This is a genomic window from Hydrogenophaga sp. (genome assembly GCF_030373225.1).
GTDB lineage: Bacteria > Pseudomonadota > Gammaproteobacteria > Burkholderiales > Burkholderiaceae_C > Hydrogenophaga.
The window spans coordinates 1-55656 of sequence record NZ_JAUCZG010000005.1; the positions used below are offsets into that span (position 1 = coordinate 1).

Genomic DNA, 55656 nt, shown 5'->3' on the forward strand with positions numbered 1-55656 from the left:
GATACCGCACTGGCATGCAAGACTAATGCCAGTTATTTACGGGACAGGACACTAGGCCCAGGGTTCGATGTGGGCGCGGCGCAGGTCGTCCTGCAGGGCGGCGGCCTGGGTCACGGGGGTGGTTTCGGGCAGGGTCACGATGACCACGCGGGTGAGGCTGGCGTCCTGCAGGCGCATGAGCGGTGTGACGATGTGCAGGCCGCTGGCTGCGCTGCCGTCGGCCCTGGTTTCGTATTGCTGCGTCATCTGGCGGTGGTAGGCGCCGGTGGCGTCCATCAGCAGCAGGCTGTGGCCGGTGGGTGCGGTGTCGAGCACCACAAAGGCGCTGCGCGCGGTGTTGACCACGCGGCTGAAGGCGTGGAACACGGCCACTTCTTCGGTGCAGGGGGACTGCAGGTCTTCCAGCAGCAGGGCGCGGCCTTGTTCGTCGAGGTCACGGCCTTTGCTGGCCATGATCTTGGCGATGTAGGCCTCGGTCTCGGCCTTGGGGTCGATGCGCCCGACCTTCAGGCCTTCCAGGCTGCCGTTCAGGGTGTCGGCCACGTGCGCGGCCGGGTCGGTGGTGGTGAGGTGCACGCTGTGCCCGCGCTGCACCAGCCCCACGGCCAGCGCAGCAGCGATGGTGGTCTTGCCGACGCCGCCCTTGCCCATGACCATGATCAGGCCGTGGCCCACGGCGGCGAGTTCGTCGGCCATGCGGCTCAGGGGTTCGGCGGGCAATGCGGAAGTCCGTTCGGGTTGAGCTTGTCGAAACCTTGCCGGCCCTTCGACAGGCTCAGGGTGAACGGGGTGGGTGGGCCCTTCGACAGGCTCAGGGCGAACGGGGTGGGGCTCGGGGCGAACGGGGCCACCCAGCAGCGCGCGCAGCGCCGGCAGGCCGACGGTGTCGAAGGCGCGCAGCGGCACCTCGTCGCGCGGCAGCTGTGCCAGCGCGGCGGGCATGGTGGCCATGGCGTCCATGCCCATGGCCTCGATGGCGTGGGCAATCGGGTCGCCCGGGTCGGTGGCGTGGAACACCCCGTTGATGGCCAGGCGCTGGTTGGCCAGGCCCAGGCTGCGCAGCTCGTCGGCGGTGCGCGCGGCTTCCTGCATGGGGCGCGGGTCGGGCCGTGTGACCAGCACCACGGTGGTCAGGGCCGGGTCGCTCAGGGCTTTCAGCGCGGCGTTGAAGCGCGCTTCCTGCATCTTCAGGCCGGAGTGCGGGCCCAGGCACGAGGCACCGCGGTCGTTGTCGGCCAGGAAGCCGCTCCAGGCCTTGGGCAGGCTGAGCAGGCGCAGGGTGTGGCCGGTGGGCGCGGTGTCGAACACCACATGGTCGTACCGCTGCCCGGTATCGGCATGGGCATCGCCTTCGTTCGCCAGCAGCGCGGCGAACTCGTCGAAGGCCGCGATCTCGGTGGTGCAGGCACCCGAGAGCTGTTCGCGCACCGTGTGGCGTTCTGCCTGCGAGGCATTGGCACCGAGCTGCGCCAGCACCCGCAGGCGGTAGGCCTCGGCAGCGGCGTCGGGGTCGATGTTGATCACCGACAGGCCGGGCACGCCGGGCACATCCACCGGCTGGTTCGACAGGGTGATGCCCAGCATGTCATCGAGGTTGGACGCGGCGTCGGTGCTGACCAGCAGCACGCGCTGGCCCGCGTCGGCCAGGGCGATGGCGGTGGCGGTGGACAGTGAGGTCTTGCCCACCCCGCCCTTGCCGGTGAAGAACAGGAATCGGGTGGGTGCGGTGGTGAAGCCTGGTGGCTTGTGCGTGTTCATGTACCCAGCATGTCACCAAACCACCCGGCGCGCCCTGATGCGCATCAAGTCGGGGCCTGCCAGCGCGGCCCTCACCCGGGCGGCAGCGTCACCGTCACCGCCAGCCCCGGCTTGGCATTGCGCACCGCAAACGTGCCGCCGTGGGCCTGCGCCACCAGCCGGCAGAGGTAGAGGCCCAGACCGACGCCGCCGGCGTTGCGGGTGCGGGCGGTATCGGGGCGGAAGAAGGCCTGTGCCAGGTGGGGCAGCTGGTCCTCGGGCACGCCGGGGCCGTGGTCGCGCACTTCCAGTTCGATGCCCTGCCCGGCTTCGCCATGGCGGCGGATGTGCAGTTCCACCGGCAACGGCGCCTCGGCGCTGTGGCGCAGGGCGTTGCCCAGCAGGTTGCGCAGCAGCAGCTTCACGCGGATGCGGTCCAGCGGCGGCAGCGGCAGGTGGGGTGCGGCGTGCAGGCGGATCTGCTGTGCCGACGGCTGGGAGGTGGCGAGTTCGTCGATGACTTCTTGCGCCAGCGCGCCCGCGTCGGTGGGTTCGCGGTGCAGCGCGGCGTGTCGGCCCGCCAGGCGTTCGCTCTCCAGCAGGTCGCTGATGAGCCGGGCCATCTCGGCCAGGTCGCGCAGCAGGGCTTCGCGCTGCGGCGCAAGCTCAGCGCTGTCGGGCAGCAGCTCGGTGTTGAGCCGCGCGCGGGTGAGCGGGCTGCGCAGTTCATGGCTGATGGCCAGCAGCAGCGCGCGCTGGGCTTCGAGCATCTGGTGGATGTCGTGGCCCATGGTGTTGATGGTGGTGGCCAGCTCGCCGAGCTCGTCGTGGCGGCGCGACGCAGGCAAGGTGATGGGCTGACCGAATTCGCCCGCACCGAAGCGCATGGCGCCCGCGCGGATGTCGTCGAGCGGGCGCAGCAGCCGGTGCACATACCAACCGGCCAGTCCCGTCATGAGCAGCAGGGCGGCCAGGGCCAGCCCCAGGAAGCGGGGACGGCGCTCGAAGGCGGTGTCGTTCAGGCCGAAGCCGATGGTGTGGCCGTCGGCACTGGTTCGTTGCAGCAGTGGGTCCCAGTCCCGGTCGTCGCCCCAGTCGTGGCGGTTGTCGTCGCGCTGGCGCTGGCGCGGTCCGCGCGGGCCATCGGCTTCTGCGTGCGAACGCCAGTTCACCCGGGGGCCGCTGATGTCGATGGTGATCACCGGCAGGCGCGCCACGATGGCCTGCGCGCGCGCCACCTCGGGCGTGCCGGTCGGGGCCACATCGTCGGCCAGCCGGCTCACGTAGTCCATGAGCAGCGGGCGCGCGGCATCGCGCCAGCCCAGCGAGAACGCCTTTTGTGCGCCGCCGATGAAGATGAAGGCGACCGACAGGGCCAGCAGCAGGAACACCGCCAGCAGGCGCAGCTTGATGGAGTGGCGCAGGCGGCGCAGCCAGCTCATGGCGTGGTCGGTCCGAGGCGGCGCAGCGCGAGCGAATAGCCGGCGTTGCGCAGCGTCTTGATGCAGTCCAGCGGCTCGAGCTTCTTGCGCAGGCGGCTCACCACGATGTCCACCGCGCGGGTGTAGAGCTCGGCTTCGTGGCCGCGCAGCTGGTTCAGGATGTCGTCGCGGCTGAACACGCGTCCGCTGTCGCGGGCCAGCAGGTGCAGCAGGTCGAACTCGGTGCCGGTGAGCTCCACCACCTCACCCTGGCGCAGCACGCTGCGCCGCGCAGGGTCGATCGTGAGACCTTCGAAGGCCAGCACGTCGGGTGCCGGTGCACCGTTGACCGGGCCGTTGTGGCCATGGCGACGGCGCAGCAGGGTCTGGATGTGGGCCACGAGTTCGCGCGGCTCGAAAGGTTTGGGCAAATAGGCGTCGGCGCCCAGCTCCAGGCCCACCACACGGTCCATCACGTCGCCACGAGCGGTGAGCATGACGATGGGGATGTCGCTTTCCTTGCGGATGGTGCGGCAGAGTTCGAAGCCGTCCATCTCGGGCAGCATCACGTCGAGGATGGCGGCCTCGAACACGCCGCTGCGCAGGCGCGCAAGCCCTTCGCTGGGCTTGAGCGCCTGGGTGAGTTCGAGTTCGAACCGTTGAAAGTAGGTTTTCAGCGGTGGCCCGAGCTGTTCGTCGTCGTCAATCAGCAATACACGGTGCATGCGGCATTCTCACACTGAGGTGGCCGCAGGCCCATCGCGCAAGGCTCTGTGACGCAGGATCAGCTGGCGCAGCCGCTGCTGGGCCCGGGCGTCCAGACCGTCGAAGCGGTCAGCCACCGACAGGATGGCCGGCAGCGTGAGCAGTGCCTCCTGGGGTTGTCGGCGCGACAGGCTGGCCCACAGGCCAAGCGCGTGTTCGCGGTCGAAGCGCGGCCCCCACACCAGGGCCAGCAGTTCGTCGTGCGGGTCGTCCACACCGGCCAGCAGCGCGGGACCATGGTCCCGCAGCCGCCGGGCGATGGGCAACAGTTGTGGCGACATGCCGCTCAAGCGGTTCAGCCGCGCGAGAACCAGCCCTTGCGCTTCTGCATCATCTCGCGCACCTCGGCCTGCTGGGTCGGGTTGAGGCTGTCGTAGAAATCGGCCAGCGCATTGATCACCTCGGGGCTGCTCACCTGCACCACGCGGGTTTTTTCGTCGAGCAGGCTCAGGGCACGGGCGCGGTCGAACTTTTCACCCGCCACCAGCTGCCGGACCTCGGCGCGCGGGTCGGTGGTCTGGCCCATGAAGGCGGTGCGCTGGGCCTGCAGCTTGTCGGCCAGCACGCCGAGTTTCTGTTGCTGCTCGGCGGTGAGGTCGAGCTTCTTCGTCACGCGCTCCATGAGCTTGCCGCGCATCTCGGTCATGCGCTCGGCGCTCATGGGGCCGTGCTCGTGCTGGCCGCGCGTGCCGCAGGCGGTGAGGCCACCCACGGCGATGGTGATGCCGGTCAGGGCGATGAGGGTGCGTTTGATCCAGGGCTTCATGACGGTTTCCTTGTTGAGGAGGGGTTGAACATGACCGTGATGGTGCCCGCCCCCCCTCAATCCGTCGTCTCGCCGCGGTTTCGTTTTGTTTCGCTTTTTTTCAAGCCCCTCAGGGTCGAATCAAGGTCCACGCGTACGCCAGGATCCAGGCGAAATACAGCGACAGCGACACACAAACCACAAAGCCCAGGAACTGGAGCCAGCTGGGTACGCCGGGCGTTTTCCAAAGCAATACCGCCGCCAGATGCAGGAGCAGCAATTCCTTCCACATGTCACCACCTCAAAACGTCAGAGGCGGGGATGCTGACCCGAAACACAGACGAAAGAATCCACTTGCCGCTCAAAGGCGCTCGGTATCGACCTCCCGGTTCGCCTGTTCGTTGTACCGGTCGCCTCGCACCGTGCCGGTGTTGATCAGGGCATCCAGGCGCGCGAGCACATCGGCGCCGAGCGCGACCGCATCGGCCCCGTTGTTCTCGCGCAGGTGAGCCAGGTTGGCCGTGCCGGGGATGGGCAGGATGTCCGGCCCCTGGTGCAGCAGCCAGGCGATGGCCAGCTGCGCCGGTGTGCAAGCCACCTCGCGTGCGATGGCCTGGTAGGGCGCGAGCAGCTTGAGGTTGGCAGCGTAATTGTCGGGCGCAAAGCGCGGCATGGTGCGGCGGATGTCCTTGGCGTCCATCGCGCCCACATCGATCTCGCCACAAAGGAATCCGCGCGCCACCGGGCTGAAGGCAACCAAGGCCACGCCGAGCTCGCGGCAGGCCTTCAGCACCGCGATCTCGGGGTTGCGCGTCCACAGCGAGTACTCGGTCTGCAGCGCGGTGATGGGGTGCACCGCGTGTGCGCGGCGCAGGGTGGTGGCCGACACCTCGCTCAAGCCGATCGTTTGAATCTTGCCGGCGCGCACCAGATCGCTCAAGGCGCCAACGCTGTCCTCGATCGGCACCTGCTTGTCCCAGCGGTGCAGGTAATAGAGATCGATCACATCGGTCTTCAGGCGCTTGAGCGCGGCTTCGCAGGTGGCGCGCAGCGTCCGGGGCCGGCCGTCGATCACGCGCACCAACTTGCCGTCACCGGCCAGGTCCACGCCCTGCATGCCGCACTTGCTGGCCAGCGTGAACTCGCTGCGGCGCTTCGACAAGGCCTTGCCGATCAGCGTCTCGCTCTCGCCGAAGCCGTAGAGCGCTGCGGTGTCGAAATGCGTGACGCCCTGGTCCAGGGCACTCTGCAGCAAACGCTCGGCGTCGTCGGGCGTAACAGGCGCGCCATAGGCGTGGCAGATGTTCATGCAGCCCAGGCCAAGGGCCGAGACTTTGAAGGGCCCGAGTTGACGTTGTTGCATGGGGTTCAGCCGTTCGCGTTCAGCTGCTGTTCCAGCTGGTGCAACACCTCGTAGCAGGCGAACACCCTCGCCACACTCGAATTGGGCTCACGGCCCTCCTTGATCGCCGCGAAGAATTCGCGGTCCTGAAGTTCAATGCCGTTCATGCTCACCGCCACCTTGGAGACGTCGATCTTTTCTTCCTTGCCGGTGAAAAGGTCGTCGTAACGCGCGAGGTAGGTCGCGGTGTCGCCGATGTAGCGGAAGTAGGTGCCCAGCGGGCCGTCGTTGTTGAAGCTCAGGCTGAGCGTGCAGATGGCGCCGTTGGCGGCCTTGAGCTGGATGCTCATGTCCATGGCGATGCCCAGCGCGGGGTGGATCGGGCCCTGGATGGCGTTGGCCTGCACGATCGGGCTGCCGCACTGGTAGGCAAACAGGTCCACCGTGTGCGCGGCGTGGTGCCACAGCAGGTGGTCGGTCCAGCTGCGCGCCTGGCCCAGTGCGTTGGTGTTGGTGCGGCGGAAAAAGTAGGTCTGCACATCCATCTGCTGGATGTTGAACCGCCCGGCCGAGATCTCGTTGTGCACGTACTGGTGGCTGGGGTTGAAGCGGCGGGTGTGACCGCACATGGCCACCAGCCCGGTCTGCTTCTGCATCGCCACCACGGCCTGCGCGCCCGCCAGGCTGTCGGCCAGCGGAATCTCCACCTGCACGTGTTTGCCGGCCTGCAGGCAGGCCAGGGTCTGGTCGGCGTGCATCTGCGTGGGCGTGCACAGGATGACGGCGTCGAGCTCCTTGAGCGCCAGGCTCTCGGCCAGGTCGGTGGTGACGTGGGCGATGCCGTACTTCGTGGCCACTTCCTTCGTCTTCTCCAGATCGCGGCTGATCAGCGAGACCACTTCGACACCGTCGATGTTCCGGATGCCGTCGAGGTGCTTGATGCCGAAGGCACCAGCGCCGGCGAGGGCGACTTTGATGGTTTTTGTCATGGGGTTTCTCCTGTCAATGCTGTTCGGGCCGAGCCTGCTGAAATCCTCTCGACCCGATGGTACGAGGGCTTCGACAGGCTCAGCCCGAACGGGGTGGTTGGCTCGGCCCGAACGGGGGTTCAGGTGTTTTCGAGGATCAGGTGCCCCACGGCCGTGTTGCTCGCGGGCACATGGTAGAAGCGGCGCACCGCCCTGGGCTTCGGGCCACCGGCTGCGTCACTCATGGCGCCGCGCGCGATCAGCCACATCACGAGTTCGATGCCTTCGCTGCCGGCTTCACGCACATAGTGAATGTGCGGAATGCTGGCCGCGGCTTCGGGATCGTTGATCAGCTTGTCGAGGAAGTCGTTGTCGAAGTCCTTGTTGATCAGGCCGGCGCGCGGACCCTGCAGCTGGTGGCTCATGCCACCCGTGCCCCAGATCTGCACCTTGAGGTCCTGGTCGAAACTGGCCACCGCCTTCGCAATCGCCTTGCCGAGGTTGAAACAACGCTGCCCGCTGGGCACCGGGTACTGCACCACGTTGACCGCGAACGGAATCACCGGGCAGGGCCAGGCCTGGGGCTGGCCGCACATCAAGGACAGCGGCACGGTCAGGCCGTGGTCCACGTCCATCTTGTTGACGATGGTGAGGTCGAAGTCCTGCTGGATCACCGACTGCGCGATGTGCGCCGAGAGCTCCGGGTGGCCGATGACCTTGGGCACCGGGCGCGGGCCCCAGCCTTCGTCGGCGGGCTGGTACTCGGCGGCGGTGCCGATGGCAAAGGTCGGGATCATGTCCAGGCTGAAGGCCGTGGCGTGGTCGTTGTAGACCAGAAAGATCACGTCGGGCGTGTTGTCCTTCAGCCATTGTTTTCCGAATTCGTAGCCCTGGAACACCGGCTGCCAGTACGGCTCGTGGGTCTTGCCGAGGTCGATGGCCGCGCCGATGGCGGGCACGTGAGAGGTGTAGACCGATGCGGTGATGCGTGCCATGTCAGTTCACTTTCCGGTTGGCCGAGCCTTGTGGCTGGCGGTGCGCCTGTGCCGTGCCGTCTTCGCCGACCACACGGTTGCCTTCCACCGAACGGCCGCCGCCGATCATCATGTCGCGGTACTCCGCCTCGGTCATGCCGGTCATCGAGCCGGCCATCTGCTGGAAGCTCTTGCCGTCGGTGGCGCCGATCTTGGCCAGGAAGTAGATGTTGCCGCCCAGGCGGATGCACCAGTTGAGGTCGCGCGCGAGCACCGCCTCTTTCTGCTCTTGCGTCATGGCCCATTCGTCGAGGTAGGCGCGCTCGTCCTTCTTGAACCGTTCGCGGTTGTCGGCCTTCATCAGGCTCATGCAGAACTGGTTGAGCCAGTAGCCCTTGCGGCTCTGTTCGGCGTCGAAGATGGTCGTGCCGGGCACGTCCAGGTAGGGTTTTTCCAAAGCCATCGGGTTCTCCTGATATCCGTTCGGAAGTGGCATTCCCGTTCGCCCTGAGCCTGTCGACGGGCTCACCCAGGTGCAGGTGAGGGCTTCGACAAGCTCAGCCCGAACGGGCGTGTTGGTTCACGTCATGCCGCGGGGTTTGTTTCCTCGGGCCAATACAGGCGCATGGGGTTGTCCACAAGCAGCTTCTTCTGCGCCTGTGCCGCGGGCGCGATCTGTGCAATGAAATCGACCAGCAGGCCATCGTCGGGCATGTGGTCCTTCAGGTTGGGGTGCGGCCAGTCGGTGCCCCACAGCACACGGTCGGGGAATTCTTCGATCACCTTGCGCGCGAACGGCACCACGTCCTGGTAGGCCGACTGCTCGCCGTTCAAGGCCCTGGGGCCGGTGAGGCTCAAGCGCTCGGGACAGCTCACCTTGCTCCACACATTGGGGTGCTGGCGCATGAATTTGAGGAAGAGTTCGAACTCGGGGCCATCCACCGGCTTGCCCACATCGGGGCGGCCCATGTGGTCCACGACCACGGTGGTGGGCAGGGCCGTGAAGAAGTCCCACAACTCGGGCAGGTCGATCGCCTCGAAGTAGATCACCACGTGCCAGCCCAGCCGCTGGATGCGCGCGGCGATCTCCATCAGCTCGTCCTTGGGCGTGAAGTCGACCAGGCGCTTGACGAAATTGAAGCGCACCCCGCGCACGCCCGCAGCGTGCAGGGCCTGCAACTCGTCGTCGGTGACGCTGCGCCTGACCGTGGCCACGCCGCGCGCCCTGCCCTCGCTGTGCACCAGCGCATCGACCAGCGCGCGGTTGTCGGCACCGTGGCAGGTGGCCTGCACCACCACGTTGCGCGCAAAGCCGAGGTGGTCACGCAGCGCGAACAACTGCGCCTTGCCGGCGTCGCACGGGGTGTACTTGCGCTCGGGTGCATAGGGGAATTGCGCACCCGGGCCGAACACGTGGCAGTGCGCATCCACCGCGCCGGCGGGCAGCTGCAGGCGCGGTTTGGAAGGACCCTCGAACCAGTCCAGCCATCCCACGGTCTTGGTGAAGTCACCGGTTGTCGCTTTGGTCATCTGCAAATTCCTTGGCATGAAGTGAGCCCGTCCAGAACACCGCGGAACCGGCTTTGCCGGGCCGCAGGTGTTGCCCCCTCGAGGGGGTCGCGCGCAGCGCGGCGGGGGTGTTCCGATTTCAATCGATATAGCGCAAACCCGCCTTCTCCAGCGGCTCGCGCATCTTGTACATGTCCAGCCCGAGCACGCCACTGGCCAGCTTCGCCCGCTTCTCACCCTCGAAACTCTCCCGGTGCTGCGCCGCCTCCAGCGTGGTCACCGCACGCGCCGCAGGCACACACACCACACCGTCGTCGTCGGCCACGATCACATCACCCGGCGTCACCAGCATGCCGGCACACACGATCGGAATGTTCACCGAGCCCAGCGTGGCCTTGATCGTGCCCTTGCTGCTGATGGCCTTGCTCCACACCGGAAAACCCATGCGCTGCAGTTCCTTCACGTCGCGCACGCCGCCGTCGATCACCAGCGCACGCGCACCACGCGCCTGGAAAGAGGTGGCCAGCAGATCGCCGAAGAATCCGTCGGTGCACTCGGCGGTGACGGTGGCCACCACGATGTCGCCCGGCTGTATCTGCTCGGCCGCCACATGCATCATCCAGTTGTCACCGGGCTGCAGCAGCACGGTGACCGCCGTGCCACTGACCTGGCAGCCCGGGTAGATGGGCCGCATGTACGGCTTGAGCAGTCCCACGCGGCCCATGGCCTCGTGCACCGTGGCCGAGCCGAGCGCGGCCAGGCCGTCGGCGGCCGCTCGGTCGGCGCGCTGGATGTTGCGGTAAACGACGCCCAGTTCGTACATGTCAGATCCCCTTCGCCTTCAGGCGCGCATCAAGCCGTGAAAACACCCGCCGCACATTGCCCTCGTAGATCTGGTGCTTGTCCTGGGCGCTCAGGATCGTCGACGCTTCGATGTAGCGCCGGGTGTCGTCGTAGTAATGGCCCGTGGTCGGGTCGATGCCGCGCACCGCGCCGATCATCTCGCTGGCGAACAGCACGTTCTTCACCGGGATCACGGTGTTGAGCAGGTCGATGCCGGGCTGGTGGTACACGCAGGTGTCGAAGAAGATGTTGTTCATCACGTGCTCGTCGAGCAGCGGCTTTTTCATCTCCTGCGCCAGGCCCCGGAAGCGGCCCCAGTGGTAGGGCACCGCGCCGCCGCCGTGCGGAATCAGGAACTTCAGGGTCGGGAAATCCTTGAACAGGTCGCCCTGCACGCACTGCATGAACGCGGTGGTGTCGGCGTTGAGGTAGTGCGCGCCGGTGGTGTGGAAGCAGGCGTTGCAGCTGGTGCTCACATGGATCATGGCCGGCAGGTCGTGCTCGACCATCTTCTCGTAGATCGGGTACCAGTGGCGGTCGGTCAGCGGCGGGCTGGTCCAGTGCCCGCCGGACGGGTCGGGGTTGAGGTTGATGCCGACCGCGCCGTATTCATTGACGCACTTCTCCAGCTCGGCAATGCAGGTCTTCGGGTCCACACCGGGGCTCTGGGGGAGCATGGCCACCGGCACGAAATGGTCGGGGAACAGCTCGCTCACGCGAAAGCACAGCTCGTTGCAGATCGCAGCCCAGGTGCTCGACACCTTGAAATCGCCGATGTGGTGCGCCATGAAGCTGGCGCGCGGGCTGAACAGCGTGATGTCGCTGCCGCGCTCCTTCATCAGTCTGAGCTGGTTGGTCTGGATCGACTCGCGCAACTCGTCGTCGCCGATCTTCAGGTCGGCCGCCGCGGGCATGAGCGCCGGGTCCTGGATGCCGGCGATCTGCGCGTTGCGCCAGGTCTCCAGCGCCTTGGGCGCGGTGGTGTAGTGACCGTGGCAATCGATGACGAGGCTCATGGTGTGGTGTGGCTTTCTGTTGGTGGGTTGAAGGGGCTCACGCAGGCTCCATGCCTTGCCGGCGCTTGGCCGCATCGGCCGCGGGCGCCTTCAGGTGGGCCAGCAGCGCCTGCACCGCATCCGGGCAGCGGGTGTGCGCGGGCACACCGGCCGAGAACGTGGTGACGATCTGGATCGCCGGTGGCAGGGGCCCGGCGATGGTGATGCCGGCCACGCCCAGCAGTTCGCTCGCCTGCTGAAAGCCCAGCTCGACCTCGCCGCGCGCCACCAGCGAAGCCACCGGCACGCCAGGCGGTGCCTGCACCGTGCGACCCTGGATCTCCTGCGCCACGCCCCAGCGCTCGAACAGCCGTCCCAGCGCCACGCCGCTGGGCCCGGTGGAGCAACTCAGGCTGCGCGCAGCCAGCACCGCGCGGCGCACCGCGTCTTCGGTGGACAGGTCGGGCACCGGCGCACCTTCGCGCACCGCCACCGCCACGCCCGAGCGCATCAGGTCGACCCGGCTGCCGGGCCGCAGGTGGCCACTGGCGATCAGCTTGTCGATGGCATCCGAGGCCAGGATCACCAGGTCGAAGGCTTCACCGGCCTGCACGCGTTTCGCAGCGTCCACGCCGCCCACCGATTCGATCGACACCGGCGCGCCGCCGGCCGCCTCGAAGCTGGCCACCAGCTCGGCCAGCACCTGGCGCGTGGCCATCGAGGAAACACCCTTGAGGCGGGCAGTGACAGGGCGGGTGGCGGCGGAATCAAGCATGGGCTGTGAGGAGTGAGGCTGGATTGTGGACCGCGCATCCCCGGCAGCAAAGTCACATGACCGGCTAGCAGCTAGAACGAAACCACATATCTATGATCGGGTCCTGTGTCACCCTTTTGCCCGCCAGGCCGCTCCATGGATCTCAAGCAACTCGAATACTTCGTGCGCGTGGCCGAACTCGGCAGCTTCACCCGCGCCTCGATGGCGCTCGGCGTGGCCCAGCCCGCCTTGTCGCGTCAGGTGCGCCTGCTCGAAGTGGAGCTGCGCCAGACCCTGCTGATCCGCAACGGCCGCGGGGCCACGCCCACCGAAGCCGGACGCCTGCTGCTGGCGCACGGCCGCGGCATCCTGCACCAGGTCGAGCGCGCGCGTGAGGAGCTCGGACGGGTGCGGGGTGCGCTCGCCGGGCGCGTGGCCATCGGCCTGCCGCCCAGCCTGGCCCGGGTGCTCACCGTGCCGCTGACCCGCGCGTTCCGCCAGCAGTTGCCCGAAGCCAGCCTGTCGATCAGCGAGGGCCTCTCGGTCACCATGCAGGAGTGGCTGACCACCGGGCGGCTGGACATCGCCGTGCTCTACAACGCGCAGACCGCCGCCGAGATCGAGATCCACCCGCTGCGCGACGAAGAGCTGCTGCTGGTGGAGCCTAGCCCGCAAGGCCTGGGTGAGGAACCAAAGGGTGCCATCGGCCTGCGCGAGGTCGCCACCATGCCGCTGGTGATTCCGAGCCGGCCGAACGCGATCCGCATGCAGGTCGAGACCGAAATGGCCAACATCGGCTGCCGGCCCACGGTGGCACTCGAGATCGACGGTGTCTCGGCCATCCTGGATCTGGTGGCCGATGGCGCGGGCGCCGCCCTGCTCTCGCGCAACGCCGTGGCCAGCTCGGTCCGGCCGTCGGCCTACCGCATGCGCCCGGTCACGCCCGCGCTGAAAACACGGCTGTGCCTGGCAACCAGCTCGCAGCGACCAGCCACCCTCACGCAACAGACGACGCTGGCACTGATCCGCCAGACGCTGGACGCGCTCGACGCGCGCTGAAGCCTCAGGTCCGTGGTGGGCCAGGCGTGCGCAGCCGGTCGGCGAAGGCCTGCCAGTCGGCCGGCTCGGGCAGTTCTGCGAACACACCGGCGCGGGCCTTCGCGGCCATCCAGCCGTGCTTCCCGGCAATGGCACTGGCCATGACCGGCTCGAAGCCGGCCTCGCGCACCGTCTGGGCAGCCTCCTGCATTTCCTCGGCGCGGCGCTGTCCGTGCTGCGCGACCCGGCTGAAAAAGTAGCTGCCCTGCTGCTGCCAGTCGATGCCGGGAAAGGTTTCCTGCAGCGTGGCGATCATGGCGTCCTCGACGCCGTAATGCCGGGCCGTGGCGTAGCTCTCCAGCACCAGCGCCTCCAGCCCCTTGATCATCACGCTGCGGCACATCTTGGTGGCCGAGGCCACGCCGATCTGCTCGCTGACCACCCGCACGTCCATGCCCCAGGCCCGCAGCTGCCCGGCCAGTTCGCCGGCATGCGCGCCGCCGAGCAGCATGGGAACGTGCAGGCCGTGGGGCGGTACCGAGGTCATCACGCCCGCCTCCACATACCGCCCTCCCGCCGTGTCGACCAGCGAGGCGGCGTCCTGCTTGGTGCCGGGCGAGGCGGAATTGAGGTCGAGGAAAAAGGCGCCGGGCTGAAGGTCGGCCGTGGCCTCGAAGGCCACCGCCAGCGTGTTCGACGCGGTGACCGCGGAGATCACCAGGGTGGCCTGTGCGCACAGGTCCGCGGCGCTGGTGCAGGCCTGCACGCCCTGTGCGCTGGCCAGGGCCCGCAGCTCGCCGCGCCGGGCCGGCTCGTCGAACTTCAGGTCCCACACACCCACCCACTCCACCCCGGCCTGCTTCAGGCCCGCCGCGAAGATGCGGCCCACCTCGCCATAACCCACGATGCCGACGCGCTGAATGTTCATGCTCCTGACTCCTCAGGTGTTTTGCCGCTGGCAGCCCGACCCGGCTGGTCAGAGCCGCAACACGAAGAGCGTGATGCCCGGGAACGCCACCAGGATGGCGGTGCGGATCAGGTCGCTGGCCACAAAGGGCATGACCGCACGGTAGGTCTGGGTGATGGGCGTGTCCCTGGCCATCGAATTGATGACAAACAGGTTCATGCCCACCGGAGGCGTGATCAGTCCGACCTCCACCACGATCAGCACCAGGATGCCGAACCAGATGGCGAACTCCTCGGGTGTGAGGCCGAAGTCGAGCACGGTGACGATGGGGAAGAACACCGGGATGGTGAGCAGGATCATGGACAACGAGTCCATGAAGCAACCCAGGATCACATACAGCACCAGGATCGCCACCAGCACCAGCCAGGGGTTGAAGCCCGACGCCGCCACCAGCTGCGCGGTTTCCTGCGGCAGCTGCGACAGCGCCAGGAAGGTGTTGTAGACGCCGGCCCCGAGCACGATCATGAAGATCATGCCGGTGGCCACCGCGGTGCCCAGGATCGCGCCCAGCAGCGTGCGGCGGTTCAGCCCACCGCCCATCCAGGCCGCCAGGCCGGTGCCGAAGGCGCCGATGGCCGCGCCTTCGGTGGGCGTGAACAGGCCGCTGTAGATGCCGCCGACCACCGCCACGAAGATCAGCATCACCGGCCACACCTTGGCGGTGGCGGCCCAGCGCTCCTTCATCGGCATGGGCGGCATGGAGCCCACGTCCTGCGGCTTCACGCGGGCGTAGATCGCGATCACGGTCATGTAGCCCAGCGCAGCCAGGATGCCCGGCACGAACGCCGCGAGGAACAGCTTGGCGATGTTCTGCTCGGTCAGGATGGCGTAGATCACCAGCACCACCGACGGCGGAATCAGGATGCCCAGCGTGCCACCGGCGGCCAGCGTGGCGGTGGAGATGCCGCCGGCATAACCCGCCCGCTTGAGCTCGGGCAGGGCCACCTGGCCCATGGTGGCGGCGGTGGCCAGCGACGAGCCGCAGATGGCGCCGAAGCCGGCACACGCGCCGACCGCGGCCATGGCCACACCGCCCTTGCGGTGGCCGATCCAGGCCTCGGCCGCCTTGAACAGCGCCTGCGACAGGCCCCCCAGCGCGGCGAACTGGCCCATGAGCAAAAACAGCGGAATGACGGACAGCGAATAGTTCGAGAAGGTGCTGTACGTCACCTGCTTGAGCTGGTTGAAGATCGGCACCGAGCTGCCGTAGATGACCCAGGCGCCGCCCAGGCCGCAGAGCAGCATGGACAGGCCGATGGGCACGCGGATGAAGATCAGCAGCAGCAGAACCGGGAACGACCAGGCCGCGAGTTCGATACCGGTCATGCGGGGCTCCCGGTCAGCAGGGGGGACATGGGGTGGGTCATGGGCAGGTTCATCTCAATGGCCGGCATTGGCGTCGACCGTCCGGCCGGCCGGCTCTTTGGCCAGGCCGAGCTGGGTGAGCGTCTTGGCGGCGTAACACAGGCAGCCGATGACGGCACCCACCAGGCAGACCGCGTAGGCCCACCACATCGGCATCGCCAGGATGAAGGTGGTCTCCATGTATTCGCGTTTCTCCAGCATGCCTTCCCAGAGTTTCCAGGTCAGCACCAGCCACACGGCGAGCATGAGCACATCGCTGATCGCCACCACGGCGCGCTGCGCCCAGGCCGGCATGTGCATGTAGAGCAGGTCGACCGTGGCGTGACCGCCCTTGAGGTAACACCAGGGAAGGAAAAAGAACACGGCGATGCCGGTGCCGATCTCCACCAGCTCGAAGTCTCCCGGCACAGGTCCCAGGCCGACGTCGATCAGCGCCCGGCCCGACACGCTCAGGACGATCATGAGCGTGAGCGCCGTGAGCACCAGCCCTCCGGCGATGGCCAGCCAGTTGGCCAGCCGGTAGATGAAACCAATCATGCGGTGCACTTTCAGGAACGGAAGGGAGAAACCAAGCCGGCATTGTCCGCCAACATCCACGGCCCCCGAGGGGCCTCGTGCAGCAAAAAGGCCGTCCCCGGATGAGGACGGCCTGTTGCGCGGTCCGCTTTACTTCGAGTGTTTCGCGATCAGCGCGCGGGCCTCGGCCGCCAGTTTGGCGCCATCGATGTTCTTGCCCTTCATCTCGTTGATCCAGTCGGTCTCGACCGTTGCTGCCGTGCGCCTCCAGCGCTGCGTCTCGGCCAGGTCGAGGGCGACGATGTTGTTGCCCGCCTTCTCCGCGATCGCGCGCCCGGCCTTGTCGCCATCGTCCATGGCGCGGCCGAACATCGCCGCCGTCTCGATGCCGGCATTCTTGTCGATCACCGCCTTGAGGTCGGCCGGCAGCTTCTCGTAGGCGGCCTTGTTCATCGAGAACGCGAAGGTCTGCGTGTACAGGCCTTCCTTGCCGGCAAAGGTGGTGTGGTTCTTCACCAGTTCGCTCACCTTCAGCGCGGGCGTCACTTCCCACGGGATGGTGGTGCCGTCGATCACACCTTTGGACAAGGCTTCCGTGACGGCCGGCACCGGCATGCCCACCGGGGTGGCGCCGAGCTTGGTCAACATGTTGTTGATCACGCGCGAGCCGCCCCGCACCTTCATGCCGCGCAGGCTCTCCAGCCCGGTCACCGGCGTTTTGGTGTGAAACAGGCCGGGTCCGTGGGTGTGCACGGCGATCAGCTTCACGTCCTTGAATTCATCGGCCGCGTATTTCTCGACGTACTCCTGGATCGCGCGGGAGGACTGCTCGGCCGAGCCGCTCATGAACGGCAGTTCGAACACCTCGGTCTTGCTGAAGCGGCCCGGGGTGTAACCCAGCACCGTCCAGGTCAGGTCGACGATGCCGTCCCGGGCCTGGTCGAACAGCTGCGGTGGCGCGCCGCCGAGCTGCATGGCGTGAAACAGCTGCACCTTGATGCGGCCGCCCGAGTCGGCTTCGACCTTCTGGGCCCAGGGAACCAGGGCCTTGGCGGGAATGGTGGCCTGTGGCGGCAGCATCTGGTGCAGCCGCAAGGTGACGGTCTGGGCCAGGGCCGAGCCGGCCATGGTGGCAGCGGCAATCGCTCCCAGGGCCAGCAGCGTGGTGCGGCGTTTCAGCAAGGTCATGGTTTGTCTCCGGTTTTGAGGATGGTTGAGCCCGGGTGACGGGAAAAGTGCCTGCCCCGGATCGCCTTTGCATTCGAACACCCGCACTGTGCATGGGCCACGGTGTTAACGCCAGTGTGGGAAGAGACTTTCAGTTATGCCGTTATTTTATGAAACGACCTCGTCCCGCCAGGCCGTGTCGAGCGTGATGCGACCCACCACACGCGACACACAGGCGCAGATGCGCCGGTTCTCCCGCTTCTCCTGCGCGCTCAGGAACACATCACGGTGGTCGATCTCGCCGTCGAGCGCCAGCACGTCCAGCGCGCACAGGCCACATTCGCCCCGGCGGCAGTCGTTCATCACCTCGATGCCGGCGGCCTCCAGCACCTCGATCAGCGCCTGATCGGGCGCCACATGCAGTTGCGCGTGATGGCGCGGCACGGCCACGTCAAAACCGGCCGGCGGCAACTGGCCACCGCTGCCGAAGGTCTCGAAACGTAGGCCGGGCTCAGGCCGGCCGGCTTCCAGCCAGCGCTGGCGCACGGCATCGAGCAGCCCCGCCGGGCCACACACGTACAGTTGGGCGCAGGCCGGCAAAGCGTCGATCGCGCGACCCAGGTCGAGCGCTTCACCCTCGTCGGAGGCGCAGGTGACCAGACCATCGCCCAGGCACTCGCGCAGCAGGTCGGCATACGCCAGCTCGGCGCGCGAACGTGCCGAATACAGCAGCTTCACCGGCAAGCCCCGTTTGACCAGTGCCTGCGCCATCGACACCATGGGCGTGATGCCGATGCCCCCCGCCACCAGCAGCGTGGCCGGCGCCAGCCAGGCCAGTGGAAAGTGGTTTTGCGGCGCGTTGACCTCGATGCTGTCGCCCACCGCGAGTTGCCACATGGCGCGTGAACCGCCGTGCCCGTCGGGCAGATGCTTCACGGCGATGCGGTAGCCCGCTGCGTCCTCGGGCAGGCCGACCAGCGAGTACGAACGGATCTGCAAGCGCCCGGCAACGCCGACCTGCACCTGCAGGTGGGCACCCGGCGCCCAGCGCTCGGCGCAGCCATGGGCCGGGGTGATGATGAATTCGCGCACCGTGGGGGTGACGTCGCGCAGGGCCGCAATGCGAGCGCTCTGCCAGTTCAGATGACTTTTCATGATTGACCAACCGTGGTGGGATGTATTGCTTCGGATCAGGCGAGGATCCCCAGCCCAGAGGTGCCGCGGAACCGGCTCTGCCGGGCCGCAGGCGCCGCCCCCTTGAGGGGGTCGCGCAAAGCGCGGCGGGGGTGCATCACTTTCAGCGTCGACGGATGAGTTTGAGGGCGGGCATGGAGGCCGGTGTGCGCCCCAGCGCGTGCCCGGCCAGCACCTCGCGCAGGTTGCGCTGCGCCAGCCGCGAGTGCTCGCGCATGATGGCTTCGGCCCGTGCGCCCTCGCGGCGCTCGATGGCGTCGAGCACCTGGCGATGCTGGTCTTGTGCCACCACGAGCATGTCGCGCGCCTGCGGCGAATGGGCCTGCATCACCACAAAGCCCGAGGGCGAGGCAAACGGCAAACTGGCCACGCGCTCGAGCTGACGCGCAATGGTCGGGCTGTCGGCCAGTTCATGCACGAGGGTGTGGAACTGGCTGTTGAGCGCCACATAGGCGGCAAAGCCTTCTTCGTTCAGCGCAGACGCGGCGAGCACGGCGTCGATGCGGTCGAGGCACTGTTTGGCCTCGGCCAGCACCACACCGGGTGCGCCACGCTCGGCGGCCAGCCTGGCCAGCAAGCCTTCCAGGGTGCCGCGCAGTTCGATGGCGTCGGCAATGTCGCGCTCGGAGAACGTCTGCACCACATAGCCGCCGTTGGGCAGCGCCTGCAGCAGACCTTCCTGTTCCAGCCGCATCAAGGCGGCGCGAATCGGCGTGCGGGACACCCCGAGGCGCTCCACGATGGCGAGCTCGGCAATGCGCGAGCCACCCGGCAGTTCGCCGGAGAGGATGAGTTCACGCATTTGAAGCAGTGCGCGGACCTGGGCGCTTTCGAGAGGGGCTTCGGTGGTCATGGAAGCGCCCATCAACCCACCCGGCGCGGATGCAGGGTGACCACCGAATCGCCCCCCGGGGCGGGTCGCGCGGCGCGCGGCGGGGGAGCTTCCTTCTCCACCATGCGATCGATCAGGCGGCGCGCCCACATGGCGCCGGCATCGATGTTGAGGTTGTAGAACTTGTGGTCGGGGTGCTCGTCGATGGCCTTCTGCTGGGCTTCGAGCACCTGTTCGTCTTCACGGAAGATGGTGGCAACACCCTCGCGCAGCTGGTGGGTGAGTCGCTGTTCGCCCAGCGAGTAGTTGCGCGCAAAGGCCCAGAAATACAGGCAGGTGCCATCGGTCTCGGGGGTGATGGTGTTGAGCACATAACCGTTGACGCCCTGGCTGCGGTCGCCGCCGTCCTGCGGCAGGGCACCGCTGCCGGCGGGCGCCACGCCCACGTCGATGGCCACGGTGCACGGCGCCTCGAAGCGCACGATCTGCCAGCGGTCCACCGGGCCCCGGTAGCCGCGCGCGTCCTGGATCTGGCCGGCCCAGAAGGGTGGCGCCTCGATGTTGTCCATCCAGCGCGTGACGGTGGCAAAACGCTCGCCGTGCGTGGCCACGAACGGCGCCTCGGCCACCGCGCGGTTGCCGATGCTGCTGCCGTGCACGAAGGTCTCGTGGGTCAGGTCCATCAGGTTGTCCACCACCAGGCGGTAGTCGCACTGCACGCGGATCATCTTGCCGTCGCCGGTCCAGTCGGGGTCGTCGTTCCAGTGCAGGTCGGGCACCAGCGCCGGGTCGGCCAGCGCCGGGTCGCCGGGCCAGACCCAGACAAAACGGTGCTTCTCCACCACCGGGTACGAACGCACACAGGCCGAGGGATTGAGCGTTTCCTGGCTCGGCATGTGGGTGCAGCGGCCTTCCGCGTTGTAGACCAGGCCGTGGTAGCCGCACACCACCTCGTCGCCCTCGATGCGACCCATGGACAAGGGCAGCAGCCGGTGCCAGCAGGCGTCCTCCAGCGCGGCGGCCACGCCGGTGGTCTGGCGGTAGAGCACCAGTTTCTGCTGGCAGATGGTGCGCGCGAGCAGGCTGCGCCCGACCTCGACGTCGTAGGCGGCGGCGTACCAGGCGTTCAGCGGAAAGGCGGCTTTGTCGTTTTTCATGGATACGCAATGTATACAGAAGTAGGAAAAATGCCAAGACTTTTTCAGTTTTTTGAGGGTTTTTGTCGATTCATGTATTCAATCAGGTCGGCCTCAATGGCGGTAAAGTCGCTCACACCACCCACAACAACGAGGACGACCCATGACAGCACGCAGCCACCCGCCCTTTCGCGCCGACCACGTCGGCAGCTTTCTGCGCCCGGGCTATCTGCTTGAAGCGCGTGACCAGTTCTTCAACCAGAAAAGCATCAGTGCCGAACAGCTGCGTCTGGTGGAGGACCGCGCCATCACCGAGATCGTGAAGTTCCAGGCCGACGTGGGCCTGCAGTCGATCACCGACGGCGAATTCCGCCGCACCTATTTCCACATCGACTTTCTCGAGCAGCTCGGCGGCGTGAAGACCGACATACCGGTCACCATCGTCAAGCCCGACGGCACCGAAGAACTGGCCCCGCCGGTGATCCGGGTGATCGACAAGGTGCGCCACACGAAAAACATCCAGCTGGCCGACTTCCAGTACCTCAAGGCGCAGGTCGAAGCGCTGGGCCGCCCCGGCCTCACGCCGAAGGTGACCATTCCCTCGCCGACCATGCTGCACTTTCGCGGCGGACGCGCCGGCATCAGCAAGACCGCCTACCCCGAGCTCGACCCGGTCTTCTACGACGACGTGGCCAAGGCCTACGGCGAAGAGCTGCAAAGCCTGGCCGATGCCGGCTGCACCTATGTGCAGATGGACGACACCAACATGGCCTACCTGTGCGACGAGCGCATGCGCGAAGCCGCCCGCAGCCGCGGCGACGACCCGAACGAACTGCCGCACCGCTACGCACAGTTCATCAACAAGGTGGTGGACCACAAACCGGCCGGCATGACGCTGGCCATGCACCTGTGCCGCGGCAATTTCAAGAGCACGCACGCCGCGGCCGGCAACTACGAGCCGGTGGCCGAAGCCCTGCTGTCCGAGATGAAGCTCGACGCCTTCTTCCTCGAATACGACGACGAGCGCTCGGGCGACTTCCGTCCGTTGCGCTTCCTCTCCAAGGACAAGATCGTGGTGCTGGGCCTGGTGACCACCAAGTTCGGCCAGCTGGAGACCAAGGACGCTCTCAAGCGCCGCATCGAAGAGGCGGCGAAGTACGCCCCGCTCGACCAGATGTGCCTTTCGCCGCAGTGCGGCTTCTCCAGCACCGTGCACGGCAACAACATCGCGATGGAAGACCAGCGCAGGAAACTGGCGCTGGTGGTGGAAACCGCGAACGAGGTCTGGGGTTCTGCTTGAAGGCCGCGCTGAAGTTCCACTTCGACTTCATCTCGCCCTTCGGCTACTTCGCCTCGCTGCGCATCGAAGACCTCGCGGCACGGCACGGGCGCACGGTGGAATGGCACCCCATGCTGCTGGGCGTGTCGGTGCTGAAGGTGATGGGTCTCAAGCCCTTGCTGGAGACACCGCTCAAGGGCCCGTACACCGAGCGCGATGTGTTGCGCTACGCGCGCGAGCACGGCGTGCCCATGCAACGCCACCCCGCCGACCCGGTGATGAACCCGCTGGCCTGCGCGCGCGCCATGGCCTGGGTGAACCGGCACCAGCCGCAGCGCGCGGCCGACGTGGCGCACGCCATCTACCGCGCTCACTGGGGAGAAGGTCTCGACCTGTCCACGCCCGGGTCGCTCGCTGCCGTGCTGGGCGATGACATCGCCCGGGCCGCTGCCGGCGAAGAAGCCGCGGCCCTGCTGCGCGCCGAGGTGGACACCGCGCTGGCGGCCGGCGTGTTCGGCTCGCCCACCGTGCTGGTCGACGGCGAGCCTTTCTGGGGCATCGACAAGTTCGAACAGATGGACCGCTGGCTCACACAAGGCGGTTGGTGAGCCGCCGCGCCGCATCCTCAGTGAAAGCGGATGTCGACCGGCACCGCGATTGCCGCCAGTGCAAGCCCCAGCTGTTCAGCCAGTGCCGCGTCGGGCGCGCCTGACAGGCTGATCAGCGCGCGCTGGCGGCCGCCCTCGTCGCTGGCCTGCACCTGCACCGCGCGCTGCGGCGCCAGCGCCTGCGCGATCTCGCCCAGCCGGATCTCGATCGCACGCAGGCGCAGCGTGGGCTTGAACACCTTGCCGATGGCGGTCAGCGGCAAGGCATTCACCAGCACCACGCGTTTGGGGCAAGCCGGCCGCTCGTACACCTGCGGCGCCACCTCGCGCAGCAGCGTCTCGCTGTCCATCTCTGCGCCGGCGCGCAGCACCACAAAAGCCACCGGAACCTCACCCGCGTAGGCGTCGGGCTCGGCCACCACCGCGCACTGCAGCACGGCGGGATGCGCCATGAAGGCGTCTTCCACCAGGCCGGGGTCGATGTTGTGCGAGCCGCGGATGATCACGTCCTTGGCGCGGCCGGTGATGTGGATGCGCCCGGCCTCGTCCAGATGCCCGAGGTCTCCGCTGACGATCCAGCCCTGCTCGAACAGGCCGGCGTTGCGTGTCGCATCCAGGTAGCCCGGGCTCATGTGCGGACCGCGCAGCACCAGCACGCCGGTCTCACCCGCGGCGCAGCGCTCATCGAGCCTGGCCTCGCCATCGCGCCAGGGCACCGCACGCACCTCGGTGAACGGCAGGCGCAGGCCGGCCGAACCGGGCGTGCGCGGACCCCGCAAGGGCTCGATGCTCACCAGCCCGGCGCACTCGGTCATGCCCAGGATGTTGCGCACGGGGATGCCGGTGGCGGCCTCGAAGCGCTGCGCCAGCTCGGCCGGCAGCGGCGAGCCGCCGGTGAAGGCGGCGCGCACCGTTGCGATGTTCGCGTTCAGCGGCACAGCCAGCAGGCTCGCCAGCACCGTGGGCACGCAGGCCAGGTGCGTCACGTGCTCGCGCTCGCAGAACTGCCAGTAGCTTTGCACGAAGCCGGTGTTGCGCATGCCGACGAGGGTGGGCAAGACCTGGCGCGCACCGATGGCCAGCAGCGCCAGCCCGTAGACAAAGGCACCCGCCACGTGGAACAGCGGGAAGCCGTTGACCTCCACCGCCTGCTCGTCCATGTCGTAGAAAGCATGCGCGAACCACGATGTGTGGGCCTCGTTGCGTGCGGTGTGTTGCGCCAGTTTGGGCGCGCCGGTGGTGCCCCCGGTGTGGAACAAGGCCACCACCCGCTCGGGGTCCAGGTCGGGCTCGAAGGTGAGCGTGTCGGGCTGATCGGCCATCAGGTCTTGCAGCGACGGCGTGCCGGGCACCGCCTCGCTGACCGCGATGGGCACCAGCGTGGTGGCGTGCAGTGCCTGCACCGCCAGCGCCGTCGACCACACCGCCAGTTCGGGGCTCGGCCCGAGGGCCACCAGAACCTTGGCACCCGAGGCCTGCAGCAGCGCGGCGATGTGCCCGGGCTGCAGCAGGAAATTGATCGGACACACGCGGCCCGCCAGCTGCGCACCCCAGAGCACGGCATGGGCCTCGGGCGTGTTGGGCGCGAGCATGGCCACGGTATCGGCCTCATGCACACCCAGTGCGCGGAACGCATTGGCCGCGCGGTGGATATGGGCCAGCAGTTCGCGGTAGCTCACACGCTGTGGCGGTGTCGCCAGGCCGGCGTCGGGCAGAAAGGTGAGGGCCTCGCGATCGGGGAAACGCGCGGCGGTGGCGCGGATGAGTTCGTACGGCGTGCGGTGCGGTGCCGTCGTTGCCAGCGGCGCGCGCTCCAGCACTTCAATGTCCGCGAGCGTCGCAAAGGCTTTCATGCCAGCGCCGCCCGGCCGCCCGAAGGCGCTGGCGCTCCCCCTCGGGGGGCAGCGATACGTGAAACGATGAGCGTGGGGGCTGCTCTCACGACAAGCCCAGAAGCCGCACCGCGTTGCCCTTCAGGATGCCGGGCATCACCTCGGGCTTGAAGCCTGCGACTTCGAAGTCCTTCATCCAGCGCTCGGGCGTGATCAGCGGGAAGTCGCTGCCGAACAGGATGCGGTCCTTCAGCAGCGTGTTGGCGTACTGCACGAGTTGCTTGGGAAAGTACTTCGGGCTCCAGCCGCTGAGGTCGATCCACACATTGGGTTTGTGCGTGGCCACGCTGAGCGCCTCGTCCTGCCAGGGAAAACTGGGGTGCGCCATGACGATCTGCATGTCGGGAAAGTCGATGGCCACATCGTCCAGGTGCATGGGGTTGCTGTACTCCAGCCGCAGTCCACCACCGCAGCGCATGCCCGAACCGATGCCGCTGTGCCCGGTGTGAAAGATCGCAGGCAGCTTGTGCGCGTTGATCACCTCGTAGATCGGCCAGGCCATCTTGTCGTAGGGGTGGTAGCCCTGCACCGTGGGGTGGAACTTGAAACCCTTGACGCCCTCCTCCTGGATGAGACGCTCGGCCTCGCGCGCGCCCATCTTTCCCTTGTGCGGGTCGATGCTGGCAAACGCAATCATCATGTCGCTGTTCTCGCGCGCGGCCTGGGCGATCTCTTCGTTCGGGATGCGCCGGCGCCCCAGCTGCGACTCGCTGTCCACGGTGAACATGACCAGGCCGATCTTCTGCTCGCGGTAGTAAGTCACCGTCTCGGCGATGGTGGGCCGGCGGTTGCTGCCGAAGAACTTGTCGGCGGCGCGGTCGTACTCCTCGCCGTAGTTGTCGAAGGGGTTGCGGCAGCTCACCTCGGCGTGGGTGTGGATGTCGATGGCGATGAGGTTCTTGTGGTCCATGTGTGTCTCTCTCGAAGCGGTTGGGTGGGGAGTCAGACCTAGGGAAAACACGGGGGCCGGTCGGACGGGTTTGGCTTGTTTTGGTTATTGTTTATAACCATAATCAAGGTGCAGTTCAAGCGCAAAAACCCCGAACAAACGGCCAAAGCCGACACCCACATGCCCATTCATTCCACCGACATCAGCCTGAGCCTGCAGGGTGCATCGAGCGAGATCGCCGTCATCACGCTCAACCGACCGGCCAAGCGCAACGCGCTCAACGACGGCCTGATCCTGGCGATCCGCGACATGTTCCAGGCCATGCCGCACGGTGTGCGCGCCGCCGTCATCCACGGCAGCGGCGACCACTTCTGCGCCGGCCTGGACCTGTCCGAACTCAGCGAACGCGACGCCGGCCAGGGCCTGCACCATTCACGCATGTGGCACAGCGCGCTGGAGTGCGTGCAATACGGCCCGGTGCCGGTGGTGGCGGCCCTGCACGGTGCGGTGGTGGGCGGTGGGCTGGAACTGGCCAGCACCTGCCACATCCGCGTGGCCGACGAGTCGGCCTTCTTCGCGCTGCCCGAGGGCTCGCGCGGCATCTTCGTGGGCGGCGGCGGCTCGGTGCGCATTCCGCGCCTCATCGGCGCGGCCCGCATGGCCGACATGATGTTCACCGGCCGCGTCTACAAGGCACCCGAGGCCGAACGCATCGGCCTCACCCAGTACCTGGTGCCGCAAGGCGCGGCGCTGGAAAAGGCCATGGAACTGGCCGCACGCATCGCGCAAAACGCACCGCTGACCAACTACGCGCTGATGCACGCACTGCCGCGCATCGCCGAACAGCCAGCCGACCAGGGCTACCTCACCGAAGCCATGATGGCCGCCATCGCGCAGAGCGATCCCGAAGCGAAAACCCGCGTGCGCGCCTTCCTGGAAGGCCGCGCAGCGAAAGTGAAAGGCGACTGACGTCGCTCCCCCCGCGCCGCCTTCGGCGTCACCCCCCTGAGGGGGGCGATGCCTGCGGCCTGGCGAAGCCAGTTCCGCGGCATCTCTGGAAGCAGGCACGTGCGCCGATGAAGCCGGATTTTCGAACCGATCACGACAACAGCAGAGACAACATGACCGCAGTGAAGTACCGCCCCCTCACCTTCGGTGTCACCCGCGCCACGCTGCGCGACGGCGCCACCGGTGTGCACTACCTCAGCGCCGACCAGGACCTGCCGCCCTTCCCCGAGCGCATCACCGACCGGCTGGTGCACTGGGCGCGCACGCGTCCCGATCAGACCGTGTTCGCGCGTCGCACAAAGAACGCCGACGGCAGCACCGGGGACTGGCGCCACATCACGTTCGCACAGGCACTCGACGCCGCGCGCCGCATCGGCCAGGGCCTGCTCGACCGCGGCCTGTCGGCCGAGCGCCCGGTGCTGATCCTGAGTGAAAACGACCTTGAACACGCGCTGCTGGCCCTGGGCTGCATCTGCGCCGGCGTGGCCTACTGCCCGACCTCGCCTGCCTACTCGCTGGTCAGCCAGGATTTCGACAAGCTGCACCACGTGGTGAAGACGCTCACGCCCGGCCTGGTGTTTGCCAGCGATGCGCCACGTTACAGCCGCGCCATGCTGGCCACGCTGGGTGAGGACGTGGAGCTGGTGACCACCGAAGGCACCGTGCCGGGTCGCGCCACCACCTCGTTTGCGTCCTTGCTGGCCACCGAAGCAAGCCCGGCCGTGGACGCCGCCATGGCCGCCACCGGGCCCGACACCATCGTCAAGTTCCTCTTCACCTCGGGCTCGACCAAGATGCCCAAGGCGGTGATCAACACGCAGCGCATGTGGTGCGCCAACCAGCAGCAGATGACGGCATCGATGCCGGTGCTGGCCGAGAGCCCGCTGGTGCTGGTGGACTGGCTGCCCTGGAACCACACCTTCGGCGGCAACCACAACTTCGGCATGGTGCTGTTCCACGGCGGCACGCTCTTCATCGACGACGGCAAGCCCACGCCGGCGCTGATGGCCGAGACGCTGCGCAACCTGCGCGAGATCGCACCCACGGTGTACTTCAACGTGCCCACCGGCTTCGAGGCGATCGCCAACGCCATGCAGTCCGACGACGCCCTGCGCAGGATGCTGCTGTCGCGCGTGCGCATGTTTTTCTACGCCGGCGCGGCGCTGGCGCAGCCGGTCTGGGACGCCCTGCACGCGGTGCAGGAGAGCGAGATCGGCGAGCGCATCGTCATGGGCACCGGCCTGGGCATGACCGAGTCCGGCCCGTTCGGCATCTTCGTGACCAGCCCCACGGTGAAAGCGGGCGACCTGGGCCTGCCCACGCCGGGTCTGGAACTCAAGCTGGTGGACAGCGATGGCAAGACCGAAGTGCGCTACCGGGGGCCCAACATCACGCCGGGCTACTGGCGCATGCCCTCCGAGACCGAAGAGGCCTTTGACGAAGAAGGCTTCTTCAAGACCGGCGACGCGGTGAAATGGATCGACGAGACCGACATCCACCAGGGCCTGAAGTTCGATGGCCGCATTGCCGAGGACTTCAAGCTCGCCACCGGCACCTTCGTGAGCGTGGGCCCGCTGCGCGCGAAGATCATCGCCGCCGGCGCGCCCTACATCCAGGACGTGGTGATCACCGGCCTGAACATGAAGGAAGTCGGCGCCATGGTGTTTCCCACGCCACTGGTGCGCGGGCTCAGCAGCATGGGCACCGAGGCCTCCCTGCACGACGTGCTCAACAGCGCGCCGGTGCTCGAGCACTTCCAGCGGGTGGTGACCGAACTGGCGAAACACGCCACCGGCAGCGCCAGCCGCATCGCGCGCCTGTGCCTGCTGGCCGACCCGCCCACGATCGACCGCGGTGAGATCACCGACAAGGGCTCGATCAACCAGCGCGCCGTGCTGGCCCACCGTGCCGAAACCGTGGCGCGCCTGCACGACGGCACGCTGCACGCGATCCTGCAACCAGAGCAAGACAAAACATGACCACCCGCGGATTCTTCAACGCCTTCGACGACGTCTGGCTGCTGGCCGGCGTGCGCACCCCCATGGTCGACTACTGCGGCGCACTCGGCCACATCTCGCCCACCGACCTCGGCATCAAGGCCGCGCGCGAAGCACTGGCGCGCGCCGGCGTGCCGGGCGAACACATCGGCTCGGTGATCGCCGGCAACATGGCGCCCGGCGACTTCGACCAGTTCTTCCTGCCGCGCCACATCGGGCTGTACGCCGGGGTGCCGGTGGAGGTGCCGGCCATCATGGCGCAGCGCATCTGTGGCACCGGTTTCGAGCTGTTTCGCCAGGCCGGTGAACACATCCAGGGTGGCGCGTGCGACGCGGCGCTGGTGGTGGGCACCGAGAACATGACGCGCAATCCGATCGCCGCCTTCGACCACCGCACCGGTTTCAAGCTCGGTGCGCCGGTGGGCTTCAAGGACTACATGTGGGAGGCGCTCAAGGACCCGGCGGCCGGCATCAACATGATCCAGACCGCCGAGAACCTGGCGAAGCAATACGGCATCACGCGCGAGGAAGTGGATGCGTTTGCCTCGGCTTCGTTCGCCAAGGCGGTGGCGGCGCAGGAGAGCGGCTTCCTCGCCGGCGAGATCGTGCCGGTGATCAGCGAGAAGTTCGAACTCGCCGGTTACCAGGCGCGCGGCATCAGGCTGCAGGGCAAGGCCACCGAGGTGAGCGCCGACACCCATCCGCGCGTCTCGCCGGTGGAGGTGCTGGCCAGGCTGCGCGCGGTGTTCGAAGGCGGCGTGCAGACCGGTGGCAACAGTTCGGCGCTGGTGGACGCGGCGGCGGCCTGCGTGGTCGCATCGGGCGCCTACGCGAAAGCCAACGGCAAGCAGCCGTTGGCGCGCGTGGTCGCTGCATCGGCCGTGGGCGTGCCGCCCGAGATCATGGGCATCGGCCCGGCGCCGGCGATCCGGCTGCTGCTGGAGCGCACCGGGCTCCCGATGAGCGACATCGCGCGCTTCGAGGTCAACGAAGCACAGGGCGCACAAACCCTGGCCGTGGCGCGCGAACTCGGCATGGACCTCGACCGCCTCAACGTCAACGGCGGCGCCATTGCCCTCGGCCACCCGCTGGCCGCCACCGGCGTGCGCCTCACGCTCACGCTGGCGCGCGAACTGCAGCGCAGCGGCCAGCGCTACGGGATCGCCAGCGCCTGCGTGGGCGGTGGCCAGGGCATGGCCCTGCTGATTGAAAACACAAACAAATGAACACAAGGACAACACCATGAACATTCAAGGACACGCCGCCCTCGTCACCGGCGGTGGCTCGGGCCTCGGTGAGGCCACTGCGCGCGAACTTGCTCGCCTGGGCGCCCAGGTGGCGGTGCTCGACGTCAACCTGGACAACGCAAAACGCGTGGCCAGCGAGATCAACGGCATCGCCTGCCACTGCGACATCACCAACACCGAGAGCCTGCAGGCCGCCATGGATGCTGCAGCGGCCGCTCACGGCCCGGCCCGCATCCTGATGAACATCGCCGGCATCGGCAGCGCCAGGCGCGTGGTGGGCAAGGACGGCTCGCCGGCACCGCTGGAAGACTTCGCCAAGGTGGTCACGGTCAACCTGATCGGCACCTACAACGCCAGCCGGCTGTTCGCCGCAGCTTGCGCCAAGCTGGAGCCACTGGAAGACGGCGAGCGCGGTGTGATGGTGTTCACCGCCAGCGTGGCCGCGTTCGACGGCCAGGTGGGACAGCAGGCCTACAGCGCGTCCAAGGGTGGACTGGTGGGCATGACGTTGCCGATGGCGCGCGACCTCGCTCAGCACGGCATCCGGGTCTGCACCATCGCACCGGGCCTGTTCAGCACACCGCTCATGCGCACCCTGCCCGAGCCGGTGCAGGCCTCGCTGGCGGCCAGCATTCCGTTCCCGCCGCGCCTGGGCAAGCCCGAAGAGTTCGCATCGCTGGCCGCGTACATCGTGACCAACACGCACCTGAACGGCGAGGTGATCCGCCTGGACGGCGCCCTTCGCATGGCACCAAGATGAGCAAAGTTGTCGTGTACGAAGTGGACGTGATGTTCGGCGACTGCGACCCGGCCGGCATCGTGTTCTTCCCCAACTTCTCCAAATGGATGGACGCGTCCTCGCTGAACTTTTTCGTGAAAAACGGCGTGCCGCCCTGGCGCGAACTGGTCAAGACGCGCGGCATCGTGGGCACGCCGCTGCTGGAGATCCACACCAGGTTCATGCGCCCGGCCACCTACGGCGAGCGCCTGCAGATCCACACCAGCGTGACCGAGTGGCGCGAGAAGGTGTTCATGCACCTGCATGTGGTCAAACGTGGTGACGACGTTTTGTGCGAAGGCACCGAGACACGCGCCTTCGTGATCCACCCGCCCGAGGCACCCGACCGCATCAAGGCGATTCCCGTGCCCGAGGACATCAAGGCGCTGTGCACCTGAAGCCGCCCTGCCCCAGCTTTCCCCGTTCCTTGCGAAGCGCTTTCCCAACCGACCACCCACCCCGGAGACAACCATGACCACACGCCGCCAGTTCGTCCAGGCCACCGCCGCCACCACCTTGCTGGGTTCGCTCGGCCTGCACCATGCCCACGCGCAGGGCCTGGAGCAGGTGAAGATCGTCAATGGATTTCCTGCCGGCGGCAGCGCCGACGTGACCAGCCGGCGCATCGGCGAAAAACTCGGCGGCAGCGCCTACACGAAGAACGCTGCCGTGGTGGAAAACAAGACCGGGGCGGCCGGGCGCATCGCGGTGGAATCGGTGAAGAACGCCGCGCCCGACGGCAGCACGCTGCTGCTCACGCCCTACTCGATGACGGCGATCTACCCGCACATCTACAAGCAGCTGAGCTACGACCCGTTCAAGGACCTCGCCACCGTCTGCATGGCCTCGCTGCTCACGCACGGACTGGCGGTGGGCCCGATGGTGCCGGCCTCGGTGAAGTCGGTGAAGGACTACCTGGCCTGGGCCAAGGCCAACCCCAAGGACGCCAACTACGGCTCGCCCGCCGCCGGCTCGACGCCGCACTTTCTGGGTGCCCTGCTCGGTCTGGAAAGCGGCGTCGATCTCAAGCATGTGCCGTACCGCGGCTCCATTCCCGGCATCACCGACGTCATCGGCGGCCAGCTCGCCAGCATGGTCACGCCGCACGGCGACTTCCTGGCCAACCACCGCGCCGGCAAGCTGCGCATCATCGCCACCTCGGGCAAGACCCGCTCGCCCTTCGTGCCCGAGGTGCCCACCTTTGCCGAACAGGGCTTTTCCGACCTGGTGGTGGAAGAGTGGTTCGGCTTTTACGCGCCGGCCAGGACACCTGCCGCGGTGATCACCAACGCGAATGCAGCGATCAATGCCGCGCTCAAAGAAAAGACGGTCATCGACTCGCTGGCCCTCTCGGGCATGGTGCCGGTGGGAGGCAGTGCCGATGACATGGCAAAGAGCATGCAGTACTACTTCGAGTTCTGGGGCCCGCTGGTGAAGAAGATCGGCTTCACCGCCGAGTCCTGAGCATTGCGCCGCCACCGATGAACGCCCACCAGCCCCGCGCTGCCGACCACGCCTTCGTGCTGTTCGACGTCCTGCGTGCCCACGAGCGCCTGGCCGAACTGCCGGCCATGCGCGAACACGCCGACACCGCCCTGCTCACCCAGGTGATCGAGGAAGCCGGGCGATTCGTCGGCGAGGTGATCGCCCCGCTCAACCGCAGTGGCGACGAGACCGGCGCGCAATGGAAGGCCGGCGCGGTCACCATGCCACCGGGTTTTCGCGATGCCTACCAGGCCTTCTGGCAGGCGGGCTGGCCTTCGCTGGCCTGCGCGGTGGAAGACGGCGGCCAGGGACTGCCGACCGCGGTGGAGGCGGTGCTGCATGAAATGCTCAACGCCGCCAACCATGGCTGGACCATGGCCCCGGGCCTGCTGCACGGTGCCTACGAATGCATCCGTCACCACGGCAGCCCCGAGCTGAAGGCGCGTTACCTGCAGAAGCTGGCCAGCGGCGAATGGCTGGCCACCATGTGCCTGACCGAGCCGCACGCCGGCAGCGACCTGGGCCTGGTGCAGACCCGCGCCGTGCCGCTGCCCGACGGGCGCTTTGCGCTCAGCGGCACCAAGATCTTCATCTCGGGCGGTGAGCACGACCTCAGCGACAACATCGTGCACCTGGTGCTGGCGCGCCTGCCGGACGGACCGCCGGGGCCCAAGGGCTTGTCGCTCTTTCTGGTGCCGAAGCACCAAACCGATGGAACCCGGTCCAGCGTTCACTGCGAACGCATCGAAGAGAAGATGGGCATTCACGCCAGCCCGACCTGCGTGATGCGGTTTGACGAAGCCGCTGCGTCCATCGTGGGCGAGCCGGGCAAAGGGCTGAACGCGATGTTCGTGATGATGAATGCCGCACGCCTGCTGGTGGGCCTGCAAGGCATCGGTCTGCTGGATGCCGCGTGGCAGAAGGCGCATGCGTACGCGCAGGAACGCAGGCAGATGCGGTCACCCGGCAGCGCCAGCAAGGCCGGTCAGGCTGACTTGATCGGCCTGCACCCCGCCATGCAGCGCATCCTGACCACCCAGCGTGCGTGGATCGACGCCGGGCGGGTGGTCGCCTACCGCACCGCACTCGAACTCGACACGCAGAAGCACCACCCCGAGGCCGCGCAGCGCGAAGCCGCCGCGCGCTGGTGCAGCCTGGTCACACCCGTGCTCAAGTCGGCCTGGACCGAACAGGCCTTCAGCGGCGCCAGCGCCTGCCTGCAGGTGTTCGGTGGCCACGGCTACGTGCGCGAATGGGGCATCGAGCAGCACGTGCGCGACGCGCGCGTGGCCATGATCTACGAGGGCACCAACGAGATCCAGGCGATCGACCTGCTGGTGCGCAAGACCCTGCCCGATGGTGGTCTCGCGCTGCAGACCTTGCTGGGTGAACTCGCGGCAGAGCCCGGGCAGGACCCGCGAACCCGGCAGGCGCTGCAGACCTTCGCCGACTTCGTGCGCGAGCAGGTGGTGCCCGGCAGCCGCACGGCCGACGCACAAGCGTTCTGGCTGGCCGACGATTTCCTGCGCGCCCAGGCCCTGCTGCTGATGGCCTGGGCCTGGGGCCGCCTGTCCAGCGCCTCGGGCCACGACGCCACGGCACATGCCGCGTTCTGGCGCTGGGTCTGGCCCGAATTCGCCATGCGCATGGACATGATGCACGCCACTCTGGCGGCTGCGCCTGCACAGGCGGCTATGCTCTGACGATGCCCGAAACCTCCACCGCCAATGCCATGCGCCGTCCGCGCGGACCACGCAAGAAAGACACCGGCGACGTTCTCCTGGCCGATGGAGCCCCGGGCAACGCAGCGGGCGCCCCGGTCGACGCGCCCGAGGTGGACACGTCGTACCTTGAATCCCTGCTGGGCTACAACGCACGACGCGCCGCGCTCACCATCATTGCGCTGTTCCTGCGCCGCATGGCGCCCTTCGACCTGCGCCCGGTCGACTTCTCGGTGCTCACGGTGGTGGCGCACAACCCCGGCGTGACCTCCCGCCAGATCTGCGCGGCACTCGACATCCTGCCGCCCAACCTGGTGGGCATGGTCAAGGCCCTGCACAAACGCGGCCTGATCGAGCGCCAGCCCCATCCCACCGACCGACGGGCCCAGGGCCTGCACCTGACCCCGGCCGGACAGCGCCTGCACGCCCAGGCGCAGAAGACCGCCACCCAACTCGAACAGGAAGCCACGCACACGCTCACCCGGGGCGAGCTGCAGACGCTCACCACCCTGTTGCGCAAGGTCTACCGCGGCACGGCCGCCTGACAATCCGGGTAAATCCGTAGCAGTCGGCCTTTGCGCCACATTGCTGCAGCGCACGCAGCTAGCAAACTGGTAGCAGCCGGGCTTCGTGTCTATAGTTCTCCTTCAGGCTTTCGCCAGGCCTCCCAGGAGAATCCGCATGAGTGCCAAAGACAACGCCGCCGTGATCCAGCTGTTCGACCTGCTTGAATCGCGCTACGCCATGCGGGTCATCTGGGCACTCTCCGACGGCCACCCCCAGACCTTCCGCCTGCTCCAGGACAGCGTCGGGGGTGTCACGCCCAACACCCTGAACACCCGCATCAAGGAGTTGCGCGCCGCGCACCTGGTGGACCACACCGGCCAGGGCTACCGGCTCACCACACTGGGCGCCGACCTCGCGCGCCGCCTGAGCGACGTGCAGCAGTTCGCCGGCAAGTGGTCGCACCAGCAGGCACGCGTGGCGGCCAATGCCACCGCGCCGCAGCCCGGCGCCTGATCAGGCGGCGGGGCTGGCCACCACCACCTGACGCTGTTCTCCGAGTCCGCGCGCCCCCAGGCTCACGACGTCCCCGGCTTTCAGGTACATCGGCGGCTTGTGGCCCATGCCCACGCCGGGCGGCGTGCCGGTGGGGATCACATCGCCGGGCTGCAAGGCCATGAAACGGGAGAGGTAGCTCACGATGGTCTTCACGCCGAAGATCATGGTGCGGGTGTTGCCGGTCTGGCGGCGCTCGCCGTTCACATCGAGCCACAGGTCCACGTCCTGCGGATCCCCCAGCTCGTCGGGCGTCACCAGCCACGGCCCGATCGGGCAGTGCGTGGGGTAGCTCTTGCCCTTGGCCCACTGACCTTCGTATTCCATCTGGTAAGCCCGCTCCGACACGTCGTTGACCAGGCAAAAGCCGGCGACAAAACCCATCGCCTCGTCTTCGCTCACATGGAAGGCGGTGCGCCCGATCACGATGCCCAGCTCGACTTCCCAGTCGAGCTTCTGTGCACCCGGTGGCAGCCAGACGTCGTCGTCGGGCCCGCTGATGGCGCCGCTGTGCTTGTTGAACACGATGGGCTGGCCCGGGGCCTTCAGACCGGCCTCGGCCGCGTGGTCGGCGTAGTTCAGGCCGATGCCGATCACGTTGCCCACGCCACCCACGCAGGGGCCGAACCGGGTGCCGGGGGGCACGGCGGGCAGACCGGTCGGGTCCAGCGCGGCCAGACGGGCCATAGAATCACGCCCCAGGGTGGCCGGGTGGATGTCGGCCACCACACCCGACAGATCGCGCAGCGTTCCGCTGGCGTCGATCAGCCCGGGTTTCTCGGCACCCGCGGGTCCATGGCGAAAGAGTTTCATGGGTTCAACCTGTTGAGTCGTCTGTTGGAAAGGGGCCGATTGTGGGCCCCGGACGGTCGAAGGGCTGTCGCCTTCTTGAAAACCGGCCCGATGCCCCCAAGTGATTCCCTGCGGTCTGCATGGCCCCTCCTTTTTCACGAACTTTTCCATTCATTTCCATGAGCCAAGACAACCCGCCTGCCGACAACGCCGCCTTGGAACCCAGCGCGCCCGTGAGTCCCGAAGAGGCGATGGCGGCCGCCGCACTGGCCGAGGCGGAAGCGATCAATGCCCTGAGCCACGAAGTGGCGACGCTGAAGGCGCAGAACGCCGACCTGGCCGAGCAGTTCCTGCGCGCCAAGGCCGAAGCCGAAAACACCCGCCGCCGCGCCGAGGAAGAGATCAGCAAATCGCGCAAGTTCGCGGTGGAGAGCTTTGCCGAGAGCCTGCTGCCCGTGGCCGACAGCCTGGAGGCTGGCCTGGCCATCACCGAAGCCACCCGCGAGCAGCTGCGCGAAGGGTCCGAGGCCACGCTCAAACAGCTCAAGAGCGCGCTGGAGCGCCACCGTGTGCTGGAGATCAACCCGTCGAGTTCGGCGAAGTTCGACCCCCACCAGCACCAGGCCATCAGCATGGTGCCGGCCGCCCAGGAGCCCAACACCGTGGTGAGCGTGCTGCAAAAGGGCTATTCCATTGCCGACCGCGTGCTGCGACCGGCCCTGGTCACGGTCACCGCACCCAAATAAGTTTCCGGAGCGACGGAGCTCTTGAAAGCGCCCGTCTTATCCACACCTCATCCACATCGTTTTCAACAATCTTTTTCCAGACGGAGTCACAACATGGGACGAATCATCGGCATTGACCTGGGCACCACCAACTCGTGCGTGTCCATCATGGAGGGCAACACCACCAAGGTGATCGAGAACTCGGAAGGTGCCCGCACCACGCCGTCGATCGTGGCTTACCAGGAAGACGGTGAAGTGCTGGTGGGCGCCTCGGCCAAGCGCCAGGCCGTGACCAACCCGCGCAACACGCTCTACGCGATCAAGCGCCTGATCGGCCGCAAGTTCACCGAGAAGGAAGTGCAGAAGGACATCAACCTGATGCCCTACACCATCGTGGCGGCCGACAACGGCGACGCCTGGGTGGAAGTGCGCGGCAAGCAGATCTCGGCCCAGCAGGTCAGTGCCGACATCCTGCGCAAGATGAAGAAGACCGCCGAGGACTACCTGGGCGAGCCGGTGACCGAGGCCGTGATCACGGTGCCTGCGTACTTCAACGACGCACAGCGCCAGGCCACCAAGGACGCCGGCCGGATCGCCGGCCTGGACGTCAAGCGCATCATCAACGAGCCCACCGCCGCGGCCCTGGCCTTCGGTCTGGACAAGCAGGAAAAGGGCGACCGCAAGATCGCCGTGTACGACCTCGGTGGCGGCACGTTCGACGTGTCCATCATCGAGATCGCCGACGTCGATGGCGAGAAGCAGTTCGAAGTGCTCTCCACCAACGGCGACACCTTCCTGGGCGGTGAAGACTTCGACCAGCGCATCATCGACTACATCATTGCCGAGTTCAAAAAGGAACAGGGCGTCGACCTGAGCAAGGATGTTCTGGCCCTGCAGCGCCTGAAGGAAGCCGCCGAGAAGGCCAAGATCGAGCTCTCCAGCTCGGCCGCCACCGACCTGAACCTGCCCTACATCACGGCCGACGCATCGGGCCCGAAGCACCTGAACATCAAGCTCACGCGCGCCAAGCTCGAAGCCCTGGTGGAAGAACTGATCGAGCGCACCATCGCGCCCTGCCGCATGGCCATCAAGGACGCCGGCATCAGCGCGTCCGACATCCACGACGTCATCCTGGTCGGCGGCATGACCCGCATGCCCAAGGTGCAGGAGAAGGTCAAGGAGTTCTTCGGCAAGGAGCCACGCAAGGACGTGAACCCCGACGAAGCCGTGGCCGTGGGTGCTGCCATCCAGGGCCAGGTGCTGTCGGGTGACCGCAAGGACGTGCTGCTGCTCGACGTGACCCCGCTGAGCCTGGGCATCGAGACCATGGGCGGCGTCATGACCAAGATGATCCAGAAGAACACCACGATCCCGACCAAGTTCGCGCAGACGTTCTCGACCGCCGAGGACAACCAGCCGGCCGTGACGATCAAGGTGTTCCAGGGCGAGCGTGAAATCGCATCGGGCAACAAGCTGCTCGGCGAGTTCAACCTCGAGGGCATTCCGGCCTCGCCGCGCGGCATGCCGCAAATCGAGGTGTCGTTCGACATCGACGCCAACGGCATCCTGCACGTGGGCGCAAAAGACAAGGGCACCGGCAAGGAAAACAAGATCACCATCAAGGCGAACTCGGGCCTGAGCGAAGCCGAGATCCAGCAGATGGTCAAGGACGCCGAACTCAATGCCGCCGACGACAAGAAGAAGGTCGAACTGGTGCAGGCGCGCAACCAGGCCGAGGCCATGGTGCACAGCGTGAAGAAGAGCCTGGGCGAGCACGGCGACAAGCTCGAAGCCGCCGAGAAGGAAGCCATCGAGTCGGCCCTGAAGGACGCGGAAGAAGCGGCCAAGGGCGAAGACAAGGAAGCCATCGAAGCGAAGACCGAGGCGCTGATGACCGCCAGCCAGAAGCTCTACGCCGCATCGCAGGCCGAGCAGGCCAGCGCGGCCGGCGGTGCAGAGAACCCGGGCAGCAACAAGGCGGCCGACGACGACGTGGTCGACGCCGAAGTCAAGGAAGTGAAGAAGTCCTGATTCGCTGAGCCCTTTCGATCATCCGCCGCGTCAGGGCAACCTGCCGCGGCGTTTGTGTTCCAACCGAACTGCCAGGGGCTGTCGAGCCCCCAAACACCATGGCCAAACGCGATTTTTACGAAGTGCTGGGCGTGCCCAAGAATGCCGGGGACGAGGAAATCAAGAAGGCGTATCGCAAGCTGGCGATGAAGCACCACCCTGACCGCAACCAGGGCGATGCGGCCAAGGCGGCGGAAGAGCGTTTCAAGGAGGCGAAAGAAGCCTACGAGATGCTGTCCGACCCGCAGAAGAAGGCGGCCTACGACCAGTACGGTCACGCCGGCGTGGACCCCAACCTGCGTGGTGGCGCAGCCGGCGCCGAGGGTTTCGGCGGCTTCTCCGAGTCGTTCGGCGACATCTTCGGCGACATCTTCGGTGGCGCGCGCGGTCAGCGCAACGGCCGCCAGGTCTACCGGGGTGCCGACCTGTCCTACGCGATGGAAATCTCGCTCGAGGAAGCGGCCAGCGGCAAGGACACGCAGATCCGGATTCCGAGCTGGGACGACTGCGAAACCTGCACCGGCACCGGCGCCAAACCCGGCACCAGCGTGAAGACCTGCAGCACCTGCCACGGCCAGGGCCAGGTGCAGATGCGCCAGGGCTTCTTCAGCGTGCAGCAGACCTGCCCGCAGTGCAGCGGCACCGGCAAGATCATTCCCGAGCCCTGCCCCACCTGCCACGGCCAGGGCAAGATCAAGAAGCAGAAGACGCTCGAGATCAAGATCCCCGCCGGCATCGACGACGGCCAGCGCATCCGCAGCACCGGCAACGGCGAGCCGGGGCAGAACGGCGGCCCTTCGGGCGACCTCTACATCGAAGTGCGCCTGCGCAAGCACGACATCTTCGAGCGCGAAGGCGACGACCTGCACTGCCAGGTGCCGGTGAGCATGACGGTGGCCGCCCTCGGCGGCGAGATCGACGTGCCCACGCTCGCGGGCAAGGCCACCATCGATCTGCCCGAAGGCACGCAAAGCGGCAAGACCTTCCGCCTGCGCGGCAAGGGCGTCAAAGGTGTGCGCAGCAGCTACCCCGGCGACCTGTACTGCCACGTGGCGGTGGAAACCCCGATCAAGCTCACCGAACACCAGCGCAAGCTGCTCAAGGAGCTCGACGAATCGTTCAAGAAGGGCGGCCACAAGCACAGCCCGAACGACAAGGGCTGGTTCGAAAAGGCCAAGTCGTTCTTCAGCTGAAAACCGGCTTCATGAACGCATCGGGGGCGCCGCTCAAGCGGCGCCCCTTTTTTTCGGCTGCGCATCTATGCGCCCCATTGCCAATATCGATTGGCTTAAGTCGATAGATTTTGTCAAACTGACTGCCGTGTCTGTTTTTCCGTTTGTGAGGTTTCCATGGCCGCCCTGATCCGACAAGTCCGCCCCGTCTGGGACCAGCTGCAGGAGCTCGACCTGCAGGTGCCCGCCCACGCCCTGCGCAAGGCCTTGCTCGCGCTGGGCGCCGGCCTGCTTGTCATGGCAGGCCTGGCGGCCCTGAGCACGTTCTGGGCGCCCACCCGCGCCTGGTGGACCGCAGCGGACAACGGCAGCGCCATGGCAGCGGGTGTGCAGGCGTCCCTGCTGGCGGCGGTGGCCACGGCCGTGGGCGCCCTGCCGGTGTTTCTGGTGCAGCGGGTGAGCAAGCTGCAGGAAGCGGCACTGATGTCGTTCTCGGCCGGCATCATGCTGGCCGCCGCCATCTTCGCGCTGCTGCTGCCTTCGCTGGCGGCCGGAAGGGAACTGCTGGCCGGCATGGGCGGCGCGGCCACGGGTGCCGCTGCGCTCAGCGGCGTGGGGTTGGCGCTGGGCATGGGCCTGATGCTGGCCATCGACCGGTTCACGCCGCACGAACACGCGGTGCTGCCACCGGCCGCCCTCGGCCACACGGGCGCCTGGGGCACCCCGGCCGACAGCGCGGCGGTGCAGCGCGCCAGGCTCATGGTGCTGGCCATCCTGATCCACAACCTGCCCGAAGGCCTGGCGGTCGGCGCTGCCTACGCGGGCCTGGAGGACGCGGGTGGCGCTCAGGCAGGCGCATCGGTGGCGCTGGCCATCGGCCTGCAGAACATGCCCGAAGGACTGATCGTGGCCATGGCGCTGCGCACCCTGGGCCGCAGCGCTGCCCAGGCCTGGGGTGTGGCGGCACTCACCGGCCTGGCCGAACCGCTGGGCGCGATCCTGGGCTTGTGGGTGCTTGGCAGCGTGCCGGTCTTCTACCCCATGGGGCTGGCGCTGGCTGCCGGCGCGATGCTGTTCGTGGTCAGCCATGAAATCATTCCCGAGACTCACCGCAACGGGTTCGAGACCATGGCCACGAGCACCTTGCTGGCCGGTTTCATCTTCATGCTGCTGCTGGATGCGGCCCTGAACTGAGCCCCACGCTCCACCGCTGCGCGGGTCGCTGCCCCCGAGGGGCGCGGCCTTGCTGGGGACGGCCCGGCGCGGCGGCCCTGAACCGAGCCCCACGCTCCACCGCTGCGCGGGTCGCTGCCCCCGAGGGGCGCGGCCTTGCTGGGGACGGCCCGGCGCGGCGGCCCTGAACCGAGCCAAAAGATGCGGGGCGTAAGATGCTTTGAATGAACGTTCACATCCGATTCCTCGGCGGCGCCGGCACCGTCACCGGCTCCAAATACCTGGTCGAACACGACGGCCAGAGCCTGCTGGTCGACTGCGGTCTTTTCCAGGGCTACAAACAATTGCGCCTGCGCAACCGCGACCCGCTCCCGGTGTTGCCCAACCACATCGGTGCCGTGCTGCTCACCCACGCCCACCTCGACCACAGCGGCTACCTGCCGCTGCTGGCACGCGAGGGCTTTCATGGCAAGGTGTGGGCCACGCCGGCCACGCGCGACCTTGCAAAAATCCTTCTGCCCGACAGCGGTCACATCCAGGAAGAGGACGCGGCCTTCGCCAACCGCAAGGGGTTCTCCAAACACTCACCCGCCCTGCCGCTCTACACCGAGAGCGATGCGCTGGACAGCCTCAAGCTGTTTCGCACCGTCGCCATGCACCAGGCCTTCGAGCCGCTGCACGGTTGGACGGCTCGCTTCTCGGGCGCAGGCCACATCCTGGGGGCAGCGAGTCTGCTGCTGGAGGTGGGCGGGCGGCGCATCCTGTTCTCGGGCGACCTCGGGCGGCCGGACGACGCGCTGATGCTCGCGCCCGACGCGCCCCCGGCCGCCGATGTGGTGGTGTGCGAGTCGACCTACGGTGACCGTGATCATCCCGACGAGGACGTGCTGGCCGAACTCGGCCCGGCGCTCTCGCGCGTGGCCGCGCGCGGCGGCTCGGCGGTGGTGCCGGTGTTCGCCGTGGGCCGTGCCCAGGCCCTGCTGCACGCCATCGCCCAGCTCAAGGCCAGCGGCCAGCTGCCCTTGAGTCTGCCGGTGTACCTCGACAGCCCGATGGCCATCCACAGCACCGAACTTTTTGAGCACCACATGGGCGAGCACCGGCTGAGCGCGGAACAATGTCGCGCCATGTCGCAGGTGGCGAAGATGACGCGCACGGCCGACGAGTCCAAGGCCATTGCCCGCCAGCACGGCCCCAAGGTGATCCTGTCGGCCAGCGGCATGGCCACCGGCGGGCGCGTGCTGCACCACCTGGTGCAGTACCTCGGCGACCACCGCAACATGGTGGTGCTCACCGGCTACCAGGCGCCCGGCACGCGCGGCGCCACACTGGCCAACGGCGGCACCCAGCTGCGCATCCACGGTCAGGACCTGCCGGTGCGCGCCGAGATCGTGCAGCTCCAGTCGGCCTCGGCACACGCCGACGCCGGGCAACTGCTGGCCTGGCTGCGCGCCCTGCCGCAACCACCGCGGCGCGTGTTCGTGACGCATGGCGACATGGAAGCCTCGGACCGGCTGCGCCACCGCATCGAAATCGAACTGCGCTGGCAGGCGCTGGTGCCTGAGCACGGCAGCACCTGGAGTGCTTGAAGAAACACCCCCCGCGTCGCCTTCGGTGTCTCTGGCTGTGGTGTTCGCATGCGATACGGCTCAAGTTCCACCGGTGAACCGGCATGAAACAATTCCTCACACGGCTCGCTGAACGCGGCCGGGCTGCACCACTCCCAACCCGATGAATCTTCAACAAGCCTGCATCCTCCTGGGCGCCGCCCTGCTCTCGTCTGCGGCCTGGGCCCAGTCCCCGCCACCGGTCTCCAACCCCGAATTCGACACCTGCCTGAACACGCTGCGTGCCCCCGCGCGTGCCGCCGGCGTGCGCGACGAGACGTTTGCCCTGCACACACAGAACCTCACGCCCGACATGAGCGTGATCGACAAGCTCAACTTCCAGCCCGAGTTCCGCACCGCCATCTGGGACTACCTCGCCGGCCTGGTGGACGAAGAGCGGGTGGCCGAGGGCCGTGCCATGCTGGAGCGCCATGCCCAGACGCTCGCACGCGTGAACGAGCGCTACGGCGTGGACCCGGCCACCGTGGTCGCGGTCTGGGGCGTGGAGAGCAACTTCGGCCAGACCTTCGGCAAATCCCCGCTGGTGCAGTCACTCGGCACGCTCTCGTGTTTCGGGCGGCGCCAGGCCTATTTCCGCACCGAGTTCTATGCCACGCTGCGCATCCTGCAAGCCGGCCACATCGCACCCGAGCGCCTCGTGGGTTCCTGGGCGGGTGCCTTCGGCCACACCCAGTTCATGCCCAGCACCTTCGAGCGTCTGGCGGTGGACTTCGACGGCGACGGCAAGGCCGACCTGATGGACAGCACCAGCGACGCGCTCGCCTCCACCGCCAACTTTCTCGCCAGGGCGGGCTGGCAGAGCGGACAGTCCTGGGGCTTCGAGGTGAAGCTGCCCGAAGGATTCAACGTCACCGGCGAAGGGCGCCGCACCAAACGCACCATGGGTGAGTGGGCCGCGCGTGGTCTCAAGCGCGTGGATGGGACTGCGCTGCCCGCCAGCGCCAGCGCCGGCCTCATGACCCCCGCCGGCGCACAAGGCCCGGCCTTCCTGGTGCTGCGCAACTTCGACGCGATCTACAGCTACAACGCGGCCGAGAGCTATGGCCTCGCCATCGCGCACCTGGCCGACCGGCTGCGTGGCGGCGGCCCCTTCGCCACGCCCTGGCCCACCGACGACCCGGGCATCTCGCGCGCCGAGCGCCGCGAGGTGCAGACGCTGCTGATCGCACGCGGGCACGACATCGGCGCGGTCGACGGCATGCTGGGCGACAAGAGCCGCGCGGCCATCCGCGTGGAGCAGCAGCGCCTGGGACACGAAGCCAGCGGACGCGCCGGGCAGAAGCTGCTCAAGGCGCTGCGAGGGGGTTGAACCTCAGGCAGCAGGCCCGCCCGTCCATGCAGATCGAGGCCTGACAACCCGCCCCGGACAAGGCCTCCGAAGCGACGTGTCTCCAACCAGAGCACCCACGGAACCGGCTTGGCCGGGCCACAGAGTGTGCCCCCCTTGAGGGGGGACGCGCGCAGCGCGGCGGGGGGTGCTTACAGCTTCACCGCCGTGCCACTCACCGCGACCATCATCATGGCGTTGGTCTCGCCCAGCACTTCGTAGTCGAAGTCGATGCCGATGACGGCGTTGGCGCCCATCTCGCGCGCGGCCTCCACCAGGTCTTCCACCGCCGCATCGCGCGCGCCCGAGAGCGCCCGCTCGTAACCACCGGCGCGCCCGCCCACCACATCGCGCACCGACGCGAACATGTCGCGAAAGATGTTCGCGCCGATGATGGCTTCGCCATTGACCACGCCCAGGTACTGCGCCCGGTCGATGCCCTCGGGCGTGGTGGTGCTGAGAAAGAAGCCGTCGTTCGATTTGGAAAACCATCCCATGGGAACACTCCTGTTGGTGCGCCGCGTGAGGCGGCGCACGGACATTGTGCAGCGGGCGTGCTACGGTCGGAGACCGCCACAAGGGCCTGAAGGAAAACCCCATGCCCGGCTACCAGGTCAAGACCGAGACCATCACGCTCGGCGGCACCGACTGGCACATCCGCTGCCTGCTCGACGACCAGCAATACACCGACACCCGGCAGACCGCCGCCGCCATCGGTCTGCCCGCGGCGGGCTGGTCGCATTTCGGTCAGGTGTGGCCGTCCTCGCGCGTGCTCGCGCTGGCCATGCTCACGCAACCGCTGGCGGGCCTGCGTGTGCTGGAGATCGGCGCGGGCCTGGCGCTGGCCAGCCTGGTGATGCACCGGCGCGGTGCCGATGTGACGGTCAGCGACTGGCATCCACTGACCGAGGACTTCCTGCGGCACAACCTGGCCCTCAACGGCCTGGGCCCCATGCCCTACCAGGCGGGCAACTGGGAAAGCGTGGCCGCCACCGACAACCAGGCCCTGGGGCTGTTCGACCTGATCGTGGGCAGCGACCTGCTCTACGAACGCCAGCAGCCCGCGCAGCTGGCGGCGTTCATCCACCGACATGCGGCGGTGGGTGCGCAGATCGTGATCGTCGACCCCGACCGCGGCAACCGCGCGGCATTCGGCCGCGACATGGGCCTGCTGGGCTTCGTGCTCACCATGCAGGCGGCCGAGCGGCAACTGGAAGACGGCACGGCCTACAAGGGACGTTTCCTGCGCTTCGAGCGCTGAACGAAAAAAAGCCCGCACCGCGGGCCTTTTTCCGTTCAGCAAGGTCGGCCACCGGGGCCGGCCCGATCAGCCGCCTTTTTTGGAGCGCTTGCCGGGGTTCTTCTTGCTGCGGGTGGCCACGCCACGCTCCAGACTCACGCGCTGGCCACGGCCAGGGGAGGTCAGGGACACGCCGGCGACGGGCGTGGGGCGGGGGGTGGCTTTGCGGTCGGCTTCGGTGACGATTTTGTTGCCCATGACTGGATCCTGAGAAAGTTGCAATGGTGACGGAACCTGCTATTAGGCCACAAGGGCCTGCGGGCGTCAGGCGGGGGACACCGGGCCCCAGGTGAAGGAGGCATCGGTGGACAGCGCCTCCGGGCGCCGGACCGGCATCAGCCAGCCGTGCGCGGGGTTGGTCTGCGCCGAGATGTCGATGCGCGGTGCCTGCGCCGTCACCGGGCCGAAGATCGTCGCGAACGAGGCATCGGCCGCGTCGCGCCCGGTGCCGATGCGCACGAAACCCATGGGAATGGCGGTGCCCGAGGGATCGAACAGGTACCAGCGGTGGCCGAGGTAGACCTCCACATAGGCGTGGAAGTCGGTCGGGCCGAGGGCCGGGTCGGCGCCGAAGTCGATCGCGGTGGTGAAACGTGCCGGAATGTTGAGTGCCCGGCAGAACGCGATCATGAGGTGGGCAAAGTCGCGGCACACGCCCTTGTGGGCGTTGAGCGTGTCCATCGCGGAGGTCATGGAGTTGCTGGTGTTCGACTCGAAGCTCACCTGGCTCTGCACCCACTTCTGGATCGCCTCCACGCGCCGGTATCCCGGCGGCATCTGCCCGAACAGCTGGTTCGCCATGGCGGTCACGCAGTCGGACTGGCAGTAGCGGCTGGGGTAGATGTAGGTCAGCACCTCGGTGGGCAACTGGTTGATCGGTGTCTCGAACACGCTGTCGGGCGGATCCACATGGTGAACGATGTCGAGCGTGGCGCGGTACCGCAGCTGCAGCGGGCCCGGGGCGGCGGTCAGCCGCAGGATGCGGGTGCGGGTGGCGGGGTCGGTGTAGGACACCAGGGGCACCGGCTGGCTGACCTGCAGCTCTTCCCACACCACGGTCTGTTGCGGCGAATGGGCGGCCTGCACATTGAAGATGAAGTCGGCGCTGGGCTGGTTGACCTGGTACTGCAGGTCGATGGCGAGGTGGATGCGAACCATGGGGTCACCGTGAAAAGGAAACGAATCGACCTTGTGGGCCGGAGGCAGCGGGGATGCGCGCTGTGGGACGGTGATGAAAAACTCGAACCATGTTACGCGTGCACGAGGGCCTCGTCTGTGCGGCAAGCCACCATGCCCTGGCCAGAGCGCCGGGCAAGGGCTTGCGCGTAAGCTCGATCACCATGCGCGCGCTGCTCTCCACGTTCTCCTTGCAAGAGTTGCGCCACCACCCGTGGCGCAACGCATCGGCCGTGGTGGCCGTCATGCTCGGCGTGGCATTGGCGTTCGCCGTGCACCTGATCAATGCATCGGCGCTGGCCGAGTTCTCGAGTGCGGTGAGCTCGGTCAATGGCGAACCGGACGTGGCGCTGCGCGCGCGCCAGGGCCTGCTGAGCGACACCTTGCTCGACCGTGTGGCGGCGCACCCCGGCGTGGCGCTGGCCAGCCCGGTGCTGGAAACCCCCACGCAGGCCGTGCTGGACGATGGCCAGCGCGTGAGCGTGCGCTTGATGGGGGTCGATGCGCTGGTGGTGGCCGGCCTGTCGCCCGCCTTGATGCCGATCCCCGGAGCCGCAACCGGTGACACGGCCGCGCGCCGCTTCGACCTGTTCGCACCCGACGCGGTGTTTCTCAATGCCGCCGCTGCGCAGGCGCTGGGCCAGCGAACCACGCTGCAGCTGCAAGGCGGCCCGGGCCTGCGCACGGTGCGTGTGGCGGGCCGGGTGAACGCCCCGGGCGCGCCACTGCTGGTGATGGATGTGGCCGCTGCGCAGGACCTGATGGCGCAGGTGGGCCAGCTCAGCCGCATCGACCTTCGGCTGGCGCCCGGTGCCCAGCCCGATGCGGTGCTGGCCTCGCTCGCCCTGCCCGCCCAGGTGATCGCGCAGCGGCCCGAACAGTCGGGCGAGCGGGTGAGCAACCTGTCGCGCGCCTACCGGGTCAACCTCACGGTGCTGGCGCTGGTGGCGCTGTTCACCGGTGCCTTTCTGGTGTTCTCGGTGCTCTCGCTGTCGGTGGCACGGCGCCAGCCGCAGTTTGCCTTGCTCGGTGTGCTCGGCCTCTCGGGCGCGGAGCGCCTGCGCCTGGTGCTCGCCGAGTCGGCGCTGCTGGGCCTGCTGGGCAGCGCGCTCGGCATTGCGCTGGGCACGGCGCTCGCAGCACTCGCGCTCGGGCTGCTCGGCGGCGATCTGGGCGGTGGCTACTTTTCGGGCGTGGCACCACCTCTGCAGTGGAGCGGCCGGGCCGCCGCGGTGTATGGGCTGCTCGGTGTGGCGGCCTCGGTGGTGGGTGGCTGGTGGCCGGCGCGCGCCACGGCCCGCATGGCGCCCGCGCTGGCCTTGAAAGGTCTGGGCGCACCCGCTGCGACCGGTGCTCGCCGGCATGCGCTGGCGCTGGCGCTGGTGGCGCTTGCCGCCGCCCTGGCCTGGGCGCCACCGGTGGGCGGCATTCCCCTGGCGGCCTACCTGTCGGTGGGCCTGCTGCTGGTGGGCGGCATTGCCGCGTTGCCGCTGGCCGTGGGCGCTGTGCTCGATCGCATCGCACCGCACATCAGCCGCCACGCATTGCCCGTGCTGGCGGTGGAGCGCGCGCGCCGCCTGCGCGAGACGGCGGCCGTGGCCACCAGCGGCGTGGTTGCCAGCCTGGCCTTGTCGGTCGCCCTCACCGTGATGGTGGCGAGCTTTCGCGATTCGGTCACGCAGTGGCTCGATGCGGTGCTGCCCGCGCAGCTGTATGTGCGCAGCAGCGGGGGCAGCGGCAACGACACGACGCACCTGCCGGCCGACCTGGTGGTCGCGGTGGGCGGGGTGGCCGGTGTCGAACGCGTGGACACCCTGCGCGCCACACCGGTGCAGCTGGACCCGGTGCGCCCCGCCGTGGTGTTGCTCTCGCGGCCCCTGACCCAGGAATCATCGGCCGCGCTCAGCCTGCCGCTGGTGGGCAACCCGCTGCCCGCCCCGCCAGCGGCGCAAGGGGAGTTCAACATCCCGGTCTACGTGAGCGAAGCCATGGTGGACCTGTACGGCGCCGAACCCGGCGGCTGGTTGCCGGACCTGGCGCAGGCTTTTGCCGAGCCGAATGTGCGTGGTGTGCGCTTTTTCGTGGCCGGCGTGTGGCGCGACTATGCGCGCCAGCACGGCAGCGTGGCGATGGACCGCGACGATTTCGTGCGGCTCACCGGCGACACCCGCGTGAACGACCTCGCCCTGCACCTGCGCCCGGGTACCGACGAGAACGCTGTGCGCGAGGACATCCGCGCGCTGGCCGCGCAGCAGGGATCTGAAGACTCGATCGAGTTCGCCTCGTCGGGACAGATCCGGGCGGTGTCGCTGCGCATCTTCGACCGCAGCTTTGCCGTCACCGTGTGGCTGCAGGCGGTGGCCATCGGCATCGGACTGTTCGGTGTGGCCGCCAGCTTCAGCGCGCAGGTGCTGGCGCGCAAACGCGAATTCGGGCTGCTGGCACACCTGGGCCTGACGCGGCAGCAAATCCTGGGCGTGGTGGCGCTCGAAGGCCTGGCCTGGACGCTGCTCGGTGCGCTGGCCGGTCTGGGCCTCGGTCTGGCAGTGAGCCTGGTGCTGGTGCACGTGGTCAATCCGCAAAGTTTCCACTGGACCATGGATCTCGTGCTGCCCTGGGCGCGGTTGCTCGCGCTGTGCGCGGCCGTGGTGGTGGCGGGCACGCTCACCGCGTGGCTGGCCGGGCAGGCGGCGGCCAGCCGCGACGCGGTGCGGGCGGTGAAGGAAGACTGGTGAAACGGCTTCAGATATCCCCGCAGGTGGACCCTTCGACAAGCTCAGGGCGAACGGCGCACACCAACGCCACCGTTCGGGCTGAGCCTGTCGAAGCCCTCACCAGCCGGCGCCGCCTGCTGATCGCAGCCACGGGCGCCCTCGCCTTCCCGAAGGCCCGGGCGCAAAGCCCGCACCGCCCGGGCGACGCCCTGCAACCGCGGCCGCTCGTCTTTCCGCGCGACCACGGCAGCCACAACGAAACGCGCACCGAGTGGTGGTACCTCACCGGCCATGCCCAGGACGACAAGGGGCGTGATTTCGGTTTCCAGGTCACGTTCTTCCGCAGCCGGGTGGATGGCACACAAGCCCTGCAAAGCCGGCTCGCCGCGAGACACCTGCTGTTCGCACACGCCGCCATCACCGACGTGCAGGGCGGCAAGCTGCTGCACGACCAGCGCATGGCGCGCTGGAACGGCGAACCGGCGTCGCAGCCGGAGCGTGGCGTGTTCGCCAGCGAGGCCGACACCCGCGTGGTGCTGCGCGACTGGCACATCGATCGGGCACCCGAGGGCCACTACACCACGCGCATCGGGGGTGACGCGCTGTCGATCGACCTCGTGGCACGGCCGCAGCAGGCCTGGCTGCTGCAGGGGAACGAGGGCTTTTCACGCAAGGGACCCGATGCCTCGCAGGCGAGCTTCTATGTGTCCCAGCCCCAACTCGCGGTGCGCGGCACGCTGGGCATCGGCCGCCAGCGTTTCGACGTGCAGGGCACGGCCTGGCTGGACCACGAATGGAGCGAGGCGCTGCTGCATCCCGAAGCCGTGGGCTGGGACTGGATCGGCATGAACCTGCTGGACGGCCACAGCCTGACGGCGTTTCAGCTGCGCCGGGCCGACGGCAGCCAGCTCTGGGCAGGTGGATCGTTTCGGGAGGCCCGACATGCCGCAAGCCCCACACAGCTCAGGCGTTTCGGCACGGACGAGGTGGCGTTCAAACCCCTGCGCTCCTGGCTCAGTCCGCTGACCCGGGCCCGCTACCCGGTGGACTGGGAGGTGCGCACACCGGTCGGTGTGTACACGGTCAAGGCCGTGATCGACCCGCAGGAACTCGACGGCCGCCAGGGCACCGGAACGGTGTACTGGGAGGGCCTCTCGGACCTGTTCGACAGCGGCGGTCGACGGGTCGGGCGCGGCTATCTGGAAATGACGGGGTATGCGCAGCGGCTGGTGCTGTGAAGCCCCGCCACGCAAACCTCCATGCCCGGGAAACCAGGATCAATGTGCCGCGGCCAGACCGCTGCAAAAACCCGGCACACTCGACGGCATGAGCGCCCCTTCCCCCACCGACCGCCCCAAAGCCACCACCCCCACCTCGCTCGGCGGCCTCGTGCCGTTCCTGCGGCCCTACCGATTGCAGATCGGCCTGGCGATCCTGTTTCTGGTGCTGGCTGCAGCGGCCACGCTGGCGTTTCCGCTCGCCTTGCGTTTCCTCATCGACAGCGGCCTGGCACCCGCCGGCCGCGGCGAGCAGGCGATGGCCCTGACCGGGCACTTTGCGACCCTCTTCGCCGTGGCGGTGGCGCTCGGCATCTTTTCGGCGATGCGCTTCTATCTGGTCAGCTGGCTGGGCGAACGCGTCACCGCGGACCTGCGCAACGCGGTCTACAGCCATGTGCTGCGCCAGAGCCCGCAGTTTTTTGAAACCACGCAGACCGGCGAGGTGCTCTCGCGCCTGACCACCGACACCACGCTGGTTCAGACGGTGGTGGGCTCGTCGCTCTCCATGGGCCTGCGCAATGCCGTCATGGGCATCGGTGCCCTGATCATGCTGGTGTGGACCAACCCCTGGGTGATGCTGCAGGTGCTGCTGATCATCGTGCTGGTGGTGTTGCCCAGCATGTGGTTTGGCAAACGGGTGCGCAAGCTCTCGCGTGCCAGCCAGGACCGCGTGGCCGACTCCAGTGCGATCGCCGCAGAGGTGCTCAACGCCATACCGGTGGTGCAGAGCTACACCGCCGAAGACCGTGAAGCGGCGCGCTTCAACGAGTCCACCCAGTTCGCCTTCGACACCGCGATCCGGCGCACCCGGGCACGCTCGGTGCTGGTGGCCTTCATCATCATCAGCACCGCCGGGCTGCTGCTGTGGGGCCTGTACCAGGGCACACAGGCGGTGCTGGCCGGCACCATCACACCGGGCCACCTGGGGCAGACGGTGCTCTACATCATCATCCTGGCCGGCGCGGTGGCGGTGCTGGGCGAGGTGTATGGCGACCTGTTGCGCGCGGCGGGAGCCAGCGAGCGCCTGATGGAGTTGCTCGCCAGCGCCTCGCCGGTCCAGTCGCCCGAACAACCGCTGGAGGCGGCGACCCCGCAGGGCGGCAGCGCGCTGGTGTTCGACGACATCACCTTCCATTACCCCTCGCGCCCGGCGCAGGCCGCGCTCGCGGGCTTCAGCCTGGCGGTCGAGCCAGGTCAGACCGTGGCGCTGGTGGGGCCGAGTGGCGCCGGCAAGACGACCGTCTTCGGCCTGCTGCTGCGCTACTACGACCCGGCCCTGGGCACGATTCGGCTGGACGGCGTGCCGATTCATCAGATGAAGCTGCAGGACCTGCGCAACCGGGTGGGCATCGTGCCGCAGGACCCGGTGATCTTCTCCAGCAGCGCGATGGAAAACATCCGCTACGGCAAACCGGGTGCCAGCGATGCCGAGGTGCGTGCGGCCGCGACGGCCGCCTTTGCCGACGAGTTCATCGACCAGTTGCCCGAGGGCTACAACACCTTCCTCGGCGAGCGCGGCGTGCGGCTCTCGGGCGGTCAGCGCCAGCGCATCGCGATTGCGCGCGCCATGCTGAAGAACCCGCCGCTGCTGCTGCTCGACGAAGCCACCAGTGCGCTGGACGCCCAGAGCGAACGCATGGTGCAGGCCGCGCTCGAATCGGCCATGAAGGACCGCACCACGCTGGTCATTGCACACCGGCTGGCCACGGTGCAACAGGCCGACCGCATCGTGGTGCTGGACCGGGGACGGCTGGTGGAACAGGGCACACACGAGCAGCTGGTCACGCTCGGCGGTGTGTACGCCGGCCTGGCGGCGCTGCAGTTCAACGCCTGAAAAACAGGCACGCTCATGCACTGAACGCATGACGCAATGGCATCGCGGCCTTGGACAGCGGCCGACCGGCTCCGTAAGCTTCGCGGGTCGGTCCAGTGCATGGGCTGCACACCCACAAGGAATCCGCCATGTCATCCCCCTCGCCCTCCCCGGCCGGCAGCGCTCAGAGCGCCCCGGCCGTGTTCACGCAAGCCCTTCCCTCCTATCTGGATCCGAAGCACCTCGGCCCCTGGGGCATTTACCTGCAACAGGTGGACCGCGTCACGCCCTACCTGGGTCCGCTGGCGCGCTGGGTCGACACCCTCAAGCGTCCCAAGCGCACGCTGATCGTCGACGTGCCGATCCTGCTGGACAACGGCTCGGTGGCCCACTTCGAGGGCTATCGCGTGCAGCACAACACCTCACGCGGGCCAGGCAAAGGCGGTGTGCGGTTTCACCAGGACGTGACCCTGTCCGAAGTGATGGCGCTGTCGGCCTGGATGTCGATCAAGAACGCGGCGGTGAACGTGCCGTATGGCGGCGCCAAGGGCGGCATCCGGGTCGATCCGCGCCAGCTCACGCGCGGCGAACTCGAGCGGGTGACCCGCCGCTACACCAGCGAGATCGGCATCATCATCGGCCCGACCAAGGACATCCCGGCGCCGGACGTGAACACCAACGAGCAGATCATGGCCTGGATGATGGACACCTACTCGATGAACGAAGGCTCGACCGCAACCGGCGTCGTCACCGGCAAACCGGTGGACCTCGGCGGCTCGCTGGGCCGGCGCGAAGCCACCGGGCGCGGTGTCTTCACGGTGGGTGTCGAAGCGGCGCGGCGCATCGGGCTGGACATTCCCACCGCCCGCGTGGCGGTGCAGGGCTTTGGCAACGTGGGCGGCGTGGCCGGCAAGCTGTTTGCCGAAGCCGGCGCGCGGGTGGTGGCGGTGCAGGACCATGGCGGCACGATCCACCGCGAAGCCGGGCTCGACGTGCCCGCGCTGCTCGCGCACGTGGCGCAGGTGGGCTCGGTGGCCGGTTTTGCCGGCGCCGAGGTGATCGAAAACGATGCGTTCTGGGACGTGCCGTGCGACATCCTCATACCGGCCGCGCTCGAATCCCAGATCACCGAAGCGAATGCCGGGCGCATCCAGGCCCGCCTGGTGATCGAGGGCGCCAACGGCCCGACCACGCCGCAGGCCGACGACATCCTGCACGAGCGCAACGTGCTGGTGCTGCCCGACGTGATTGCCAATGCCGGCGGTGTGACGGTGAGCTACTTCGAGTGGGTGCAGGACTTCTCCAGCTTCTTCTGGAGCGAGGACGAGATCAACGCCCGCCTGGTGAAGATCATGAAGGACGCCTTCGCCGCCGTGTGGCAGGTGGCCGACGAGAACAAGGTGAGTCTGCGCACGGCCACCTTCATCGTGGCCTGCAAGCGCATCCTGCATGCGCGCGACCTGCGCGGCCTGTACCCCTGAAGCCGGCCCACCGGGCCATGCAAGCCCCGGGGCAGGCGCCTACTGCAGCGTTTCCTTGATCGCCGGCAGCGCCGGCAGCGCGATCACCTCGATGCCCTCTTCCATCAGGGCCAGCGCCTCCTGGGGGCTGGCCTGACCGCGGATGTTGCGGTGATCCAGCTCACCGTGGTGCATGGCACGGGCCTCGTCGGCAAAGCGCTCGCCCACGTCTTCCGTGTTGGCCACCACCTCGCGCAGGGCCCGCAACATGCGGGCCTGCAGGGCCGCCAGTTCGGGATCCATCACATGGTTGCTCATCGCCACCGACGGCGCTTGCGCAGCCGCTGGCTCCGGCTCGTTGCGGCCCGAGCGCAGGTTCAGCCGGGGCGCCGTCAGCTTCTTGTCGATGTGCACGTCCCCGCACAGCGGGCAGGCGACCATGCCGCGACCCAGCTGACTCACGAAATCATCTTCAGAGGCGAACCAGCCTTCGAACTCGTGCTGGTGGGCACACTGCAGGTTGAGGACCTTCATCGCGTCGATTGTCCCGCCAAAGAGGCCGTTGCGCCGCTGTGCCACTGCAGGGCCCATTCGCCGCTGAGCACGTTGTGCAGCCACATCGAGCCGATCAGGGTCTTGCAGTCGATCACCTCGCCGCTGAAACACCAGGCCCGCAAGTCGGCGGGTGTGGCGGTGAACACGTCGAGGAACTCACCATTGTCGAGTTGCCGCTCGCCCAGTGTGAGGCCGCGGGCGAACCAGATGTCGATGGTTTCGTCGGAGTAAGCCACCGTGGGGGCCAGCCGACCGGCAAATGCCCACTCCCGGGCGCTGTAGCCGGTTTCCTCGAGCATCTCGCGCTGTGCGCACCCGAGGCTGTCTTCACCCTGGTCGAGCTTGCCGGCCGGAAATTCGATCATCACCGCCTGCATCGGATGGCGGAACTGGCGCTCGAGCACCACGCGACCGTCATCGAGCAAGCCGATGACCATCACGGCCCCCGGGTGCAGCACGTACTCGCGCGTGGCCTCGGCCCCGCCGGGCAGGCGCACGGTGTCGCGCACCACATGCAGAAAGTGACCGCGCAAGAGCTCGGTGCGCGACAACGGCGTTTCGACCAGGTGGCTGTCCTCGTTCATTTCAAAGTGCCGGGGGAGACTTATCTGTGACGGTACAGGTACCGATAGACAAAACCGGGGAAGGCCAGCGTGATGAAGAGCGCGGCCGTGGTGGCGTAGAACTCCCACCCCTGTGGTGCGATCTGTCCGGCGCTGTGCTCCAGGGCCAGACCGACTGCTCCAACGGCGAAATACAACACCACCAGTTCGGCCAGACGCATCCACAGCGTCTTGGGCAGGCTGCGCGGAATCACCGCCAGCCACCGTTCGTTGATGAAAGGCAGATTGGCTGCAAGCAGGGCGGTGATCAACACCAGCCAGATGGAGAAGCTGTGGTTCATGGTGGAGGGTGTGAGCCGGCCCCACCGGCGAAGTTCACCGGTGCGAAGGCCCAGGCAGGTCAGGCCAGCAATGCCGCCACGGCTTGCGCACACAGCGCCATGAGGCCGCCCGGCAGGATGCCCAGCAACAGCACCAGCGCTCCGTTGACCGACAGCACCGAACGGGCGTCCAGCCCGGCCTCGATGCCGGCGGTCTGCGTGGGGGCATCGAAGTACATGACCTTGACCAGGCGCAGGTAGTAGAAGGCACCGATCAGCGACATGATCACCGCGAACACCGCCAGCCCCACGTAGAACGCTCCGCTGGAGGCCAGCAGCGCCTGCAACACCGACAGCTTGGCGTAGAAGCCCACCAGAGGGGGCACACCGGCCAGCGAGAACATGCAGATGGCCATGACGCCGGCGTACAGCGGGCTGCGCTGGTTCAGGCCCGCCAGATCGCTGATGTTCTCGGACTCGAAACCGCTGCGCGAGAGCAGCAGGATCACGCCGAACGTGCCCAGCGTGGTCAGCACATAGGTGATGACATAGAACATCGACGAGCCGTAGGCATTGGCCATGTTGCCGGAGTCGCCATCGACCACGCCGGCGAGCAGGCCGAGCAACATGAAGCCCATCTGGGCGATGGTGGAAAACGCCAGCATGCGCTTGAGGTTGGTTTGCGCAATGGCGGCGAAGTTGCCCACCAGCAGCGACATGACGGCCAGCACAGCGAGCATCTGCTGCCAGTCAAACGCCAGCGGCTGCATGCCTTCGACAAGCAGACGGATGACGATGGAAAATGCCGCCAGCTTGGGCGCGCCGCCGATCATGAGCGTGATGGCGGTCGGCGCCCCGTGGTAGACATCGGGCACCCACATGTGGAACGGCACCACACCGAGCTTGAAGGCCAGGCCGGCCACCACGAACACCAGGCCGAGCGTGAGCACCTGGGCCGAACCCTTGAGCGTGGCCTCGCCACCAGCGATGGACTGCATCACCGCAGCCAGGTCCAGCGAGCCGGTGGCACCGTACACCATGGACAGGCCGTACAGCAGGAATCCACTGGCCAAAGCACCCAGCACGAAATACTTCATGGCCGCTTCGGTGGCCTGCACGTCGTCGCGGCGCAGGGCCACCAGTGCGTAGCTCGAGAGCGTGAGCAACTCCAGACCGAGATAGATCACCAGGAAGTTGTGGCCGGAGATCATGACGAACATGCCCAGCAGCGCAAACATGGCCAGCGTGAACATTTCGCCGCCGCGCAGCATGTCGCGCTGACCGGCATAGTCGCGCCCGTACACCAGCGTGACCATCATGGCGATGGTGGCAAAGAACTTGAGCCAGTTGCCCATGG

Annotated in this window: 54 protein-coding genes (1 of these 54 only partly in view); 23 read left to right on the plus strand and 31 right to left on the minus strand. The window is 67.6% G+C overall.

Annotated features, from left to right (window positions below):
* Window positions 1-51: 51 nt before the first annotated feature.
* The 14 genes from QUV35_RS04155 to QUV35_RS04220 all read right to left on the minus strand — a co-directional run bounded on the left by QUV35_RS04155 (window position 52) and on the right by QUV35_RS04220 (window position 12074).
* Window positions 52-1758, minus strand: coding sequence for a TRC40/GET3/ArsA family transport-energizing ATPase (locus QUV35_RS04155; protein ID WP_300871076.1), 1707 nt, complete (start codon window positions 1756-1758; stop codon window positions 52-54).
* 71 nt (window positions 1759-1829) lie between these two features.
* A complete protein-coding gene (locus tag QUV35_RS04160; protein WP_300871077.1) occupies window positions 1830-3179 on the minus strand; it encodes a HAMP domain-containing sensor histidine kinase in 1350 nt (449 codons plus the stop codon).
* Complete coding sequence (locus QUV35_RS04165; RefSeq protein WP_300871078.1) at window positions 3176-3883, minus strand: response regulator transcription factor; 708 nt, start codon at window positions 3881-3883, stop codon at window positions 3176-3178. The genes QUV35_RS04160 and QUV35_RS04165 overlap by 4 nt, the downstream gene beginning before the upstream one ends.
* Window positions 3884-3892: 9 nt before the next feature.
* Window positions 3893-4204 carry a hypothetical protein gene (locus tag QUV35_RS04170; RefSeq protein ID WP_300871079.1) on the minus strand — a complete coding sequence of 104 codons (312 nt, stop codon included), beginning with the start codon at window positions 4202-4204 and terminating at the stop codon, window positions 3893-3895.
* Between the two features lie 14 nt (window positions 4205-4218).
* On the minus strand, window positions 4219-4689 hold the full coding sequence (locus tag QUV35_RS04175) for a Spy/CpxP family protein refolding chaperone (protein ID WP_300871080.1): 471 nt from the start codon (window positions 4687-4689) through the stop codon (window positions 4219-4221).
* Window positions 4690-4798: 109 nt separating this feature from the next.
* Complete coding sequence (locus QUV35_RS04180; RefSeq protein ID WP_300871081.1) at window positions 4799-4960, minus strand: hypothetical protein; 162 nt, start codon at window positions 4958-4960, stop codon at window positions 4799-4801.
* A 69-nt stretch (window positions 4961-5029) separates the two neighbouring features.
* Window positions 5030-6031, minus strand: a complete 1002-nt coding sequence (locus QUV35_RS04185) for an aldo/keto reductase (protein ID WP_300871082.1) — start codon at window positions 6029-6031, stop codon at window positions 5030-5032.
* 5 nt (window positions 6032-6036) lie between these two features.
* Entirely contained in the window at window positions 6037-6999 is a 963-nt protein-coding gene (locus tag QUV35_RS04190; protein WP_300871083.1) for a Gfo/Idh/MocA family oxidoreductase, read from the minus strand.
* Between the two features lie 119 nt (window positions 7000-7118).
* Complete coding sequence (locus QUV35_RS04195; RefSeq protein ID WP_300871084.1) at window positions 7119-7973, minus strand: class III extradiol dioxygenase subunit beta; 855 nt, start codon at window positions 7971-7973, stop codon at window positions 7119-7121.
* Between the two features lies 1 nt (window position 7974).
* Window positions 7975-8415, minus strand: coding sequence for a protocatechuate 4,5-dioxygenase subunit alpha (ligA, locus tag QUV35_RS04200; RefSeq protein ID WP_300871085.1), 441 nt, complete (start codon window positions 8413-8415; stop codon window positions 7975-7977).
* Between the two features lie 122 nt (window positions 8416-8537).
* Window positions 8538-9482: an amidohydrolase family protein gene (locus QUV35_RS04205; protein WP_300871087.1), complete on the minus strand. Its 945-nt coding sequence runs from the start codon at window positions 9480-9482 to the stop codon at window positions 8538-8540.
* Window positions 9483-9600: 118 nt separating this feature from the next.
* Entirely contained in the window at window positions 9601-10284 is a 684-nt protein-coding gene (gene ligK, locus QUV35_RS04210; protein WP_300871088.1) for a 4-carboxy-4-hydroxy-2-oxoadipate aldolase/oxaloacetate decarboxylase, read from the minus strand.
* Between the two features lies 1 nt (window position 10285).
* Window positions 10286-11320, minus strand: a complete 1035-nt coding sequence (locus QUV35_RS04215) for an amidohydrolase family protein (protein WP_300871089.1) — start codon at window positions 11318-11320, stop codon at window positions 10286-10288.
* A 37-nt stretch (window positions 11321-11357) separates the two neighbouring features.
* Window positions 11358-12074 carry a molybdate ABC transporter substrate-binding protein gene (locus QUV35_RS04220; RefSeq protein ID WP_300871091.1) on the minus strand — a complete coding sequence of 239 codons (717 nt, stop codon included), beginning with the start codon at window positions 12072-12074 and terminating at the stop codon, window positions 11358-11360.
* Window positions 12075-12209: 135 nt separating this feature from the next.
* On the opposite strand from QUV35_RS04220, the gene QUV35_RS04225 reads away from it, so the two are divergent.
* Window positions 12210-13112: a LysR substrate-binding domain-containing protein gene (locus QUV35_RS04225; RefSeq protein WP_300871094.1), complete on the plus strand. Its 903-nt coding sequence runs from the start codon at window positions 12210-12212 to the stop codon at window positions 13110-13112.
* A 4-nt stretch (window positions 13113-13116) separates the two neighbouring features.
* On the opposite strand, the gene QUV35_RS04230 is transcribed toward QUV35_RS04225, so the two are convergent.
* The 7 genes from QUV35_RS04230 to QUV35_RS04260 form a co-directional block, all read right to left on the minus strand.
* Window positions 13117-14019 carry an NAD(P)-dependent oxidoreductase gene (locus QUV35_RS04230; protein WP_300871095.1) on the minus strand — a complete coding sequence of 301 codons (903 nt, stop codon included), beginning with the start codon at window positions 14017-14019 and terminating at the stop codon, window positions 13117-13119.
* A 48-nt stretch (window positions 14020-14067) separates the two neighbouring features.
* On the minus strand, window positions 14068-15384 hold the full coding sequence (locus QUV35_RS04235; protein WP_300871096.1) for a TRAP transporter large permease: 1317 nt from the start codon (window positions 15382-15384) through the stop codon (window positions 14068-14070).
* Window positions 15385-15438: 54 nt separating this feature from the next.
* Window positions 15439-15960 carry a TRAP transporter small permease gene (locus QUV35_RS04240; protein WP_300871098.1) on the minus strand — a complete coding sequence of 174 codons (522 nt, stop codon included), beginning with the start codon at window positions 15958-15960 and terminating at the stop codon, window positions 15439-15441.
* Window positions 15961-16089: 129 nt separating this feature from the next.
* Complete coding sequence (locus tag QUV35_RS04245; RefSeq protein ID WP_300871099.1) at window positions 16090-17127, minus strand: TRAP transporter substrate-binding protein; 1038 nt, start codon at window positions 17125-17127, stop codon at window positions 16090-16092.
* A gap of 147 nt (window positions 17128-17274) precedes the next feature.
* On the minus strand, window positions 17275-18261 hold the full coding sequence (locus QUV35_RS04250) for a PDR/VanB family oxidoreductase (protein ID WP_300871100.1): 987 nt from the start codon (window positions 18259-18261) through the stop codon (window positions 17275-17277).
* Between the two features lie 142 nt (window positions 18262-18403).
* Window positions 18404-19153, minus strand: a complete 750-nt coding sequence (locus QUV35_RS04255; RefSeq protein WP_300871101.1) for a GntR family transcriptional regulator — start codon at window positions 19151-19153, stop codon at window positions 18404-18406.
* An 11-nt stretch (window positions 19154-19164) separates the two neighbouring features.
* Window positions 19165-20289 carry an aromatic ring-hydroxylating dioxygenase subunit alpha gene (locus tag QUV35_RS04260; RefSeq protein WP_300871102.1) on the minus strand — a complete coding sequence of 375 codons (1125 nt, stop codon included), beginning with the start codon at window positions 20287-20289 and terminating at the stop codon, window positions 19165-19167.
* Between the two features lie 142 nt (window positions 20290-20431).
* Between QUV35_RS04260 and QUV35_RS04265 the strand changes: the two genes are divergently transcribed.
* Both QUV35_RS04265 and QUV35_RS04270 read left to right on the plus strand, forming a co-directional pair.
* Window positions 20432-21568 (plus strand): 5-methyltetrahydropteroyltriglutamate--homocysteine S-methyltransferase, encoded by a 1137-nt coding sequence (locus tag QUV35_RS04265; RefSeq protein WP_300871103.1) that lies wholly within the window; start codon window positions 20432-20434, stop codon window positions 21566-21568.
* Window positions 21565-22155, plus strand: a complete 591-nt coding sequence (locus tag QUV35_RS04270) for a 2-hydroxychromene-2-carboxylate isomerase (RefSeq protein ID WP_300871105.1) — start codon at window positions 21565-21567, stop codon at window positions 22153-22155. Before QUV35_RS04265 ends, QUV35_RS04270 begins: the two co-directional genes overlap by 4 nt.
* A 17-nt stretch (window positions 22156-22172) precedes the next feature.
* On the opposite strand, the gene QUV35_RS04275 is transcribed toward QUV35_RS04270, so the two are convergent.
* Complete coding sequence (locus tag QUV35_RS04275) at window positions 22173-24008, minus strand: AMP-binding protein (RefSeq protein ID WP_300871107.1); 1836 nt, start codon at window positions 24006-24008, stop codon at window positions 22173-22175.
* Between the two features lie 85 nt (window positions 24009-24093).
* Window positions 24094-24957, minus strand: a complete 864-nt coding sequence (locus QUV35_RS04280; protein ID WP_300871108.1) for an amidohydrolase family protein — start codon at window positions 24955-24957, stop codon at window positions 24094-24096.
* A 159-nt stretch (window positions 24958-25116) separates the two neighbouring features.
* On the opposite strand from QUV35_RS04280, the gene QUV35_RS04285 reads away from it, so the two are divergent.
* From QUV35_RS04285 to QUV35_RS04325, 9 genes are all read left to right on the plus strand, one after another.
* Window positions 25117-25905 (plus strand): crotonase/enoyl-CoA hydratase family protein, encoded by a 789-nt coding sequence (locus QUV35_RS04285; protein ID WP_300871109.1) that lies wholly within the window; start codon window positions 25117-25119, stop codon window positions 25903-25905.
* Between the two features lie 152 nt (window positions 25906-26057).
* Window positions 26058-27923 (plus strand): feruloyl-CoA synthase, encoded by a 1866-nt coding sequence (locus QUV35_RS04290; RefSeq protein WP_300871111.1) that lies wholly within the window; start codon window positions 26058-26060, stop codon window positions 27921-27923.
* Window positions 27920-29167, plus strand: a complete 1248-nt coding sequence (locus QUV35_RS04295) for a thiolase family protein (RefSeq protein WP_300871113.1) — start codon at window positions 27920-27922, stop codon at window positions 29165-29167. The genes QUV35_RS04290 and QUV35_RS04295 overlap by 4 nt, the downstream gene beginning before the upstream one ends.
* Before the next feature lie 16 nt (window positions 29168-29183).
* Complete coding sequence (locus QUV35_RS04300; RefSeq protein WP_300871114.1) at window positions 29184-29948, plus strand: SDR family NAD(P)-dependent oxidoreductase; 765 nt, start codon at window positions 29184-29186, stop codon at window positions 29946-29948.
* A complete protein-coding gene (locus QUV35_RS04305; RefSeq protein ID WP_300871116.1) occupies window positions 29945-30364 on the plus strand; it encodes a thioesterase family protein in 420 nt (139 codons plus the stop codon). Before QUV35_RS04300 ends, QUV35_RS04305 begins: the two co-directional genes overlap by 4 nt.
* Before the next feature lie 73 nt (window positions 30365-30437).
* On the plus strand, window positions 30438-31430 hold the full coding sequence (locus tag QUV35_RS04310) for a Bug family tripartite tricarboxylate transporter substrate binding protein (protein ID WP_300871117.1): 993 nt from the start codon (window positions 30438-30440) through the stop codon (window positions 31428-31430).
* A gap of 17 nt (window positions 31431-31447) precedes the next feature.
* Window positions 31448-33154: an acyl-CoA dehydrogenase family protein gene (locus QUV35_RS04315; RefSeq protein WP_300871118.1), complete on the plus strand. Its 1707-nt coding sequence runs from the start codon at window positions 31448-31450 to the stop codon at window positions 33152-33154.
* A 2-nt stretch (window positions 33155-33156) separates the two neighbouring features.
* Entirely contained in the window at window positions 33157-33717 is a 561-nt protein-coding gene (locus QUV35_RS04320; RefSeq protein ID WP_300871120.1) for a MarR family winged helix-turn-helix transcriptional regulator, read from the plus strand.
* A gap of 136 nt (window positions 33718-33853) precedes the next feature.
* Complete coding sequence (locus QUV35_RS04325) at window positions 33854-34192, plus strand: winged helix-turn-helix transcriptional regulator (RefSeq protein ID WP_300871122.1); 339 nt, start codon at window positions 33854-33856, stop codon at window positions 34190-34192.
* Here QUV35_RS04325 and QUV35_RS04330 read toward each other — a convergent pair whose 3' ends face one another.
* The gene (locus QUV35_RS04330; RefSeq protein WP_300871124.1) at window positions 34193-35044 is read right to left on the minus strand and encodes a fumarylacetoacetate hydrolase family protein; all 852 of its coding nucleotides are present in this window, start codon (window positions 35042-35044) and stop codon (window positions 34193-34195) included. It abuts the gene before it with no gap.
* 158 nt (window positions 35045-35202) lie between these two features.
* On the opposite strand from QUV35_RS04330, the gene grpE reads away from it, so the two are divergent.
* From grpE to QUV35_RS04360, 6 genes are all read left to right on the plus strand, one after another.
* A complete protein-coding gene (gene grpE, locus QUV35_RS04335; protein WP_300871126.1) occupies window positions 35203-35769 on the plus strand; it encodes a nucleotide exchange factor GrpE in 567 nt (188 codons plus the stop codon).
* A 21-nt stretch (window positions 35770-35790) separates the two neighbouring features.
* Entirely contained in the window at window positions 35791-37779 is a 1989-nt protein-coding gene (gene dnaK / locus QUV35_RS04340) for a molecular chaperone DnaK (RefSeq protein ID WP_300871127.1), read from the plus strand.
* Window positions 37780-37877: 98 nt separating this feature from the next.
* The gene (gene dnaJ, locus QUV35_RS04345) at window positions 37878-39011 is read left to right on the plus strand and encodes a molecular chaperone DnaJ (protein ID WP_300871128.1); all 1134 of its coding nucleotides are present in this window, start codon (window positions 37878-37880) and stop codon (window positions 39009-39011) included.
* A 156-nt stretch (window positions 39012-39167) separates the two neighbouring features.
* Window positions 39168-40184, plus strand: coding sequence for a ZIP family metal transporter (locus QUV35_RS04350; protein ID WP_300871129.1), 1017 nt, complete (start codon window positions 39168-39170; stop codon window positions 40182-40184).
* Between the two features lie 203 nt (window positions 40185-40387).
* Window positions 40388-41752 (plus strand): MBL fold metallo-hydrolase, encoded by a 1365-nt coding sequence (locus QUV35_RS04355; protein WP_300871130.1) that lies wholly within the window; start codon window positions 40388-40390, stop codon window positions 41750-41752.
* Window positions 41753-41894: 142 nt separating this feature from the next.
* Window positions 41895-43100 (plus strand): lytic murein transglycosylase, encoded by a 1206-nt coding sequence (locus QUV35_RS04360; protein WP_300871132.1) that lies wholly within the window; start codon window positions 41895-41897, stop codon window positions 43098-43100.
* Between the two features lie 170 nt (window positions 43101-43270).
* Here QUV35_RS04360 and QUV35_RS04365 read toward each other — a convergent pair whose 3' ends face one another.
* Entirely contained in the window at window positions 43271-43615 is a 345-nt protein-coding gene (locus tag QUV35_RS04365) for a heavy metal-binding domain-containing protein (RefSeq protein WP_300871134.1), read from the minus strand.
* 101 nt (window positions 43616-43716) lie between these two features.
* Between QUV35_RS04365 and QUV35_RS04370 the strand changes: the two genes are divergently transcribed.
* Complete coding sequence (locus tag QUV35_RS04370) at window positions 43717-44379, plus strand: SAM-dependent methyltransferase (RefSeq protein WP_300871135.1); 663 nt, start codon at window positions 43717-43719, stop codon at window positions 44377-44379.
* A gap of 66 nt (window positions 44380-44445) precedes the next feature.
* Here QUV35_RS04370 and QUV35_RS04375 read toward each other — a convergent pair whose 3' ends face one another.
* Complete coding sequence (locus QUV35_RS04375) at window positions 44446-44616, minus strand: hypothetical protein (RefSeq protein ID WP_172823098.1); 171 nt, start codon at window positions 44614-44616, stop codon at window positions 44446-44448.
* Between the two features lie 66 nt (window positions 44617-44682).
* On the minus strand, window positions 44683-45576 hold the full coding sequence (locus QUV35_RS04380) for a transglutaminase family protein (RefSeq protein ID WP_300871137.1): 894 nt from the start codon (window positions 45574-45576) through the stop codon (window positions 44683-44685).
* A gap of 182 nt (window positions 45577-45758) precedes the next feature.
* Here QUV35_RS04380 and QUV35_RS04385 point away from each other — a divergent pair, with 182 nt between their 5' ends.
* The 4 genes from QUV35_RS04385 to QUV35_RS04400 all read left to right on the plus strand — a co-directional run bounded on the left by QUV35_RS04385 (window position 45759) and on the right by QUV35_RS04400 (window position 52882).
* Window positions 45759-48329: an ABC transporter permease gene (locus tag QUV35_RS04385; protein ID WP_300871319.1), complete on the plus strand. Its 2571-nt coding sequence runs from the start codon at window positions 45759-45761 to the stop codon at window positions 48327-48329.
* A 119-nt stretch (window positions 48330-48448) separates the two neighbouring features.
* Window positions 48449-49546, plus strand: coding sequence for a carotenoid 1,2-hydratase (locus QUV35_RS04390; RefSeq protein WP_300871321.1), 1098 nt, complete (start codon window positions 48449-48451; stop codon window positions 49544-49546).
* 88 nt (window positions 49547-49634) lie between these two features.
* Window positions 49635-51422 (plus strand): ABC transporter transmembrane domain-containing protein, encoded by a 1788-nt coding sequence (locus tag QUV35_RS04395; RefSeq protein ID WP_300871139.1) that lies wholly within the window; start codon window positions 49635-49637, stop codon window positions 51420-51422.
* Window positions 51423-51550: 128 nt separating this feature from the next.
* On the plus strand, window positions 51551-52882 hold the full coding sequence (locus tag QUV35_RS04400; protein ID WP_300871141.1) for a Glu/Leu/Phe/Val dehydrogenase: 1332 nt from the start codon (window positions 51551-51553) through the stop codon (window positions 52880-52882).
* Window positions 52883-52921: 39 nt separating this feature from the next.
* Here the strand turns inward: QUV35_RS04400 and QUV35_RS04405 are convergent, their stop codons facing one another.
* The 4 genes in view from QUV35_RS04405 to nuoN are tightly spaced (at most 59 nt apart) and all read right to left on the minus strand, a layout consistent with a single transcriptional unit that may run on beyond the window.
* A complete protein-coding gene (locus tag QUV35_RS04405) occupies window positions 52922-53395 on the minus strand; it encodes a DUF1178 family protein (protein WP_300871142.1) in 474 nt (157 codons plus the stop codon).
* Window positions 53392-54000, minus strand: coding sequence for an NUDIX hydrolase (locus QUV35_RS04410; protein ID WP_300871143.1), 609 nt, complete (start codon window positions 53998-54000; stop codon window positions 53392-53394). The genes QUV35_RS04405 and QUV35_RS04410 overlap by 4 nt, the downstream gene beginning before the upstream one ends.
* Before the next feature lie 20 nt (window positions 54001-54020).
* Window positions 54021-54320 carry a DUF2818 family protein gene (locus QUV35_RS04415; protein WP_300871145.1) on the minus strand — a complete coding sequence of 100 codons (300 nt, stop codon included), beginning with the start codon at window positions 54318-54320 and terminating at the stop codon, window positions 54021-54023.
* A 59-nt stretch (window positions 54321-54379) separates the two neighbouring features.
* Window positions 54380-55656, minus strand: the 3' portion of a protein-coding gene (gene nuoN, locus QUV35_RS04420) for an NADH-quinone oxidoreductase subunit NuoN (protein ID WP_300871146.1). The gene runs 220 nt beyond the window's last position; only the last 1277 of its 1497 coding nucleotides appear in the window; the start codon falls outside the window, past its right edge; its stop codon occupies window positions 54380-54382.

What these genes read in the sequence shown, in the direction of transcription:
- QUV35_RS04155 (WP_300871076.1), bottom strand. Translation starts at nt 1,758, where the DNA reads ATGAACACGCACAAGCCACCAGGCTTCACCACCGCACCCACCCGATTC.
- QUV35_RS04160 (WP_300871077.1), bottom strand. Translation starts at nt 3,179, where the DNA reads ATGAGCTGGCTGCGCCGCCTGCGCCACTCCATCAAGCTGCGCCTGCTG.
- QUV35_RS04165 (WP_300871078.1), bottom strand. Translation starts at nt 3,883, where the DNA reads ATGCACCGTGTATTGCTGATTGACGACGACGAACAGCTCGGGCCACCG.
- QUV35_RS04170 (WP_300871079.1), bottom strand. Translation starts at nt 4,204, where the DNA reads ATGTCGCCACAACTGTTGCCCATCGCCCGGCGGCTGCGGGACCATGGT.
- QUV35_RS04175 (WP_300871080.1), bottom strand. Translation starts at nt 4,689, where the DNA reads ATGAAGCCCTGGATCAAACGCACCCTCATCGCCCTGACCGGCATCACC.
- QUV35_RS04180 (WP_300871081.1), bottom strand. Translation starts at nt 4,960, where the DNA reads ATGTGGAAGGAATTGCTGCTCCTGCATCTGGCGGCGGTATTGCTTTGG.
- QUV35_RS04185 (WP_300871082.1), bottom strand. Translation starts at nt 6,031, where the DNA reads ATGCAACAACGTCAACTCGGGCCCTTCAAAGTCTCGGCCCTTGGCCTG.
- QUV35_RS04190 (WP_300871083.1), bottom strand. Translation starts at nt 6,999, where the DNA reads ATGACAAAAACCATCAAAGTCGCCCTCGCCGGCGCTGGTGCCTTCGGC.
- QUV35_RS04195 (WP_300871084.1), bottom strand. Translation starts at nt 7,973, where the DNA reads ATGGCACGCATCACCGCATCGGTCTACACCTCTCACGTGCCCGCCATC.
- ligA (WP_300871085.1), bottom strand. Translation starts at nt 8,415, where the DNA reads ATGGCTTTGGAAAAACCCTACCTGGACGTGCCCGGCACGACCATCTTC.
- QUV35_RS04205 (WP_300871087.1), bottom strand. Translation starts at nt 9,482, where the DNA reads ATGACCAAAGCGACAACCGGTGACTTCACCAAGACCGTGGGATGGCTG.
- ligK (WP_300871088.1), bottom strand. Translation starts at nt 10,284, where the DNA reads ATGTACGAACTGGGCGTCGTTTACCGCAACATCCAGCGCGCCGACCGA.
- QUV35_RS04215 (WP_300871089.1), bottom strand. Translation starts at nt 11,320, where the DNA reads ATGAGCCTCGTCATCGATTGCCACGGTCACTACACCACCGCGCCCAAG.
- QUV35_RS04220 (WP_300871091.1), bottom strand. Translation starts at nt 12,074, where the DNA reads ATGCTTGATTCCGCCGCCACCCGCCCTGTCACTGCCCGCCTCAAGGGT.
- QUV35_RS04225 (WP_300871094.1), top strand. Translation starts at nt 12,210, where the DNA reads ATGGATCTCAAGCAACTCGAATACTTCGTGCGCGTGGCCGAACTCGGC.
- QUV35_RS04230 (WP_300871095.1), bottom strand. Translation starts at nt 14,019, where the DNA reads ATGAACATTCAGCGCGTCGGCATCGTGGGTTATGGCGAGGTGGGCCGC.
- QUV35_RS04235 (WP_300871096.1), bottom strand. Translation starts at nt 15,384, where the DNA reads ATGACCGGTATCGAACTCGCGGCCTGGTCGTTCCCGGTTCTGCTGCTG.
- QUV35_RS04240 (WP_300871098.1), bottom strand. Translation starts at nt 15,960, where the DNA reads ATGATTGGTTTCATCTACCGGCTGGCCAACTGGCTGGCCATCGCCGGA.
- QUV35_RS04245 (WP_300871099.1), bottom strand. Translation starts at nt 17,127, where the DNA reads ATGACCTTGCTGAAACGCCGCACCACGCTGCTGGCCCTGGGAGCGATT.
- QUV35_RS04250 (WP_300871100.1), bottom strand. Translation starts at nt 18,261, where the DNA reads ATGAAAAGTCATCTGAACTGGCAGAGCGCTCGCATTGCGGCCCTGCGC.
- QUV35_RS04255 (WP_300871101.1), bottom strand. Translation starts at nt 19,153, where the DNA reads ATGACCACCGAAGCCCCTCTCGAAAGCGCCCAGGTCCGCGCACTGCTT.
- QUV35_RS04260 (WP_300871102.1), bottom strand. Translation starts at nt 20,289, where the DNA reads ATGAAAAACGACAAAGCCGCCTTTCCGCTGAACGCCTGGTACGCCGCC.
- QUV35_RS04265 (WP_300871103.1), top strand. Translation starts at nt 20,432, where the DNA reads ATGACAGCACGCAGCCACCCGCCCTTTCGCGCCGACCACGTCGGCAGC.
- QUV35_RS04275 (WP_300871107.1), bottom strand. Translation starts at nt 24,008, where the DNA reads ATGAAAGCCTTTGCGACGCTCGCGGACATTGAAGTGCTGGAGCGCGCG.
- QUV35_RS04280 (WP_300871108.1), bottom strand. Translation starts at nt 24,957, where the DNA reads ATGGACCACAAGAACCTCATCGCCATCGACATCCACACCCACGCCGAG.
- QUV35_RS04285 (WP_300871109.1), top strand. Translation starts at nt 25,117, where the DNA reads ATGCCCATTCATTCCACCGACATCAGCCTGAGCCTGCAGGGTGCATCG.
- QUV35_RS04290 (WP_300871111.1), top strand. Translation starts at nt 26,058, where the DNA reads ATGACCGCAGTGAAGTACCGCCCCCTCACCTTCGGTGTCACCCGCGCC.
- QUV35_RS04295 (WP_300871113.1), top strand. Translation starts at nt 27,920, where the DNA reads ATGACCACCCGCGGATTCTTCAACGCCTTCGACGACGTCTGGCTGCTG.
- QUV35_RS04300 (WP_300871114.1), top strand. Translation starts at nt 29,184, where the DNA reads ATGAACATTCAAGGACACGCCGCCCTCGTCACCGGCGGTGGCTCGGGC.
- QUV35_RS04305 (WP_300871116.1), top strand. Translation starts at nt 29,945, where the DNA reads ATGAGCAAAGTTGTCGTGTACGAAGTGGACGTGATGTTCGGCGACTGC.
- QUV35_RS04310 (WP_300871117.1), top strand. Translation starts at nt 30,438, where the DNA reads ATGACCACACGCCGCCAGTTCGTCCAGGCCACCGCCGCCACCACCTTG.
- QUV35_RS04315 (WP_300871118.1), top strand. Translation starts at nt 31,448, where the DNA reads ATGAACGCCCACCAGCCCCGCGCTGCCGACCACGCCTTCGTGCTGTTC.
- QUV35_RS04320 (WP_300871120.1), top strand. Translation starts at nt 33,157, where the DNA reads ATGCCCGAAACCTCCACCGCCAATGCCATGCGCCGTCCGCGCGGACCA.
- QUV35_RS04325 (WP_300871122.1), top strand. Translation starts at nt 33,854, where the DNA reads ATGAGTGCCAAAGACAACGCCGCCGTGATCCAGCTGTTCGACCTGCTT.
- QUV35_RS04330 (WP_300871124.1), bottom strand. Translation starts at nt 35,044, where the DNA reads ATGAAACTCTTTCGCCATGGACCCGCGGGTGCCGAGAAACCCGGGCTG.
- grpE (WP_300871126.1), top strand. Translation starts at nt 35,203, where the DNA reads ATGAGCCAAGACAACCCGCCTGCCGACAACGCCGCCTTGGAACCCAGC.
- dnaJ (WP_300871128.1), top strand. Translation starts at nt 37,878, where the DNA reads ATGGCCAAACGCGATTTTTACGAAGTGCTGGGCGTGCCCAAGAATGCC.
- QUV35_RS04350 (WP_300871129.1), top strand. Translation starts at nt 39,168, where the DNA reads ATGGCCGCCCTGATCCGACAAGTCCGCCCCGTCTGGGACCAGCTGCAG.
- QUV35_RS04355 (WP_300871130.1), top strand. Translation starts at nt 40,388, where the DNA reads ATGAACGTTCACATCCGATTCCTCGGCGGCGCCGGCACCGTCACCGGC.
- QUV35_RS04360 (WP_300871132.1), top strand. Translation starts at nt 41,895, where the DNA reads ATGAATCTTCAACAAGCCTGCATCCTCCTGGGCGCCGCCCTGCTCTCG.
- QUV35_RS04365 (WP_300871134.1), bottom strand. Translation starts at nt 43,615, where the DNA reads ATGGGATGGTTTTCCAAATCGAACGACGGCTTCTTTCTCAGCACCACC.
- QUV35_RS04370 (WP_300871135.1), top strand. Translation starts at nt 43,717, where the DNA reads ATGCCCGGCTACCAGGTCAAGACCGAGACCATCACGCTCGGCGGCACC.
- QUV35_RS04375 (WP_172823098.1), bottom strand. Translation starts at nt 44,616, where the DNA reads ATGGGCAACAAAATCGTCACCGAAGCCGACCGCAAAGCCACCCCCCGC.
- QUV35_RS04380 (WP_300871137.1), bottom strand. Translation starts at nt 45,576, where the DNA reads ATGGTTCGCATCCACCTCGCCATCGACCTGCAGTACCAGGTCAACCAG.
- QUV35_RS04385 (WP_300871319.1), top strand. Translation starts at nt 45,759, where the DNA reads ATGCGCGCGCTGCTCTCCACGTTCTCCTTGCAAGAGTTGCGCCACCAC.
- QUV35_RS04395 (WP_300871139.1), top strand. Translation starts at nt 49,635, where the DNA reads ATGAGCGCCCCTTCCCCCACCGACCGCCCCAAAGCCACCACCCCCACC.
- QUV35_RS04400 (WP_300871141.1), top strand. Translation starts at nt 51,551, where the DNA reads ATGTCATCCCCCTCGCCCTCCCCGGCCGGCAGCGCTCAGAGCGCCCCG.
- QUV35_RS04405 (WP_300871142.1), bottom strand. Translation starts at nt 53,395, where the DNA reads ATGAAGGTCCTCAACCTGCAGTGTGCCCACCAGCACGAGTTCGAAGGC.
- QUV35_RS04410 (WP_300871143.1), bottom strand. Translation starts at nt 54,000, where the DNA reads ATGAACGAGGACAGCCACCTGGTCGAAACGCCGTTGTCGCGCACCGAG.
- QUV35_RS04415 (WP_300871145.1), bottom strand. Translation starts at nt 54,320, where the DNA reads ATGAACCACAGCTTCTCCATCTGGCTGGTGTTGATCACCGCCCTGCTT.